Origin of the sequence: Streptomyces sp. NPDC088747, from assembly GCF_044751025.1 — a bacterium.
In the GTDB taxonomy this organism is placed as follows: domain Bacteria; phylum Actinomycetota; class Actinomycetes; order Streptomycetales; family Streptomycetaceae; genus Streptomyces.
The window spans coordinates 171,488-228,191 of sequence record NZ_JBIVKZ010000013.1; the positions used below are offsets into that span (position 1 = coordinate 171,488).

General features: G+C 70.4%; 52 protein-coding genes and 1 pseudogene (2 of these 53 cut by a window edge). 25 read left to right on the forward strand and 28 right to left on the reverse strand.

Annotated elements, in window-relative coordinates; all coding sequences use genetic code 11:
• Positions 1 to 915, forward strand: partial view of a cytochrome c oxidase subunit I gene (ctaD, locus tag ACIP79_RS28140; protein ID WP_401227578.1) — the 3' portion only. Its footprint begins 795 nt before the window's first position; the window shows 915 of its 1,710 coding nt (coding positions 796-1,710); its start codon lies off the left edge, out of view; the stop codon is at positions 913 to 915.
• A 29-nt stretch (positions 916 to 944) separates the two neighbouring features.
• On the opposite strand, the gene ACIP79_RS28145 is transcribed toward ctaD, so the two are convergent.
• From ACIP79_RS28145 to ACIP79_RS28185, 9 genes are all read right to left on the reverse strand, one after another.
• Complete coding sequence (locus ACIP79_RS28145) at positions 945 to 1,598, reverse strand: CoA transferase subunit B (protein WP_401227579.1); 654 nt, start codon at positions 1,596 to 1,598, stop codon at positions 945 to 947.
• Positions 1,598 to 2,380 (reverse strand): CoA transferase subunit A, encoded by a 783-nt coding sequence (locus ACIP79_RS28150; protein ID WP_401227580.1) that lies wholly within the window; start codon positions 2,378 to 2,380, stop codon positions 1,598 to 1,600. The genes ACIP79_RS28145 and ACIP79_RS28150 overlap by 1 nt, the downstream gene beginning before the upstream one ends.
• Positions 2,381 to 2,434: 54 nt before the next feature.
• The gene (locus ACIP79_RS28155) at positions 2,435 to 3,190 is read right to left on the reverse strand and encodes an SDR family NAD(P)-dependent oxidoreductase (protein ID WP_401227581.1); all 756 of its coding nucleotides are present in this window, start codon (positions 3,188 to 3,190) and stop codon (positions 2,435 to 2,437) included.
• Positions 3,187 to 4,158, reverse strand: a complete 972-nt coding sequence (locus tag ACIP79_RS28160) for a fumarylacetoacetate hydrolase family protein (RefSeq protein ID WP_401227582.1) — start codon at positions 4,156 to 4,158, stop codon at positions 3,187 to 3,189. Before ACIP79_RS28160 ends, ACIP79_RS28155 begins: the two co-directional genes overlap by 4 nt.
• Positions 4,159 to 4,243: 85 nt before the next feature.
• Positions 4,244 to 5,182 carry a VOC family protein gene (locus ACIP79_RS28165; RefSeq protein WP_401227584.1) on the reverse strand — a complete coding sequence of 313 codons (939 nt, stop codon included), beginning with the start codon at positions 5,180 to 5,182 and terminating at the stop codon, positions 4,244 to 4,246.
• Between the two features lie 5 nt (positions 5,183 to 5,187).
• Entirely contained in the window at positions 5,188 to 6,192 is a 1,005-nt protein-coding gene (locus ACIP79_RS28170; RefSeq protein WP_401227585.1) for an amidohydrolase family protein, read from the reverse strand.
• Positions 6,189 to 7,355, reverse strand: coding sequence for an FAD-dependent oxidoreductase (locus ACIP79_RS28175; protein WP_401227586.1), 1,167 nt, complete (start codon positions 7,353 to 7,355; stop codon positions 6,189 to 6,191). Before ACIP79_RS28175 ends, ACIP79_RS28170 begins: the two co-directional genes overlap by 4 nt.
• Positions 7,356 to 7,390: 35 nt before the next feature.
• Positions 7,391 to 8,371, reverse strand: a complete 981-nt coding sequence (locus ACIP79_RS28180) for a cyclase family protein (RefSeq protein ID WP_401227588.1) — start codon at positions 8,369 to 8,371, stop codon at positions 7,391 to 7,393.
• A complete protein-coding gene (locus tag ACIP79_RS28185) occupies positions 8,368 to 9,369 on the reverse strand; it encodes a fumarylacetoacetate hydrolase family protein (RefSeq protein ID WP_401227589.1) in 1,002 nt (333 codons plus the stop codon). Before ACIP79_RS28185 ends, ACIP79_RS28180 begins: the two co-directional genes overlap by 4 nt.
• A 138-nt stretch (positions 9,370 to 9,507) precedes the next feature.
• On the opposite strand from ACIP79_RS28185, the gene ACIP79_RS28190 reads away from it, so the two are divergent.
• From ACIP79_RS28190 to ACIP79_RS28205, 4 genes are all read left to right on the forward strand, one after another.
• Positions 9,508 to 10,446 (forward strand): LysR family transcriptional regulator, encoded by a 939-nt coding sequence (locus ACIP79_RS28190; RefSeq protein WP_401227699.1) that lies wholly within the window; start codon positions 9,508 to 9,510, stop codon positions 10,444 to 10,446.
• Positions 10,447 to 10,570: 124 nt separating this feature from the next.
• A complete protein-coding gene (locus tag ACIP79_RS28195) occupies positions 10,571 to 10,984 on the forward strand; it encodes a hypothetical protein (RefSeq protein WP_401227591.1) in 414 nt (137 codons plus the stop codon).
• Positions 10,985 to 11,146: 162 nt separating this feature from the next.
• Positions 11,147 to 11,650: an SRPBCC family protein gene (locus ACIP79_RS28200; RefSeq protein WP_401227592.1), complete on the forward strand. Its 504-nt coding sequence runs from the start codon at positions 11,147 to 11,149 to the stop codon at positions 11,648 to 11,650.
• A 308-nt stretch (positions 11,651 to 11,958) separates the two neighbouring features.
• Positions 11,959 to 12,363: a type II toxin-antitoxin system PemK/MazF family toxin gene (locus tag ACIP79_RS28205; RefSeq protein WP_401227594.1), complete on the forward strand. Its 405-nt coding sequence runs from the start codon at positions 11,959 to 11,961 to the stop codon at positions 12,361 to 12,363.
• A 94-nt stretch (positions 12,364 to 12,457) separates the two neighbouring features.
• On the opposite strand, the gene ACIP79_RS28210 is transcribed toward ACIP79_RS28205, so the two are convergent.
• Complete coding sequence (locus ACIP79_RS28210) at positions 12,458 to 12,841, reverse strand: hypothetical protein (protein WP_401227596.1); 384 nt, start codon at positions 12,839 to 12,841, stop codon at positions 12,458 to 12,460.
• A 233-nt stretch (positions 12,842 to 13,074) separates the two neighbouring features.
• Positions 13,075 to 13,437 carry an STAS domain-containing protein gene (locus ACIP79_RS28215; RefSeq protein WP_401227598.1) on the reverse strand — a complete coding sequence of 121 codons (363 nt, stop codon included), beginning with the start codon at positions 13,435 to 13,437 and terminating at the stop codon, positions 13,075 to 13,077.
• A gap of 212 nt (positions 13,438 to 13,649) precedes the next feature.
• Here ACIP79_RS28215 and ACIP79_RS28220 point away from each other — a divergent pair, with 212 nt between their 5' ends.
• Entirely contained in the window at positions 13,650 to 14,096 is a 447-nt protein-coding gene (locus ACIP79_RS28220) for an ATP-binding protein (RefSeq protein WP_387187332.1), read from the forward strand.
• A gap of 375 nt (positions 14,097 to 14,471) precedes the next feature.
• Here the strand turns inward: ACIP79_RS28220 and ACIP79_RS28225 are convergent, their stop codons facing one another.
• A complete protein-coding gene (locus tag ACIP79_RS28225) occupies positions 14,472 to 14,942 on the reverse strand; it encodes a TetR family transcriptional regulator C-terminal domain-containing protein (RefSeq protein WP_401227599.1) in 471 nt (156 codons plus the stop codon).
• A 37-nt stretch (positions 14,943 to 14,979) separates the two neighbouring features.
• Positions 14,980 to 15,738 carry an SDR family NAD(P)-dependent oxidoreductase gene (locus ACIP79_RS28230; RefSeq protein WP_401227600.1) on the reverse strand — a complete coding sequence of 253 codons (759 nt, stop codon included), beginning with the start codon at positions 15,736 to 15,738 and terminating at the stop codon, positions 14,980 to 14,982.
• Positions 15,739 to 15,889: 151 nt separating this feature from the next.
• On the opposite strand from ACIP79_RS28230, the gene ACIP79_RS28235 reads away from it, so the two are divergent.
• Complete coding sequence (locus tag ACIP79_RS28235; RefSeq protein ID WP_401227601.1) at positions 15,890 to 16,537, forward strand: TetR/AcrR family transcriptional regulator; 648 nt, start codon at positions 15,890 to 15,892, stop codon at positions 16,535 to 16,537.
• Between the two features lie 121 nt (positions 16,538 to 16,658).
• Here the strand turns inward: ACIP79_RS28235 and ACIP79_RS28240 are convergent, their stop codons facing one another.
• The 4 genes from ACIP79_RS28240 to ACIP79_RS28255 form a co-directional block, all read right to left on the reverse strand.
• Entirely contained in the window at positions 16,659 to 17,639 is a 981-nt protein-coding gene (locus tag ACIP79_RS28240; RefSeq protein ID WP_401227603.1) for an anti-sigma factor RsbA family regulatory protein, read from the reverse strand.
• Positions 17,636 to 18,529, reverse strand: coding sequence for an MEDS domain-containing protein (locus ACIP79_RS28245; RefSeq protein WP_401227604.1), 894 nt, complete (start codon positions 18,527 to 18,529; stop codon positions 17,636 to 17,638). The genes ACIP79_RS28240 and ACIP79_RS28245 overlap by 4 nt, the downstream gene beginning before the upstream one ends.
• 195 nt (positions 18,530 to 18,724) lie before the next feature.
• Positions 18,725 to 20,971, reverse strand: coding sequence for a SpoIIE family protein phosphatase (locus ACIP79_RS28250; RefSeq protein WP_401227605.1), 2,247 nt, complete (start codon positions 20,969 to 20,971; stop codon positions 18,725 to 18,727).
• The gene (locus ACIP79_RS28255; RefSeq protein ID WP_401227606.1) at positions 20,968 to 21,231 is read right to left on the reverse strand and encodes a hypothetical protein; all 264 of its coding nucleotides are present in this window, start codon (positions 21,229 to 21,231) and stop codon (positions 20,968 to 20,970) included. Before ACIP79_RS28255 ends, ACIP79_RS28250 begins: the two co-directional genes overlap by 4 nt.
• Positions 21,232 to 21,410: 179 nt before the next feature.
• Here ACIP79_RS28255 and ACIP79_RS28260 point away from each other — a divergent pair.
• Together ACIP79_RS28260 and ACIP79_RS28265 are read left to right on the forward strand one after the other, a co-directional pair.
• Positions 21,411 to 23,314: pseudogene (locus ACIP79_RS28260) on the forward strand (glycosyl hydrolase family 95 catalytic domain-containing protein); the annotation flags it as partial.
• 99 nt (positions 23,315 to 23,413) lie between these two features.
• On the forward strand, positions 23,414 to 23,701 hold the full coding sequence (locus tag ACIP79_RS28265; protein ID WP_401227701.1) for a glycoside hydrolase family 95-like protein: 288 nt from the start codon (positions 23,414 to 23,416) through the stop codon (positions 23,699 to 23,701).
• Between the two features lie 12 nt (positions 23,702 to 23,713).
• Here the strand turns inward: ACIP79_RS28265 and ACIP79_RS28270 are convergent, their stop codons facing one another.
• Positions 23,714 to 25,285 (reverse strand): sigma-70 family RNA polymerase sigma factor, encoded by a 1,572-nt coding sequence (locus ACIP79_RS28270; protein WP_401227608.1) that lies wholly within the window; start codon positions 25,283 to 25,285, stop codon positions 23,714 to 23,716.
• Between the two features lie 129 nt (positions 25,286 to 25,414).
• On the opposite strand from ACIP79_RS28270, the gene ACIP79_RS28275 reads away from it, so the two are divergent.
• A complete protein-coding gene (locus ACIP79_RS28275; protein WP_401227609.1) occupies positions 25,415 to 26,911 on the forward strand; it encodes an alginate lyase family protein in 1,497 nt (498 codons plus the stop codon).
• Positions 26,912 to 26,937: 26 nt separating this feature from the next.
• Here the strand turns inward: ACIP79_RS28275 and ACIP79_RS28280 are convergent, their stop codons facing one another.
• Complete coding sequence (locus tag ACIP79_RS28280; RefSeq protein WP_401227611.1) at positions 26,938 to 27,183, reverse strand: hypothetical protein; 246 nt, start codon at positions 27,181 to 27,183, stop codon at positions 26,938 to 26,940.
• A gap of 202 nt (positions 27,184 to 27,385) precedes the next feature.
• Between ACIP79_RS28280 and ACIP79_RS28285 the strand changes: the two genes are divergently transcribed.
• Genes ACIP79_RS28285 through ACIP79_RS28295 form a run of 3 tightly spaced genes read left to right on the forward strand, consistent with a single transcriptional unit; the run spans position 27,386 to position 29,163 of the window.
• Positions 27,386 to 27,724, forward strand: coding sequence for a hypothetical protein (locus ACIP79_RS28285; protein ID WP_401227613.1), 339 nt, complete (start codon positions 27,386 to 27,388; stop codon positions 27,722 to 27,724).
• Entirely contained in the window at positions 27,672 to 28,763 is a 1,092-nt protein-coding gene (locus tag ACIP79_RS28290; protein ID WP_401227614.1) for an MFS transporter, read from the forward strand. Before ACIP79_RS28285 ends, ACIP79_RS28290 begins: the two co-directional genes overlap by 53 nt.
• A 34-nt stretch (positions 28,764 to 28,797) precedes the next feature.
• Positions 28,798 to 29,163 carry an SDR family oxidoreductase gene (locus ACIP79_RS28295; protein WP_401227703.1) on the forward strand — a complete coding sequence of 122 codons (366 nt, stop codon included), beginning with the start codon at positions 28,798 to 28,800 and terminating at the stop codon, positions 29,161 to 29,163.
• A 382-nt stretch (positions 29,164 to 29,545) separates the two neighbouring features.
• Here ACIP79_RS28295 and ACIP79_RS28300 read toward each other — a convergent pair whose 3' ends face one another.
• The 8 genes from ACIP79_RS28300 to ACIP79_RS28335 form a co-directional block, all read right to left on the reverse strand.
• Entirely contained in the window at positions 29,546 to 31,477 is a 1,932-nt protein-coding gene (locus ACIP79_RS28300) for a glycoside hydrolase family 127 protein (protein WP_401227705.1), read from the reverse strand.
• 154 nt (positions 31,478 to 31,631) lie between these two features.
• On the reverse strand, positions 31,632 to 32,420 hold the full coding sequence (locus ACIP79_RS28305; RefSeq protein ID WP_401227616.1) for an alpha/beta fold hydrolase: 789 nt from the start codon (positions 32,418 to 32,420) through the stop codon (positions 31,632 to 31,634).
• On the reverse strand, positions 32,417 to 34,042 hold the full coding sequence (locus tag ACIP79_RS28310; protein WP_401227707.1) for a glycoside hydrolase family 43 protein: 1,626 nt from the start codon (positions 34,040 to 34,042) through the stop codon (positions 32,417 to 32,419). Before ACIP79_RS28310 ends, ACIP79_RS28305 begins: the two co-directional genes overlap by 4 nt.
• A 39-nt stretch (positions 34,043 to 34,081) precedes the next feature.
• A complete protein-coding gene (locus ACIP79_RS28315) occupies positions 34,082 to 35,245 on the reverse strand; it encodes an alginate lyase family protein (RefSeq protein WP_401227618.1) in 1,164 nt (387 codons plus the stop codon).
• 109 nt (positions 35,246 to 35,354) lie between these two features.
• Entirely contained in the window at positions 35,355 to 38,324 is a 2,970-nt protein-coding gene (locus tag ACIP79_RS28320; RefSeq protein ID WP_401227620.1) for a Tat pathway signal sequence domain protein, read from the reverse strand.
• Between the two features lie 9 nt (positions 38,325 to 38,333).
• Positions 38,334 to 39,152 (reverse strand): carbohydrate ABC transporter permease, encoded by an 819-nt coding sequence (locus ACIP79_RS28325; RefSeq protein WP_401227709.1) that lies wholly within the window; start codon positions 39,150 to 39,152, stop codon positions 38,334 to 38,336.
• A 104-nt stretch (positions 39,153 to 39,256) separates the two neighbouring features.
• Complete coding sequence (locus ACIP79_RS28330) at positions 39,257 to 40,207, reverse strand: carbohydrate ABC transporter permease (protein ID WP_401227622.1); 951 nt, start codon at positions 40,205 to 40,207, stop codon at positions 39,257 to 39,259.
• Positions 40,208 to 40,259: 52 nt separating this feature from the next.
• The gene (locus tag ACIP79_RS28335; RefSeq protein WP_401227624.1) at positions 40,260 to 41,588 is read right to left on the reverse strand and encodes an ABC transporter substrate-binding protein; all 1,329 of its coding nucleotides are present in this window, start codon (positions 41,586 to 41,588) and stop codon (positions 40,260 to 40,262) included.
• Between the two features lie 355 nt (positions 41,589 to 41,943).
• On the opposite strand from ACIP79_RS28335, the gene ACIP79_RS28340 reads away from it, so the two are divergent.
• Positions 41,944 to 42,957: a hydroxyacid dehydrogenase gene (locus tag ACIP79_RS28340; protein WP_401227626.1), complete on the forward strand. Its 1,014-nt coding sequence runs from the start codon at positions 41,944 to 41,946 to the stop codon at positions 42,955 to 42,957.
• 123 nt (positions 42,958 to 43,080) lie between these two features.
• Here the strand turns inward: ACIP79_RS28340 and ACIP79_RS28345 are convergent, their stop codons facing one another.
• A complete protein-coding gene (locus ACIP79_RS28345; RefSeq protein ID WP_401227628.1) occupies positions 43,081 to 45,306 on the reverse strand; it encodes an alpha-galactosidase in 2,226 nt (741 codons plus the stop codon).
• A gap of 173 nt (positions 45,307 to 45,479) precedes the next feature.
• Between ACIP79_RS28345 and ACIP79_RS28350 the strand changes: the two genes are divergently transcribed.
• The 11 genes from ACIP79_RS28350 to ACIP79_RS28400 all read left to right on the forward strand — a co-directional run.
• The gene (locus ACIP79_RS28350) at positions 45,480 to 46,499 is read left to right on the forward strand and encodes a LacI family DNA-binding transcriptional regulator (protein ID WP_401227711.1); all 1,020 of its coding nucleotides are present in this window, start codon (positions 45,480 to 45,482) and stop codon (positions 46,497 to 46,499) included.
• A 577-nt stretch (positions 46,500 to 47,076) separates the two neighbouring features.
• The gene (locus ACIP79_RS28355; protein WP_401227629.1) at positions 47,077 to 47,343 is read left to right on the forward strand and encodes a hypothetical protein; all 267 of its coding nucleotides are present in this window, start codon (positions 47,077 to 47,079) and stop codon (positions 47,341 to 47,343) included.
• Positions 47,343 to 49,631 (forward strand): heavy metal translocating P-type ATPase, encoded by a 2,289-nt coding sequence (locus tag ACIP79_RS28360; protein ID WP_401227631.1) that lies wholly within the window; start codon positions 47,343 to 47,345, stop codon positions 49,629 to 49,631. Before ACIP79_RS28355 ends, ACIP79_RS28360 begins: the two co-directional genes overlap by 1 nt.
• Complete coding sequence (locus ACIP79_RS28365; RefSeq protein ID WP_401227633.1) at positions 49,628 to 50,170, forward strand: copper chaperone PCu(A)C; 543 nt, start codon at positions 49,628 to 49,630, stop codon at positions 50,168 to 50,170. The genes ACIP79_RS28360 and ACIP79_RS28365 overlap by 4 nt, the downstream gene beginning before the upstream one ends.
• A gap of 130 nt (positions 50,171 to 50,300) precedes the next feature.
• Positions 50,301 to 51,035: a hypothetical protein gene (locus tag ACIP79_RS28370; RefSeq protein WP_401227635.1), complete on the forward strand. Its 735-nt coding sequence runs from the start codon at positions 50,301 to 50,303 to the stop codon at positions 51,033 to 51,035.
• A gap of 225 nt (positions 51,036 to 51,260) precedes the next feature.
• Positions 51,261 to 51,866, forward strand: coding sequence for a sigma factor (locus tag ACIP79_RS28375; RefSeq protein WP_401227713.1), 606 nt, complete (start codon positions 51,261 to 51,263; stop codon positions 51,864 to 51,866).
• Between the two features lie 465 nt (positions 51,867 to 52,331).
• Positions 52,332 to 53,087, forward strand: coding sequence for an aspartyl/asparaginyl beta-hydroxylase domain-containing protein (locus ACIP79_RS28380; RefSeq protein ID WP_401227636.1), 756 nt, complete (start codon positions 52,332 to 52,334; stop codon positions 53,085 to 53,087).
• Positions 53,088 to 53,295: 208 nt separating this feature from the next.
• Complete coding sequence (locus ACIP79_RS28385) at positions 53,296 to 54,669, forward strand: MFS transporter (RefSeq protein ID WP_401227637.1); 1,374 nt, start codon at positions 53,296 to 53,298, stop codon at positions 54,667 to 54,669.
• A 44-nt stretch (positions 54,670 to 54,713) separates the two neighbouring features.
• Positions 54,714 to 55,763, forward strand: a complete 1,050-nt coding sequence (locus ACIP79_RS28390; protein ID WP_401227638.1) for a beta-ketoacyl-ACP synthase III — start codon at positions 54,714 to 54,716, stop codon at positions 55,761 to 55,763.
• Positions 55,760 to 55,999: an acyl carrier protein gene (locus ACIP79_RS28395; protein WP_401227639.1), complete on the forward strand. Its 240-nt coding sequence runs from the start codon at positions 55,760 to 55,762 to the stop codon at positions 55,997 to 55,999. The genes ACIP79_RS28390 and ACIP79_RS28395 overlap by 4 nt, the downstream gene beginning before the upstream one ends.
• A gap of 21 nt (positions 56,000 to 56,020) precedes the next feature.
• On the forward strand, positions 56,021 to 56,704 hold the 5' portion of the coding sequence (locus tag ACIP79_RS28400) for a TauD/TfdA dioxygenase family protein (protein WP_401227640.1). 207 nt of this gene lie beyond the right edge of the window; the window shows 684 of its 891 coding nt (coding positions 1-684); it begins with the start codon at positions 56,021 to 56,023; the stop codon falls past the right edge of the window.

Here is a 56,704-nt window from a genome sequence, read left to right on the forward strand (position 1 = left end):
GCGCTGCCGTTCTTCGGCGTGATCAGCGAGATCATCCCGGTGTTCTCCCGTAAACCGATCTTCGGTTACGTCGGGCTGGTCGGCGCCACCATCGTCATCACCGGCCTGTCCGTGACCGTGTGGGCCCACCACATGTTCGCCACCGGCGCCGTGCTGTTGCCCTTCTTCTCGTTCATGAGCTTCCTCATCGCGGTGCCGACCGGCGTGAAGTTCTTCAACTGGATCGGCACCATGTGGAAGGGCTCCCTGTCGTTCGAGCCGCCGATGCTGTGGGCCACCGGGTTCCTCGTGACGTTCCTCTTCGGCGGCCTCACCGGCGTCATCCTCGCCTCGCCACCGATGGACTTCCACGTCACGGACACCTACTTCGTGGTCGCCCACTTCCACTACGTGCTCTTCGGCACGATCGTCTTCGCGATGTTCGGCGGCTTCAGTTTCTGGTGGCCGAAGATGACCGGCACCATGCTCGACACCCGCCTGGAGAAGATCCACTTCTGGACGCTGTTCGTGGGCTTCCACACCACCTTCCTCGTCCAGCACTGGCTCGGCGCCGAAGGCATGCCACGCCGCTACGCCGACTACCTGGCCGTCGACGGCTTCACCGCCCTCAACACCGTCTCCTCCATCGGAGCCTTCCTCCTGGGCCTGTCCACGCTGCCCTTCCTCTACAACGTGTGGAAGACGGCGCAGAAGGGCGAGCGCGTCGGCGTCGACGACCCCTGGGGGTTCGGCCGTTCCCTGGAGTGGGCCACCTCGTGCCCGCCGCCTCGGCACAACTTCACCACTCTGCCCAGGATCCGCTCCGAATCCCCCGCCTTCGACCTCCACCACCCCCAGATCGTCAAGCTCGACCAGGCCGAACACACCGGACAGCGAGACGTCATCGACCCCGACGGTCACAAGGGCGACCGGTAACCAGGCCACGCCCGGACCACCCCGCACCGTCACACTCGTATCACCGCGGGCCCGTGCACGCGGACCGGTGCCCCCGTCCGGTTCGTGATGTCGTCGACGCTGGTGCCGGGGGCGGTCTCGATGAGGGTGAGGCCGTCTCGGGTGACGTCGAGGACGCCGAGGTCGGTGATGACGCGGTGGACGCAGCGTTCGCCGGTCAGTGGCAGCGTGCACTCGTCGAGGATCTTGGGGCTGCCGTCCTTGGCGGTGTGGTCCATGAGGACGATGACGCGACGCGCGCCGTGGACGAGGTCCATGGCGCCGCCCATGCCCTTGACCATCCTGCCGGGGATCATCCAGTTGGCGAGATCCCCGCGGGCGGAGACCTGCATGGCGCCCAGGACGGCGGTGTCGATGTGGCCACCGCGGATCATGCCGAAGGAGAGGGCGGAGTCGAAGAAGGCGGCACCCGGCTGGACGGTCACCGTCTCCTTGCCGGCGTTGATCAGGTCGGGGTCGACCTCGGAGTCCGTGGGGTACGGCCCGGTGCCCAGGATGCCGTTCTCCGAGTGCAGGACGACATGCACGCCTGACGGGAGATGGCCGGGGATCAGGGTCGGCAGGCCGATGCCGAGATTGACGTACGAGCCGTCGGTGAGTTCGGCGGCGGCGCGCGCGGCCATCTCGTCGCGGGTCCAGGGCATCAGGAACGTACCGGCTCTCGTGTCGAAGGCGTGGAGGTCGTCCGGCGCTCGACCCGCTTGGCGGCGGCCTGTTCCGGGGTGAGGCGGACCATCCGCTGGACGAAGATCCCGGGGAGGTGCACGGCGTCGGGAGACAACTCGCCCGGTTCCACGAGCTCTTCGACCTCGGCAAGGGTGACGCGGCCTGCCATGGCGGCCAGCGGGTTGAAGTTGGCGGCGGCGCGGCGGAAGACGAGGTTGCCGTGGCGGTCGCCGCGCCAGGCGCGTACGAGGGCGTAGTCGGCGGTGATGCCGTGCTCCAGGACGTGCGGACGGCCGTGGAAGGTGCGGGTCTCCTTGGGCGGGGAGGCCACGGCGACCGTGCCGTCCGGGGCGTAGCGCCAGGGCAGGCCGCCGTCCGCGACCTGGGTGCCGACGCCGGCCGGGGTGTAGAAGGCGGGGATGCCGGCCCCGCCCGCGCGCAGGCGTTCGGCGAGGGTGCCCTGCGGGGTGAGTTCGACCTCCAGTTCTCCGGAGAGGTACTGGCGGGCGAACTCCTTGTTCTCGCCGACGTAGGAGCCGGTGACGCGGGCGATGCGGCCGGCGGAGAGCAGCACGCCCAGGCCGTGGTCGTCGACGCCGCAGTTGTTCGAGACGATCCTCAACTCACGTGCGCCCTGGGCGTGGAGGGCGTCGATGAGGGTGGCTGGGATGCCGGAGAGGCCGAAGCCGCCGACGGCGAGGGAGGCGCCGTCGGGGATGTCGGCGACCGCCTCCGCGGCGCTCCCGATGACTTTGTCCACGGTGGTATGGGGTCCTTCCAAGGGAGGGGTGGGCCTTGAGGGCTGCCGGGCGCTTCACGTGTCCGCTTCCGCGCGCAGGGCGTCGGAGATCGACTTGACGCCGCCGTGGGCGGTGTATCCGCCGTCCACGGGGATCTCGGCCCCGGTGATGAAGGAGGCGCCGTCCGACAGCAGGAACGCGACGAGCGGGGTGATCTCGTCGACCGTGCCGGTACGGCCGAGGGGGGTCTCGCGAAGGTTGCTCTCGCGGAAGGCGGGAGCGGCCGACGCGGTCATCTCCGTCTCGATGAAGCCCGGGTGGATCGTGTTGACGCGGATGCCGCGCGGCCCGAGTTCGAGCGCCGCGGTCCTGGACAGGCCGCGCAGGGCCCACTTGCTGGCCGTGTACGCGACCGGGTAATGGGCGGTGAGGGCGGCGGAGGAACCGACGTTGACGATCGAAGCGCCGGGTGGCATCAGCGGCGAGAGGTGTTGGATGCCCAGGAGCGGGCCGGTGACGTTCACGGCGTGTACGCGGGCGAAGTCGTCGGCGCGTATCTCGTGCAGGCGGGCCCGCCAGGTGATGCCCGCGTTGTTGACCAGGCCGTGGATCTGTCCGTACGACTCCCTCAGTTCGGCGGCGAGTCCGGCCCACTGCGCCTCGTCGGTGACGTCGAGGGGGCGGATGCCAGCGGCCCGTGTGACGTCGGTGGCGATGACGTGGGCGCCCTCCCGGGCGAGTGCCTCGGCTTCGGCGGCGCCCTGACCACGGGCAGCGCCCGTGACGACCACGACCTTCCCGAAGAGGCGCTGAGGGTGCGGGTCGCTCACGGCCGTTCCCGGGAGCGGCGTCGGCCGGTGGGCAGCAGGACCGGGGCGGGGCCGGTGACCACGGTGTTGGAGACCGTGCCGATGCCTTCGACGGTGAGGGTGACGGTGTCGCCGGGCTTCAGCGGCGCGGGGGTCAGCTCGCCGCGCAGGCCCCACAGTTCGGCGAGGCAGCCGCCGTTGCCGCAGGTGCCGGAGCCCAGTACGTCGCCGGGGCGGACGACGGTGCCGCGCGAGGCGTAGGCGGCCATCTCCTCGAAGGTCCAGCTCATGTTGGAGAGCAGGTCCCTGCCGACCGCTTCACCGTTGACCTCGGCGGTCAGCGCGAGGCGCAGGAAGCCGTCGGCGTCGCGGTACGGCTCCAACTCGTCGGCCGTGACGAGGTAGGGGCCGAGCGTGGTGGCGGTGTCCTTGCCCTTGCAGGGGCCCAGGCCGACCTTCATCTCGGCGGACTGCAGGTCGCGGGCGGACCAGTCGTTGAAGACGGTGTAGCCGATGATGTGGTCGCGGGCCTGCTCGGGCGTGAGGTCGTGTCCCTCGCGGCCGATGACGGCGGCGACTTCGAGTTCGTAGTCGAGGGCTGCCGAGCCCGGGGGCATCGGGATGTCGTCGTGCGGGCCGAACACGGCGTGCGGGTTGGTGAAGTAGAAGGTGGGCGCCGCGTACCACTGCTCGGGTACGCCGGCGACACCGTCCACGGCCTTGCGTACGCCTTCGACGTGTTCCTCGAAGGTGACGAAGTCGCGTACGGAGGAAGGCTGGAGCGGGGGCAGCAGCCGCACCTGTGAGACGTGCGGGCCAGGCGGTACGTCGCGCGCGGCGGCGCCGGCGTCGAGCAGAGCCGGCAGGCCGCCGCCGGAGCCCACCAGTTCGGTGAGTGACGCGGTGCCGGGCAGCGGGTGGAGGGTGCCGTCCGCCTCGACGACGGCGACGTGGGTGCGGTGCTGATGTGCGTAGGTGGCGAATCGCAAGAGGGCTCCTGGCGCGAGGAGTTGCCGGGGGCGCAGGGCGCGGTCAGGGCATGGACAGGGCCGCCGCGCCCCCGGACGGGCGGGTTCAGACCGGCGGGGCGACGAACACACCGCGGTCGGGGTCGTTGAACGACTCCTTGGCGACGAGCTCGTTCATCGGGTTGGCGGTACCCCACTGGTCGGTGACCTCGGGCTGCGAGAAGTCGTAGACGTGCGGGTGCCAGGTGTCCTCGTCGAGCAGCTCCAACTCGGTCGTGTACTCGACGGTGTTGCCGTGCGGGTCGAGGAAGTACGTGAAGGTGTTGTCGCCCGCCATGTGCCGGCCCGGACCCCAGACCTTCCTGTACCCGGCCCGCATCACCCGGCCCGAGCCGCGCATGTACTCGTCGAGTCCGCGCATCTCGAAGGAGACGTGGTGCAGGGCGGTGTGCGGGCCCTGCGCGATCGCCATCGAGTGGTGCTGGTCGGAGATCCGCATGAAGTGCATGACCTCGCCCATGTGCGGCGAGCTGAGGGTGTCGGAGAGGGCGAAGCCGAGGTGGCGCTCGTACCACTCCCGAGTCCGGTTCAGGTCGGGGGAGTTGAGGACGACGTGGGAGAGCTTGACCGGGATGGCCTCCTTCTCCTCGATCTTGCGGTGCCGGCGCACGTCGACGTCGGCGGAGACCTCGATGGTGCGCCCGTCGACGTCGAAGAACCGGAAGCCGTAGCCGCCGCCGGGGGTGTCGACCTTGCCGGGCCGCGATATCAACCGCACATCCCCGGCCAGGAGTTGCTCGGCGAGCGCGTCCACGTCCGCCGCGGAAGCGGCACCGTAGGAGACGAGGTCGAGGCGCTTCTCCTCGGCCTTGCGCAGCCGTACGACGTACTGCTCGGGGCTGCCCTCGGCGGCGAGGAAGGAGATACCGGAGTCCTCGGCGACCTTGGTCAGGCCCCAGACGCCGGAGTAGAAGTCGAGCTGCTTGTCGTAGTCGGGCACGGCGAGGTCGACGTGCCGGAGGTGGGTGAGCAGGCGTCCGCTCATGGGGATCAGTCCTTCCGGAGGCGGAGGAGGGCGGCCGCGTTGCCGCCCCGTACGGCGTGGAAGTCGGCGGCGGGGAGCCGGGCGGCGCGCAGGGCGGCGACCGGGTCGTCGGTGCCCATGTCGAAGGGGAAGTCGGAGCCGAGCAGCACGCGGTCGGCACCCGCCACCCGCACCAACTCCCGCAGCACGTAAGGGTCGTGGACCAGCGAGTCGAAGTGCAGCCGCTTGAGGTAGCTGCTCGGCAGGTGCGCGCAGCCCGCGCCCGCGTCGGAACGGGCCGACCACGCGTGGTCGGATCGGCCGATGTGGGTCGGCAGATAGCCGCCGCCGTGTGCCGCGATGATCCGCAGGCCGGGATGCCGGTCCAGGACGCCGGAGAAGATCAGGTGCGAGAGGGCGACCGCGTTCTCGGTGGGCTGGCCGACGGTGTTGGACAGGTACCACTGGTCCAGGCGCTCGTCGAGGGTGCAGCCGAAGGGGTGCAGGAAAACGATCGCCCCCCTCTGCGCGGCCCGCGCCCACAGCGGTTCGTAACCCGGGTCGGACAGCTCGCGGCCGGGCGAGTGGCTGGCGATCTCCACCCCCAACAGCCCTTGATCCATGGCGTGTTCGAGGGCCCGTACAGCGGTGTCCGGGTGCTGGAGCGGTACGAGGCCGAGGCCGCGCAGCCGGTCCGGCGCTGTCGAACAGTGCGCGGCCGTCGCCTCGTTGGCCAGCCGGTACACCTTCTCGGCCGTCTCCTCGTCCGCCCAGTAGTGGTAGTGCGAGGGGGACGGGCTGACGAGTTGTACGTCGACGCCCTGGGCGTCCATCGCGGCGAGGCGGGCGGCCGGTTCGGTCATGACACGGATGCGCTCGCGCACCATCGGGCCGTTGACCGCGAGCGCGGCGGGGCCGTTGCGCCGGGCGTCGAGGGCGCGCGCTTCGGCGAGGCCCGGCCGCCCGTCGACCAGGGCCTCGACCTCGGGCAGCAGGATGTGGGCGTGGACGTCTACGGTCGGTGTGGTCACGGCAGTTCCCGCAGCAGGGTCATGGTGCGGCCCATCAGGCCGGGCACGTCGGCCTCCCGGACCCCGTCCAGCTGCCACCGGCCGATCTGGACGGAGGCTTCGACGACGGGGCGTACGCGCGAGACGCGCCGCTCGTAGTACGCCTTCAGGAGCGCGTCGTCCCAGGTGTCACTGGCGGACAGCATCTGGGCGAGGACCCAGGCGTCCTCCAACGACAGGGCCGCGCCCTGGGCGAGGGTGGGCGGACAGCAGTGGGCCGCGTCGCCGACGAGGACGACCCGGCCGCGATGCCAGGAACCCTCGACCAGCATCCGGTCGAACCAGGTGTAGTTGACCTGCGCCGGGTCGGTGATGTGCGCGGTGATCTCGGGCCAGTGGCCGCCGTAGTGCGCGGCGAGCCCGCGCATCTCGTCCGCGTAGGAATCGGCCGGTATGGAGGCGCGGTCGCGGTTGGCCTCGACGACGTACGCGTAGAGGGTGCTCTCGCCGGTGGGGCAGTAGCCGGCGATGTAGGCGGGTCCGCCGTAGGCGAGGTCGGTGCGGGTCACTCCGGCCGGGCGGGGTGCGGCGATCCGCCAGATGGCCATGCCGGTGGGCTCCGGCTTGTCCGTGATGCCGATGGCCGCGCGGGTGGCGGAGCCCAGGCCGTCGGCGGCGATCACCAGGTCGTAGCGGCCCGCGGTGCCGTCGGTGAAGCGGACGGTGACGCCGTCCCCCTCCCCGTTCCCGTTCGCGGACCGGTCCAGGGACTCTGCCTGGTCCAGGGACACGGCGCGGACGCCGAGGCGGACGCGGGCGCCGCTGGCGCGAACCGCGTCGATCAGGATGCGCTGCAACCGCGGGCGCTGGATGCCGATGGTGGCGGGCAGGTCGTCGCCGCCGGTGCGCAGGTCTTTCGCGACGTGCAGGACGGTGCCGTCGGGGGCGGTGATACCGACCGCGCCGAAGCCGTACCCGGACTCCTCCACGTGCTCCCACACGCCGAGTTCGCGCAGCACGCGCAGGGCGTTGCCCTGGAGGGTGATACCGGAGCCCGCAGTGGCGTTCCAGTCGTCCTTGGCCTCGATCAGGTCGACAGCGAAGCCGGCGCGGCGCAGCAGGATCGTGGCGGCGTTGCCGGCCGCGCCGCCGCCGATGACGAGGACCGTGCGGGGTGTGCTCATACGGGAACTCCTTCGTTCCTCATGCCGGTTGAGGGCTACTTGACGGCGATCGGGCTGACGGGCGAGCCGACGGCGCCGGTGATCGGCAGGGGAGCGGCGGTCAGCCAGAAGTCGTACACCCCGTCGTCCGCGCAGTCGGCGCCGAGGGCGTCCAGGTCCCACATCTCGCCGATGAGCAGGCCCATGTTGGGGATGGCGACCTGGTGCAGTGGCTGGAAGGCGTGGTCGAACTCGTTGGGCCGGACCTCGAAACCCCAGGTGTCGGTGGCGATCGCCGCGATCTCGGTGCGATGCAGCCAGCCCGCGGTGGTGAACGAGAGACCCGGTGCCGGGCCGCCCGCGTACTCGCCCCAGCCCTCGCGCCGGGCCCGCGCGAGACGCCCGGTGCGCACCAGCACGATGTCGCCCCGGCCTACGGCCACGCCGTGCGCCTCGGCGGTCGCGCTCAGATGCTCCTCGGTGATCGCGAAGCCGTCCGGCAACTCGCCGTCCACGCCCACGACCTGGCCGACGTCGAGGAGGACGCCGCGCCCGGCGACATGGGGCGCCATGTGCTCGATGCCGGTGACCAGGTCGCCGTCGGAGGTGACCGTGGCCGCCGCGTCCCGCCCGTTCCACGCCTTGCCGTGGTCGAAGATGTGGCCGAGCCCGTCCCACTGCGTGGAGCACTGCAGCGGCATCGCGATGACGTCGTCGGCGCCGCCGAGGCCGTGCGGGAAGCCCTGGTTGCCGAGGGCGGCGTCGGTGCCGGTGTCGAGCATCGTGTGTACGGGGTTGGTCCGGCGCCGCCAGCCCTTCTGCGGCCCGTCCATGTCGAACCGCTGGGAGAGCGAGAAGCTGACGCCGCGCCGCACGAGCGCGGCGCCTTCACGGCGCTTGGCCTCGTCGAGGAGGTTGAGCGTGCCGAGCCGGTCGTCGGCGCCCCAACGCCCCCAGTTCGAGTACGCCTTGGCGGCCTCGGCGATCGCACCCTCCGGATCGGACCGGTCCGGGGCAGTCCGGTCCGGGGTGGTCACGACGCCACCTCCGCCACACAGCGGGTGCGCTGCGCGCCGAGCCCGGTGATGGAGCCGTCCATCACGTCGCCGTCGCCCAGCAGGCGGCCCCAGTGCATGCCGTTCCCGGCCGGCGAACCCGTCAACACCAGGTCGCCCGGCAGAAGTCGGGCGGACTGGGAGGCGTAGGACACCATCCGTGCCACGTTGAAGATCATGTCCTTGGTGGACTCGTCCTGCATGGTCTCGCCGTTCAGCTTCAGCACCAGCCGCAGGTCGTCGGGGTCCGCGATCGCCTCGGTCGGCACGATCCACGGGCCGAGCGGGGTGAAACCGGGCGCGTTCTTGCTGCGCAGCCAGTCGGTGCCTATCTGCGGCATGTCCGGGCGGAAAACGGTCGCGCGGTCGGTGAGGTCGTTGGCGATCGTGTACCCGGCGACGTACTCCAGGGCCTCCGCCACGGAGACCCGGTGCGCCGGGCGGCCGATCACGGCCGTCAACTCCAGTTCCCAGTCCGGCTTCTCCGCCCAGGCGGGCAGCGCCACGTCGTCGTACGGGCCCGTGATCGCGCTCGGCAGTCCGATGAACACGTACGGCAGGTCGTCGGCGGCCCGCCGGTCCATGATCTCGGCGGCCTCCGCGCGCCGCTCCTCCCGCGGACGGTCGTCCCCGGGTGCGCGGTGTGCCACGTGCAGGTCGATGACGTGTTGGCGGTAGTTGGCGCCGGACTGGAAGACCTGCCGCGGCTCGACCGGGGCGTGCACCCGGAACTCCGCCAGCGGCCTGCGTTCCACGGAGCCGTCGACGGCCAGGGCCCGCAGCCGCGGCAGCACCGCGGGCCAGTCCTCCAGGAGCCGGCGGACGGTCAGCCGCTCGTCGGCCAGGACGGCACGCAGGTCCACGACGAGCTCCTCGGGCGTGACCAGCGCGGGGAACGCCGACCCGTCGGGGGCCGAGAGGGTCGCGAGGGCGAAGGAGCCGGCGAAGGGCGCGGATGCGGGAGCAGGTTTCACGGACATGTCCTCCTGATTGCGGTGGGACTAATCTGGACCCGGCGCCAGTGATCAGGGAAATAGATTGTGTGGATGAGAGTCATCCGCCGGATGGATTTCCGCTGGTCGGCGCGGACCGACACCGTGCGCAGCAAGGGATGGAACGTGAATCTGGGCCGCCTGGACCTCAACCTCGTCGTCGCCCTGCGCGCCCTGCTGGAGGAGCGCAACGTCACCCGGGCAGGGCAGCGCGTCGGACTGAGCCAGCCCGCCATGAGCGCCGCGCTCGCCCGGTTGCGCCGCCACTTCGACGACGACCTGCTCGCCCGCGTCGGCGGCCACTACGAACTCACCGCCCTCGGCCAGGTACTCCTCGGCCGCACCTCGACCGCCTACGACGTCCTCGAACGGCTCTTCTCCAGCCAGGCCACGTTCGACCCGGCCAAGGAGAGCCGCGAGTTCAAGCTCGTCGCCTCGGATTACGCCGTCTCCGTCTTCGGCACCGAACTCGCCCGCGTCGTCCACGAGGAAGCCCCCGGCATCCGCCTGCGCTTCACCCAGACACCGCCCACCGTCGTCGACGACACCGCCACCCTGCTCAGCACCGTCGACGGCCTGCTCATGCCGCACGGCGTCATCAGCGGCTTCCCCGCCACCGATCTCTACGACGACCGGTGGGTCTTCGTGATCGCCGACGATCACCCGTCCGTCACGGACCGGCTCACCCGGCACGACCTCGCGGACCTGCCGTGGGTCACCTACCAGCGCACGTACGACGCACCGGCCGTGCGCCAGCTCGGGATGCTCGGCGTGGAGCCGCGCGTCGAGGTGTCCGTCGACAGCTTCCAGCTGCTGCCGCTCCTGGTGGCCGGAACCCGCCGGATCGCCATGGTCCAGGCCCGGCTCGCCCGCCGACTCGCGCCGATCGCCGCCGTACGTGTCGTGGAACCTCCCTACGAGGCGGTTCCCCTGCAGGAGGCTCTGTGGTGGCATCCGGTCCACACGCACGACGCCGCTCACATCTGGTTGCGGGAGACCGCCGCGCGTGTCGGGAGCGCACTGCCCCAGCCACAGGAGGGACAGCGCGCTCCAACTACGGCTTGAATAAGTGGACTTGGAGTTACGCGAAGGCTTTACAGGCCCTGGCCCGTTCTGCCAGCGTTCCCCGCGAAGCACGGCCGGACAAGGCAGGCACCACCTGTCGTACCACGACCGAAATGGGGAAGCCATGAAGAGCACCATCCTGGCCGGCACCCCTGCGATCGCCACCACCGCCACCTGCGTGTTGGCGCTGGCTCCCGGGGCGTCCGCCGCCCCGCAGGCCTGTGTGTCCACGAACCTGACCACCGGGCAGTCCGGGGCCGTCGGCACCATCGCCTACAAGTCGTCCACCAGTTCGTGCATCGACCTCAACCTCACCTACTCCGACGACGCGAACGGCACCTGGGAGTACTACGCCGGTCGTCTGCGCAACTCCAACGGGACCTGGTTCACCTGTGCCAAGGGTTACGTCTACGCCGCGGACGGCAGCCACAGCCTCAACGATTCCACCTACGCGCTGTGCACCGACGTCAACGACAACGTCCCGTTCGGGGTGGCCAGCGCCTACGACGGTTTCGACACCGTCACCATCACCCACTGAACCGTCACCATCACCCACTGAACCGATCTGCCGCGGCCCGCGGGTGCGGGGGACGGGACGCGTCACGGAATCGTGGGTCGCTGGGTGCCTGCCTCGTCGTCGTCCTGACCATGCTGCGCGACAGTGCCGCAGTGTACGGGCGCATCTCGCTATCTTTATGTGATGCGAGAACTACACGAAGTGACGGCGGGATCGGAGACCGCGAAGGCGAGCCAGGCGATTCCGTACCACCCGGACCGGGTCTGGCAGGCCTTCGCCGATTTCGGCACCATCGCCGACTGGCACCCCCTGATCGCTGCCAGCGCCCTTGAGGGCAGCACACCCGCCCCCCGTCCAGGGGCCGTGCGCCTACTGAATACCACGAGCCAGGACGACATCCGCGAAGAGCTGGTGACCTGCGACGCGGCCCGACGGCGGCTGACATACCGCTTCTTGAGCAGCCCTTTCCCCGTCAGCGGATACCTCGCCACCGTCCACGTACTCCCCGGCACTGACCGCCCAGACAGCAGCATCGTCACCTGGCAGGCCACGTTCCTGCCAGATACCCCGGCCCAAGGGCCCGAACTGGCCACGATGTTCACGAAGGAGGTCTTCACCACCGGCCTGGCCGCCCTGACTGCCCACCTCAACACCACCTCCTGGTCCTCGCGGAACTCTCGCGGATAAGTAGACCCGTCGGCGTCCCATTTGGCCCGCCCGAGCAGGTGCTGCATGCCGTCCGGGGTCCTCTCCCCGGCCTGTTCGGCGATGGTCCAGCAGTTCTCGCGCGGTAGGTCCGACAGCAGTCCGAGCGCCAACTTCCCTGCCCGGTAACGGGGTTCGACCCGTGCGGGGTCTACGCTGTGACCTGTGACGTGTGGCCAGCGCGTGATCGCTGGTCTTCACGGACTGATGATCGACGGGTGGCCGCACCCGTCTCCACAGCGCGTCGGGGTCGCGCAGCGTCCGTCCGCCGTCCTGTGTCAGGAGGACATGTGCAACGTGGCGAAGTCTGGTGGGTGGAGTTCGACGAGCGGCGGCCGGTCGTGCTGCTGTCGGGAGACGACGCGTCCGGGATCCGGGTGATGCAGGTCGTCGCTCCGGCGGGGGTCGACGTCACCGGTCTGGGCGTCGAAGTGGCAGTGGGCGCCGTGGATGGACTGCCCTTTGAAGGCGTGCTGCGGTTCGCGTTGCCGCGTCCGGGCTTCACCCCTTGCACGTGGCTGACCACCGTGTCCCGGGACGACCTGATCGAGCGGGCGGGCGCCCTGTCCTCCGCGAAACTCAGCGAGATCGAGAACGCCCTCCGTCTCGGTGAGCAGGCGAAGGAGTGGACCCCCGCCGCGACCGCGAAGCTCAGCGAGATAAGGAACGCCCTCCGTCTCGGCGGACTCGGGTAGGCGGAGAAGGAACGGACGCCCGCGACGGCGTGGTCGGTCTCGTCCAGATGACCGACCCTGCGAGCTGCCTCCTCGGCTGGGCGCCCCGGGACGCTCAGCCGCCGTACTCGATCGCCACGCCGCCGACGCCGGTGCTCAACGGACCGCAGCCGACACCGATGCTGTGGGTGTTGCCCGGCGTCGCGTATACCCAGTTCGAGTAGGCGTCGGGGGCCCAGCCGCAGATGGCGCGCACGGAGAACGCGTGCAACTGCGTCCCGGGGTTGTAGCACTGGCCGTAGGCGACATTGCCCTCGATCCAGGTGCTGCACTGCAGCACGTTGGGCTCCGCGGCCGCCGCGGGTGAGGCGGTCGCGAGACCGACTCCGCCGACAAGAGCGATCCCCGCTGTTCCGGTGGTGAGCGCGCGCTTCCAGAGGCTCTTCATGTCCCTGCCCTTCTGTTCCGCCCTGTGCGGGCGGGTACCGGTGATGCGCATGTGTTTTCGTTGGTGAAGGGGCTGAAGCGCCGACAGAGCGCCCCGCTGCCGGTCCGCCGGCACCTCGAACGGTAGACAGCGCCGGGGCGCCGCGTCCCTGACACATGTCAGGGTGCCGACCTGACGCCCAGCGGCCCTCACCACCGCGACCGCCTCCCGCGAAACAGATCCAGTGCGAGTGCCGAGGTATGCGAGGGCAGGGACCAGGTCGGCGTGGTCGGGCGCGGCGCAGGTCAGTCGGTCAGGGCATGTCCGACGGTGGGGTGGCAGCCGATGACCTGGTCCAGGCCGACGATCTCCAGGAGTCGCAGCACCGGTGCCTGGGCGCCGGCGATACGCAGCCATCCCTGAGCGTCATGCGTGCTCCTGTGGGCGGCGATGAGAGCGTTGATTCCGCTGGAGTCCATGAAGGTCACGCCACTGAGGTCCACCACGGTCCGCGGCGGCGGCACGCTGCCGTAGGCCAGCAGAGCCTCGGTGAGCTCCTCCCTGATGGCGCGGTCGATCTCGCCGCGCACGGTGACCACCCGGATGCCGTCGATGGAGGTGTGGCCGATGGAGAGGTCGGGCCGGGCTGCTCCGTGAGTGTCTGTCACCGTTTTCCTCGACTGCGTTCGTTGATGGGGACCGGGCCCCGACCCGATGCGCGTTGGCGCCCTGTCCCGATATTACGGTGAACATCCGTTCAGCCTTCTGCGTGACCGAGCTCATGGCATGTGTGGCGGAGGTCGGGGTAGGTGCGGGCAGATGAATGGGAGGGACAAGGGTGGATACGGCGGAGTCAATCCCCGAGGGTGAAGGCAGCGTGATGCCTGGCGCCCCTCCGATACGCGACACCGTCGCCCTGGACGGCGACGGCTCCTGCATCGCGGAGGCACGTCACCGCGCGGTGGACTTCCTCGCCCGGGTCCAGGCCGAGTACGGCCTTCCGGTGTCCGCGCGCGCGATGGACCTGACCCAGCTGGTGGTCAGCGAGTTGGTCACCAACGCCCTCAAGTACGCCCCCGGGCCCGTGCTGATGGAACTGCGCGTTTCGGGCGCTGTGGTGGAAGTGGTCGTGTGGGACAGCGATCCGGTTCTGCCGGTGGCCCGGGCCGCTGATGCGGGCAGGGTCGGGCAGCACGGTCTGGAGATCGTCATGGCCGTCGCGCAGGGCTTCGAGGTCCAGCGGGAGCCGGTCGGCAAACGCGTCACCGCCCGCATCGCCCTGCCCGACGACCCGGGCGGGGACGTCACCGGACGCCGCCCCGAGTAGAGGGCGACACTCCCCTCTACATGGCGGCAGCCGCGAGGCCGCCCGCTGTCGGGCATGGCGGCTCGCCTGGAGCGGCGGGCCGAAAGGGTCGGCCTCGGCGGGGGAGTGGCCGGGGTGGGCGCGGTGCCGGCATGCGGGATGGCGCCGCAGGGTCAGACAGCAGCCCGAGGCGGGCCCGGCGGACGGGCGCACCCCGCCTGCGCGGGGCCCACGGTGGAGACGTGAGGCTCGCGCCGGAGGCCAGGGAACACCCCGCCCGCGCGGCGACCATGAGTTGAGGGTCTGCCTCAACGATCCGCAGCTCGGAACACCCGCCTGCGCGGGGACCACCGGTCGTGCGCCGTCAGGATCCCCCTGTGACGGAGTTGTTCCCGCCTACCGGTGCCCCGACGGTTCGGCCGGCCGGTCCGGCGGAGCCTCGGCATTCCTCGCGGCGGCTGCCGCGACGGTCGCCAGGTCTTCGCCGGAGAAGCCGGCGCGGCTCAGCACTGCCAGAGATTTGTTCGTCGCCAGCGTGCACAACGCCAGCTCTGCCGCCTCCAATTCACCGGCCCCCGCCGCCAGCAACGCCCGCTCCAGCCTCGCCCGCAAACCGTCGATCACGGCGCGGACCATCGCCCGGCTCTCCGCGTCGAGCGCCGGGAACTGCGTTGCCGACACCGTGAGCAGACAGCCATCGGGGACCGCCGGGTCGGCGATACGGTTCAGGGCGACCTGTAGAAAGGCCGCTACAACGGCGCTCGGACTCGAATGGGGGCCGGACAGCGCCCGCTCGTACAGCGGGTGGTAGGTCTGCGCGTACCGCTGGAGGCTTTTGCGGAAGAGGACTTCTGGGATCTTCCTCACGGCCCACCTACCTCCACTGCGGTGTGGGCGGAGATCCCTACAGCAGGGCGCCGCCGGATACTTCGAGGCGTTGGGCGGTGACCCATCGCAGGTCTTCGGAGGCGAGGGCGGCGATGGCGTCGCCGATCTCCTGCGGTTCGCCGACGCGGCCGAGCGCGGTCTGCGTGCTCAGGCCTTCGCGCATCTGCGCGTCGTCCCGCATGGCGCCGCCGTTGAAGTCGGTGGCGGTGGGCCCCGGTGCGAGGCTGTTGACGCGGATGTCGCGCGTCCCCAGTTCCACGGCCAGTGTCCGGCTGAGGACTTCGACGGCCGCCTTGGAGGCGGAGTACACCGAGGTGCCGGCGCTGGTGTGGCGGCTGAGGGAGGAGGAGACGTTGATGATCCGTCCCCCGTCGGCCAGCACGGGCACGAGCGCCTGGGTGAGGAAGAACGTGCCGCGCACGTTGGTGTCCATGATCGCGTCGTAGTCGTCGACCGTGACCGCTTCCAGCGGTCCGAACAGCCCGATCCCGGCGTTGTTGACCAGGACGTCCAGCCGGGTCGCCTCCCAGCGCTCCAGCTGCGCGGCCAGCCGGGAGACGAAGGCGGGAAGGGCGGCCACGTCCCTGATGTCCAGCCGCAGTGCGGCAGCCGTGGCGCCGGTTTCCTGAACCTTCCTGACCGTCTCCTCGGCCTCCTGCGCGTCGCCGCGGTAGGTGACGATGACGCGCAGTCCGTGCCGGGCCAGCGCCTGCGCCGTGGCCTGGCCCAGCCCGCGATTGCCGCCGGTCACCAACGCGATCCTGCCTGACTCCATGAGTGCTTCTCCTTCGGGAACGGAACGACGCCGCGGCCGGAGTGCCTCCGCCGACCGGAGGCGAGTCACTCGACTCGCCTCCCTTTCCACGTAAGCACCCGCACAGTGGCGAGTCAAGTGACTCGCCTCGGGATAAGGCATACTGGGGCCCATGACCGCAGGACTCTCCGCGCACCATCAACGACTCGCTCAGCGCAAGCGCGAGGCGATCACCGCAGCGGCCACGAAGCTGTTTCTGGAGCGGGGCTACGACGGGACTTCGCTGGCGAAGATCGCGCAGGAAGCGGTGGTGTCGAAGTCCACGCTGTTCAAGCAGTTCCCCACCAAGGCGGCGCTCTTCGAGGCCATCGTCACCGAGTACTGGAAGGGCGGGCCGGACCCGGCGGCGCCCGCGACGCGGCCCGGTGACCTGCGCGCCGGCCTGAGCGCGATCGGCCGCCAGTACGCCGACCTGGTCGGCCGGCCTGCCATGGCGGCTCTCTTCCGCATCGTCATCGCCGAACTGCCGCGTTTCCCGGAACTGGGACGGGCTCAGTTCGAGCTGGGCAAGTTGCCCTACTTCATCTCCGTCCAGCACTATCTGGAGGCCGAGCACGCCGCGGGCACCGCGGTGGTACCGGACGCGGAGAGCGCCACCAACCAGTTCCTCGGCATGATCGCCAACTACGTCCTGTGGCCGCGGATGCTGCTCACCGACTGGAGCCCGACACCTGCCGACGTCGGCCACGCCGTCGACGAGGCGGTCACGACGATGCTCGCCCGCTACGGCCGCGGCGCCGGCGACCCGCAGCACTCCTGAGGGTTCCGGCGCCGCACCGGCAGAGGCGCTGGATGAGGGAGCCTGCGTGGACGGCCCGCCACCTCACATCCGGCTGGTGCGCCGCGTCGTCACGGGTTCGGCGCGGCCCGGTCGGGGAGTGTCAGGCCATGGCCAGGTGGAGGCGGACGGTGGTCTCGCCGGGGCGGGTGTCGACCTCCATCAGGTCGCACAACTGGCGCACCGCCCACAGGCCGTGTCCGCGCTGCCCGCCGGGGTCGGGGGGCAGATAGCCCATGTACCAGTCCGGTCCGGCGGCGCGGCCGGGGTTGGTGACGTCGCACACGACGCGGTGTCCGCAGCGGCGCAGGGTCACCTGCCCCTGATCGCCGTCGCCGTGCTGGAGCGCGTTGGTGGCGACCTCGTTGACGGCGAAGACCAGCCGCCGCGCTCTGTCGCTGGACAGGCCCAGCGTGTGGGCGGCCTGGGCGACGAAGGCCCGCACCACCGCCAGGTCGTCCCCGAAGCGCATCACGGCCTCCTTGCCGCCGGCGGGTACGGGCTGGAGCCGGCGTTGCCAGATTCCGCGGTCGGCGTCGGGGGCGGCGTAGTGATGGCTGACCCCCGCGGAGGGGCCTGACACCAGCTCGGGGTGGGTGCGCCGGGCGTCGGCCACCACGTCGTCGGGCAGGGCGCGGGTGTCGTAAGGGCAGACGATCCAGGCTGGGCTGTGAGCGAAGGCGACGTTGATGACGGACTCGTACCGGGTCCACTCGGCTGTTTCCAGCGGGTCGCGGCCGTGCCACACCGGTTCGCCGATCACCCGTACCTGCCGGTGCCGGCCGCCTGTGGTGCGCTGGTCGACGTAGCGGTAGTAGGCCCCCAGCGTGCGTCCGGGAGTGTCGTACCAGTCGTCGGCGTCGATGAACTCGACCTCGCGAGCCGCATCGCCGAGGGTCTGGCGCAGCAGGCCGATGTTGTGCTCGGTGGTTACGGCGAGGACGGCGTCGTCGGCTTTCAGGCCGTCCAGACAGAAGGGCGTCATCGCGGTCAGGAACGCCTCGTCGCTGCCGTAGACGAGTCCCTGATGGGTCAGGTGCGGCGCGCTGTCGCGGTGCGGGTGCGACGCGGTGAGGGTACTCACGCGAGCACCTCCCTCGCGGTGACGGTCAGCGCAGGTATCTCGTCCCAGCCGACGACGTGGATGACCTCGCTCAGCATCGGATCCAGGTCCACCACATGGAGCCTGCGTCCTGCGGGTAGTTGCTCGGCGGCGCGCACGAGTGCGCGTACTCCGGCGAGGTCGATGAACTCCAGGGCGTCCATGTCGACGGTGATGTCGCCCGGCCAGCCGGCGGCGGTCTGAAGCGCGCCGGCCAGCGCCGGAGCGCAGTGGTAGTCCACGTCGCCGACCACGCGCAGCGCCTGTCGCCCGTTCCGCCAGGACGGCACCAGTCGCAGCGACGCGCTGGCGTGGAGCGGCTGTTGTTCCAGTGTTCCGGTGTGGCGACGGTCGAAGTCGTCGAGGGCGGCGGCGTCGAAACGGCGGGCGTCGTACTGGCAGATCGCGGAGGCGGGGTGCCCGGCGAACACGTCGGTGGCCTTCGTCTCGTACTCGCCCAGCCGCTCGGCGCCGGGGAGGTTCCGCAGGCTCCAGCCCATCTCGCCGCTGACCCTGAAGCCGGTGAAGCCGGCCGCGAGGGCGTCGGTGACTTCCTGGTGCAGGGTGGCCACCATGGCGTCGGCGTCGAAGGTGCCGGTAGCCAGGTAGCTGTCGTCGGCCGTGGTCACGGTGAGCTGGCCGCTGTTCAGGGCGGGCGCCGGATCCGTCCCGGCCTCGCGGATCCAGGAGAGCACCTGCCCGGGCGTGCTCCGGTCGGCGAAGTACATCACGCGCTCGTCACGCGCCAGTCCACCCAGCAGATACGCGGTCACCACCCGGCGCTGCTCGGCGTCGTCGCTGAACGCCAGACACAGGTGATCACCGTGGCCCAGGTGCTCGACCGCGCGGTGCCGCGTACCGGAGGCGCTCACGACGCGTCCACAGCCTTCACCGTCCCTCACCGATCGTCAGCTCGGCCTTCGGCGGGGCCTGTCAGCCAAACGGGTGTTCGTCATCGTATCGGCTCGCCTGTCTCCTGCCGTCCTGCTTACCGCGTGGACGATCCGGCCGCGGGCGGCCCCCGTGCAGGTCATGGGGCATGGTCCGGCCTGCTTCCCTCCAAAGGATTACGCCGAGGCGGCCGGTGACGTCTTGTGCGGCTCGGTGGCGGTGAGGACGAGGACCGCTTGGTCGTCGTCGATGCCGTGGCCGCCGGTGAACGCGGCCACGGCCCGGGTGACCGCGTCGATGACCTGCCGGGCCGCCGGCCGGTGTGGTGCGCCGCTCACCGCGTCGGCGAGACGATCCTCGCCGAAGAGCGTGGCGTCCGGGCGGCGGGCCTCGGTGATCCCGTCGGTGTAGAGCACGAGACTCTCGTACGGCTTCAGGTGCAGGTGGCGGGTGGTGATCTGCGGGGCGGCGGCGATGCCCAGCAGAAGACCGTGGGCGTCGACCGGGCGGGCGGTGTGCTCGGTGTCCAGGTGGAGGGGCAGCGTGTGGCCGGCACGGACCAGTTCGATGTCCAGCCCGGTGGGGGTGGGGGTGAGTTGACCGTAGACGAGGGTGACGAAGCCGGTGTCGTGACTGTGCGGCCGGTTGACAAGTGCCCGGTTGACGGCCCTGACGACGTCTTCGGGGTCGGGCAGGAGGGGAGCGACGGCGCGGGCGGTGTGGCGGACCAGGGCGGTGGTGGTGGCGGCCAGGGCGCCGCGGCCGCAGACGTCGCCGAGGAGGAACGCCCACCGGCCCTCTTCCAACGGGAAAAGGTCGTAGAAGTCGCCGCCGATGTCGAGTCCTTCACCGGCCGGGTGGTAGTGGGCGGCGACGTCGGTACCGGGGATGTCGGGAAGGTCGGGCAGGAGCAGACCGGCCTGCAGGTCCCGGGCGAGAGCGGCACGCTGGGTGTACTGGCGGGCGTTGCGGGCGGCCGAGGCGGCGCGCAGGGCGAGTTCCTCGGCGAGGGCGACGGCGTGGCCGTCGAAGACGTGTGTGCCGGTGGAGAGGAGGGTCATGGTGCCGAACGCGCGGCCTCGGTCCATCAGGGGCACGCACAGGTAGCCGGTGACACCCAGGTCGTGCCAGGGGCCCGGCCCGGTCGGGACACGGCGGGCGACTTCGCTCGTGCCGGAGGCCAGGACGCGGGCGACGGCGTCGTCGGCGGCGTCGTAGACCGGGATATGGGCGGCCAGCAGATCCCGCTGGGTCTGGGTGGGGGCCGCGGTGGCCACCCGCCTCACGCGCCCGCCCTCGACGAGGTCGACCGCGCACAGCGGGGCGAGGACGGGCACGCCGGAGTCGGCCAGGTGTTGCAGGGCCTGGAGGGCGTCCAGGTCGGCGCCCAGGATGGTGCTGGCGTTCAAGAGGAAGGCGAGGTCGCTGCGGGCTGACTTCGCCCGCGCCTCGGCTTCCCGGCGGGCCTGTTCGGCGTGGTGGCGTTCGATGGCCAGGGCGGCGGTGTCGGCGAACACCCGGGCCAGCGCCAGGTCCGCGTCCTGCGGCGCGCGCGGGGTGCGGTGGTACATCGCGAAGGTGCCCAGCAGGGAGCCGTCCCGGGCGAGGATCGGGGTGGACCAGCAGGCGGCCAGGGCGGCCCGGTCGGCCAGGTCGCGGAAGTCGTCCCAGAACGGGTCGGTGGCGATGTCGGTGACGATCACCGGACGGCGGCGGTGGGCCGCGGTGCCGCAGGACCCGACGCCCTCACCCGCGGCGATGCCGTCGATGGCGCGGTTGTAGAAGCCGGGAAGGCTGGGGGCCGCGCCGTGGCGCAGATGCCGGCCGTCGGCGTCGGCGAGCAGTACGGAGACCAGGACCTCCTCGGGCGCGAGGTCCTCGATGGCCCGGGCCATGCCCTCCAGCACCTCGGGAAGCGGGGCCTGGCGGGCGATCTGCTCCAGCAGCGCACGATGCTCGGCCGTCAGCCGCTGGGCGTGCTCGACCTGGGTGGTTTCCACCCCGATGACCCGTACGCCCATGACGTTGCCGCCCGCGTCGAGGCGGGGCTCGTAGGTGAAGTCGAAGAACGCCTCCCGGGCCTCCGGCCCTTCACCCAGCAGCATTCGGACATTCCGCCCGGTATAGGGCTTGCCGGTGCGGTAGACCCGGTCCAGGAGGCCGATGAAGCCCTGCCCGGCCAACTCCGGCATCAGCTGCCCCAGCGGCACGCCGGTCTGCGTGCGGGCGGGTCCGCCGATCGCGTCGAAGAACGCCGCGTTCGCCGTCTCCAGCATGTGCGCCGGCCCCGCCAGGGAAGCGAACACGGCCGTCGACTGCCCGAACAGCGACCGCAGATCACGGTCTGCCGCACTGTCGGCGCCGGCGCGCGTCCCTGCCCTCCCGGCAGGCTGGGGCGCGTGCTGCCCCGGTACGCGCGTCATACGACCTTCCTCTCGTTCGACTGTGCCGGACCGTCCCTGTCGACCATCAGGGTGTCACGCCGCTCCATGCCCGTGGCCAGGGCCTGGCCGGCGTCGGCGTCGGCGTGCGGAGAAAAGGCCTGGTCGAGCCCCGTCAGCGAGAACAGACGCGCCCCCGCGTCCGGCACGGCCGCAAGCCGCGGCACCCGCTCCTGCGCCGCCGGCCCGAGATCCCCGCGCAGCACGAACACCGCACCCCGGAACTCCTGCGTGACCTGCACCGAGAACACCCCGCGCTTCCCCCTGCCAACACTTCAGCCCCAGCCCCAGCCCCAGTTCCAGCTCGACGCCCGCCCGGTCACGTTGACGCTCGGCTTCCGCCCGTGCTGACGCTCCGGTACCGGCAGCCCGCGGCGGACCTCTCGCGGCGCTGCCCCTGGGCAACGGGTCTCTGGGCGCGATGGTGCACGGACACGGCGTACGGGAGCGGATCGACCTCAACGCCGACACCCTCTGGTCCGGCGGCCCCGGAGACCACGACGACGACGGGGCCGCCGCGCACCTTCCCGCCCTGCGCGAGGCGGTGCTCCGTGACCACGACCATGTGCGTGCTGAGGAGCTGGCCACGCGGATGCAGGGGCCGTTCACGCAGGCGTACCAGCCGCTGGGTTCCCTGCTGTTCGAACTGGACCACGGCGACGAAGTCACCTTGAACGAGAGGACGTTGGACCTGACGGAGGGCGTCGGCACGGTCGCGTACACCGTCGGCGGCGTACGTCACACCCGCGAACTGTTCGTGTCGGCGGTCGCGGGGGTCCTCGCGATCCGGCTGAGCTGTGACCGCCCGGGAGCGCTCGACTTCACCGCCCGCCTTCACTCGGCGCACCCGGGATCGGCGCCGGGCGCGGTCATCACGGGCCGTGCCCCCGCGCACGTACGGTTCGAGGGCACCGGCCCCGCCGCCGTCACGTACTCGCCCGACGCGGGGACCGGGTTCGCCGCCGGACTGCGCGTCCAGACCGACGGGGACGGCACCGTCGAGCGCGCCCCGGACGGAAGCCTGCGCGTCACCGGAGCGACGGCCGCCACCCTGCTCGTCGCCGCCTCGACCGGCTACCAGGGCTGGAACCGCACCCCGCTCGGCCCCGAGCCCGGTCTGGACATCGATGTCGTACGGCAGTTGGAGACCGCCTGTGCCGTTCCCTACGAGCAGCTGCGCGCCGAGCACGCCGCCGACCACCGGGCCCTGCAGGGACGGACCGACCTGCGCCTGGACCACGACCCGGCTCTCGACGACCTGCCGACCGACGAACGCCTCGCCGCGATCAGAGCGGGCACCGACGATCCGGGCCTGACCGCACTGCACTTCGCGTACGGCCGCTACCTGCTCATCGCGTCCTCCCGTCCCGGCTCCCAGCCGGCCACCCTCCAAGGCATCTGGAACACCGCGGTCCAGCCACCCTGGCAGTCCAACTGGACCACCAACATCAACCTCCAGATGAACTACTGGCACGCCGAGACCACCGGCCTGCCGGAATGCCACGAGCCGCTCTTCGACCTGATCGCCGACCTCGCCGAGGCCGGCCGACGCACCGCGCATGCCTACTACCGCTGCCGCGGCTGGACCGCACACCACAACGTCGACATCTGGCGCAGCGCCAACCCGGTCCAGGGCAGCCCGAGTTGGGCCAACTGGCCGATGGCGGCAGCGTGGCTGTGCGCCCACCTGTGGGAGCACTACCGGTTCAGCGCCGATCGCCGTTTCCTCGCCGAGCGCGCGTACCCGGCCATGCGGGAGGCGGCCGTCTTCCTCCTCGACTTCCTCGTCGAGGACACCGACGGACTGCTCGTCACCTGTCCCTCCACCTCGCCCGAGCACCGTTTCCGGGCAGCCGACGGGTCACTGGTCGACACCGGTGCGGCGAGCACGATGGACCTCTGGCTCATCGGAGAACTCTTCGCCAACTGCCTGGCGGCGACAGAGCAGTTGGGCCTGCACGACGAGATCGAGGACTCGCTGCGCACCGCCCGCAAACGGCTGCGCCCGGTGGCGTACGTGGCTGGGCAACCGCTGCCCGAGTGGTGGGAGGACGTCGAGCCCGAGGCCCCGGGCACCGCCATCTCTCCCACCTCTACGGCCTCTACCCCGGTTCGGTGATCGACGCCGAGGGTACGCCGGAGCTGTTCGCCGCCGCCCGCGCGGCCCTCGACCAGCGCCTCGCCCACGGAGGCGGGGGCACCGGCTGGAGCCTCGCCTGGGTCGCAGCGCTCGCCGCCAGACTCGGCGACGGAGACCTCGCCCAGCGCAGCATCCGCGACCTCCTGGCGGCCTCCACTTCGGACAACCTCTTCGACCTGCACCCGCCGGAGCTGTTCCAGATCGACGGCAACTTCGGGGCCGCGGCCGCCATCGCCGAACTGCTCCTGCAGAGCCACACCGGCGAACTGCGGCTGCTGCCCGCACTGCCGTCCGCCTGGCCGGGCGGCAGCGTCCGGGGCCTGCGGGCCCGGGGCGGCGTCGGCGTGGACCTCGCCTGGCAGGACGCCGTACTCACCAGTGCCCGACTGACCTTCACCGACCCGGGCCCTCACACATTGACCGTCCCCACCGGCGGGCGTCTGCTTCGGGTGACGGACAGCGAGGGCCGACCCGTCGCGGTGGACAGCACTCCGCTGCCGGGCGGGTTCGTACGCGCGGCCTTCACGGCGCACGGGACGTCGGTCCACCACGTGCGCCCCCGCCGACGGTGACGGGTGGGCGGATCAGGTCCAGGGTGCCACGACGGTGAAGGAACAACTGACCCGGAACGCGGCGGTGTTCTGCTCCGGGTCGAGCCACAGTTCGAGATTGTCGCGGTAACGGAGGTAGCGCCCGGGGTAGTTGTACGCCTCCAGGGAGACCGACCCGTCGGCGGAGCCGGGCCGTGAGCAGAAGGTGGCGTCCTTCTGGAAGATGGCCGATCCGTCGTTGGCGTCCAGCCGCATACGGAAGGCGTAGTGGCGCATGTACCGGCCGGTGGCGTCCCTGAGCGAGTAGCACTGGGAGTCGGCCAGCCCGGCGACGAACCTGAAGGTGGCTTCCTGCTTCGTGAGCCCGGAACCGGTGGCGGTGACGGGACCGAGGACACCGAGATCGCCGGCTTCGCGCACGTAGTGGCCGGATCGACCGACCGATCGCAGGGCATGGCGCCCCAATAGCGTCGGGTTGGCCGTAGGTGTCGTGGACGGGGTGGTGGACGTGGTCGGCACAGGGATGACCGACGCCTGCGCGGTCGGCGGTGGTGACGAGGCGGCGGGTGACACCGACGCATGGGCCGCGGGTGGTGGTACGGGCACGTCGGGGCGCGTGTAGGCGTACAGGGCGCCGCTGCCGGCGAGGACCACCGCCCCGATCGTCAGCGTCGCCACCGGCTTGGAAGCCAGCCGGCCCAGCAGTCGTGCCCCCCGGCCGGCACCGCTCGGCGCGTGCGCGACCCCGGCCGAGGCCGAGGGCATCGACCTGGTCAGCAGTAGCCCCGCCAGGCCGATCGGCACCGGCACCAGCGCGAAGCCACCCAGCAGCCCCTCCACCGGCACCAGATCGGAGCTGTTGAACAGGCATTGCGGGCAGTCGCGGACGTGACGCGCCAGCCGCTTGCGCCACCGTGCGGCCGGCCGGCCGTCCCAGGAGGTCAACTGCGCCGACAGCTCCGCACAGCGCGGCGACGCGGCCAGGGCACGCACCACGGCCCGCGCGGACTGCAGCCGCTCCTTGACCCGCTGCACCCGTACCGCGGCATGCTGCGGAGTGAGTTCGCAGGCCGCCGCCAGATCGGCGCGGGTCAGCTCTCCGGCGGCCTCCAGCCACCACAGCGAGAGCACCTCGCGCTCCTCGTCCTCCAGCCAGCGAGTCGCCTCCACCGCCTCGCGCCGCTGCCCCGACAGGGCGAGCCGGAGTATGGCCAGATCGGCGAAGTCAGCCTCCGGGGCCACCTCCTGGACGGCCTCCGTCGGCAGATCCGCCTGCGGCCGGGCCTGCCGGCCGCGCCATCGGTCGCGGACCTGCCGTACTGCGATGGCGACCAGCCAGGAGCGGAACCGCTCCGGTTCCGTCAGGCCCGGCAGCCCGTCCAGGGCCCGCAGCATCGTGTCCTGGACTACGTCGTCGACGTCGCTGTGCCCGTCGAGGGCGCGCCCGACGATGTTGTAGACCAACGGCAGACAGTCCCGCGTGAGGCGTTCCAATGCCTGCCGGTCACCGGCCCGCGCCGCCACGACCAGCGCGATGTCCGGCCGTTCGCGTATGTCCTGCGAGGGCACCCGTGCCACCTTGTCCCGCCTCACCTCGTCAACCATCGCCTGATGCTGATGCGCCGAAGTTGGCAGTGTGCCAGAGGCGTTCGACTTTTCCTTCCGCGGTTCTGTTATCCGAGATCGGTTCCCGCGTCTCCTGTGCGTACGGTCAAAACCGACGGGAGTCATTCAGTGTCAGTGAGCCAGGACAACAGCCGACCCATGATGAGCAGGCGCAGCGTGCTGCGGGTCGCGGGAGCAGCCGGAGCGGTCGGCGTCGGGACGGTCGCCGCCGGTGCGGGGGCGGCTCCCGCCCTCGCCGCTCCCGGCAAGGCGGACGGCGCGTTCGCGCATCCGGGATTGCTGCACACGCAGGCCGACTTCGACCGTATGGCGGTCAAGGTGAAGGCGGGCGCGGGCCGGTGGAAGCCGGGCTACGCCAAACTGGCGGCCAACCCCCGCTCGGCCGGCACCTGGAAGGCGCAGCCACTCGCGACGGTGGTGCGCGGCGGCGCCGGTGACAACGTCACCACGCTCGCCTTCGACGTCGCCGCCGCCTATCAGAACGCGCTGCGCTGGAGGATCAGCGGCGACACCGCGCACGCGGACGCCGCCCGCGACATCCTCAACGCCTGGTCGGCGAAACTCACTCACCTCGACGGCAGCGCCGACCGGTTCATCGCGGCGGGCATCCACGGCTACCAGTTCGCGAACGCCGCGGAGATCATGCGTGGCTACGAGGGCTTCGACCTGGCCCGGTTCCAGAAGATGATGGTGGACGTCTTCTACTCGATGAGCAGCGACTTCCTCACCCGGCACAACGGGGCGTACGAGTCCAACTACTGGAGCAGCTGGGACCTGTTGAGCGTGGCCTGTGTACTGTCCGTCGGCATTCTCTGCGACGACCGGTCCAAGGTCGACGAGGCGGTCACGTACTTCAAGAGCGGCAAGGGGATGGGCTCCATCAAGAACGCCATCCCCATCCTCCACCCCGGTGGCCTCGGGCAGATGGTGGAGGTCGGACGTGACCAGGGGCACGCGTTGTTGAGCGTGGGCCTGCTGGGCACCATCTGCGAGACGGCGTGGAACCAGGGCATCGACCTCTACGGCTACGACGACAACCGCGTCCTCAAGGGCGTCGAGTACGCCGCCAAGTGGAACCAGGGTTTTGACGTCCCCTTTACTTCCTGGACCTGGCACAAGGGCGCGCCCGGCGCGTGGGAGGGCTGGGAGACCTTCACGAAGCCGTCCACGTGGGCCCGGGGCAACGTGCGTCCGATCTGGGAGAGCCTCTACAACCACTACGTCAACCGCCGTGGCCTCGAAGCCCCCTATGTGACCGCCATGGCAGCCAAGGTCAGGCCCGAGGGCGGCGGCGGGGACTACGGGACCGGCGGTGGCCTCGACCACCTCGGCTTCGGCACCCTGACCTTCACCCGGCCCAGAGCGATCGTCTCCGTCGCGACGCCCGCCCCGTCCGACAGCGCAGGCGGCAACCCGTCCGGGGGCGGCTCTTCCTCCGCGGCTCCGGACGCCGGTGCCTCCGGCGGGGTCGAGCCGCACGGCGGCACGGGCACCGACCTGGCGGCCACAGGAGCAGGCGGTATCGCTGCCTTCGCCGGGGCGGGAGTCCTGGCACTCGCGGGAGGACTCATCGCCCTGCGCCGCAGGAACACGGGCGGCAGCTGACCCTGGCCGAGACCCGGGCGGAGCCCTCAGGCACCGCCCGGGTCGCGCTGAAACACCGCCTGTCCGCCACCGCGGTGGTGGCTGCCGCGCTCCACGCCGAGCGGTATGTGTTCCGGTCCTTCGGACAGCACCCGCACGATCAGCGCCGCCCTCGGCACCGGCGCGCTGATCACGATGGGCCGAGCCGCCGACGGCTTGCGTCGACATGCCACAGCAGCCCCGGGTCCGGCGTCGCAATGGATCTGGGCGTCGACGACAGGCTTCTTGGCCACAGGATGATTGCGACCCAGTGAGCAGTAATTGCGTCGATTATTGGTCACAAACGGCTGATAGACGCCTGCTTGCGTGACCCTTATGGTCCAGTTGACCGCCGATCAATGTGATGTCAAGTACGTCATTGGTCCACACGCGTACTTCGCCTCTCATCGAGCGGTTCGGTCGACTCAGGGTGCGTGCGGCAAAGATGCCCACCACGTGGCGAAAGAGGCAAGAAAGATGTCCCTCGTGTCATCCCCGAAATTCGAGCAGAGCAGACCGTACATATTCCTGCTTCTCGCCTTCATCCTGATCGAGGCGACCGGCGCATTCGAACAGGTCATGATCTACGCGGCCATCCCATTCCTGATGGGCCATTTCCAGATGGATGCCGCCGCTCTCTCCTGGACCGTCACGCTCTTCCTGCTTGTGGGCGCCGGCACGGCGGCGATCTCCAGCCGCCTCGCCGACCTGTACGGACGCAAGCGCGTGCTGGCTCGTCCTCATGGCCATCTCGGCTCTCGGCTCGCTCATCAGTTTCGCCTTCGCCAGCTATGAGGCGATCCTGGTCGGCCGCGCCCTGCAGGGCACCAGCGCCGCGCTCTTCCCGATCCTGATCGCGGTGGCCAGGGAGGTCCTGCCGCCTCCCCGCGTGCCCGTGGCGGTGGCGGTCGTGACCGGTACGGCGATCATTTCGGGCGCCCTCGGGACCTTCGTCGGAGGCATCATCATCGACGGCGGCACCTGGCGCTACATGTTCCTGGCCACGGCCGTGCTGGCGGTGGCCTCGATCGCCGTCGCCGTCCTCGTGCCGCCGCGATCCGTCACGTCGCCGCGAGACGGCGCGCGTATCGACTGGCTGGGTGGAGCGCTCCTGGCCCCGGCCGTGGCCTCGATTCTCTACGGTGTGACCAGGTCCAAGGAAGATGGCTGGAGTGACGGACTGGTCCTCGGGTACATCGTGGCGGGCGTCGCCGTGGCGGTCTTCTGGGCGGTGTTCGAACTGCGTGTCGCGTCGCCCATGTTCAATCTGCGGCTGTTCCGGAGTCGCGCGCTGGTCCTGTGCCTGCTGGTGACGGCCTTCGTCGCCGTGGGGTCCATGGCCGCCGGATCCCTGCTCATCCCGATTCTGATGCAGAGCCCCAGGCTGTTGCCGGTCGGCCTGGGCCTGAGCGCCACGGCGGCCGGAGCGTACGGACTGATCGGTGCGGGTGCGGGCTTCGCCCTCTCGCCGTCCGCCGGACGGCTGGCGGGTAAGCACGGCGCCAGGGTCACGCTCGCTGCAGGCATCATCGTGTCGATCGTCGACTTCGTCATGCTGATGTTCGTCTTCGGCAACCTTCCCCTCGTCATCGTGGCGTCGACCATTACCGCAATCGGCGGTTGCTTCGTGCTGGCCGGTCTGCCGAACGTCATCGTCGAGGCGGTGCCCGCCCACCTCACGGGTGAGGCGATCGGCCTGGTCTACTCGGTCTCGCGCACGATCTTCGTCGCGGTCGGCACGTCAGTGGTCTCGTTGATCCTCGTCTCCTCCGTGGTCCCGAAGACCAGGGCGCCGACCGACGACGCGTGGCGGCTGTCCGTCGGTTCGTCGTAGTGACCCTGCCGGCCGCCCTCGTCGCCACGCCCTCATTCCCGCTGCCGCCTACAGCCTGGCCAAGCGCGCCAACCATCTCCAGGTCCGCGTCGCCAGCCAGTCCTGGGGCGCGCGCGGCGCGCGCATCAACTCGATCAGCCCCGGCGTGATCGCCACTCCCATGGGCAGGGAGGAACTCTCGGGTGAGCACGGCGCCCAGATGAACGCCATGATCCAGAATTCCGGCACCGGACGGATCGGTACCCCCACCGACATCGCCGACGCCGCCGCCTTCCTCCTCGGCCCGACCGCCACGTTCATCACCGGCACCGACCTCCTCGTGGACGGCGGCGTCATCCCTGTCATCCGCGCCGCTCTGGCGGGTGTCCCCTCCGTGCCTGCTTCCGATCCCGGGGTCTGACCAGCTCCGGAGCCTGGGCCGGCCGAGTGTCCGAGGGTGCCGAGCCAGTCGGAGAGCGGGGGTACGCGGGCTGCGGTGGGCGGCAGATGTCGGCAAGTACGGCTCACGGCCGTGTACGTGCCGTGCGCCGTTCGCGGCAGGCTGATTTCCGTCTCTGCCCTGGCTGCGCAATTCCGGTGACGCCCGGTCGCGATGCACCGGACAGGCCGCACGGGGTCGGCTGTATGAGGGCACAGGCCGTACTTGCCCGACGGCGTACTCCACCAGCGGCCTAGGGGACGGGGCTTGTGGTCTGCCGTGCAGGCGACGGTCGGTTCGGCGGGTCTCATGCTCGTGTGTCCCGCGGTTGCCGTCCGCGCCCCCTGATGTGCCGTGCGTTCTGCTACGGCCCGGGGGCGAGGGCCGGAACCCACACGCGCATGGCGCCCGCGCCGCGGTGAGCCCAGGTGTAGTAGGGCACGGCGGTCAACGCGACGGGTCGGCCTGGCTGCGGTGGCACCGCTCCGTGCGGGAGGTAGGGCCACCAGCCAGGCGTTTCCGGCGGGAGAGAGCGACCCGTGGCGGTGACGCTGGTGAGGCCTCCGGGCAGATCGGGCCGTTCATGCTCGGTCAGAGGGGCGGCCGGATCCAGCACGATGGTGTCCGGGTCGAGACCGCCGGGCTGGTCGGTCTGCTCCAGGCAGTACACCAGAGGGCCTCGTTCGATGGCGACGCAGCCGCGGACGGCGTCGACACGTGGGCCGGGGAGGGTCAGCCGGGGCGCGACCGCGAGATCCAGGCGGACGGTGTCGTCCCGCTGAAAGTGCCGGGTGACCCGCAGCCAGCCGTCCTCTGCCGTCGTCTTCTCGGGCCGGCCGTTCACGGTCAGCCGATGGCTCGTGGACCAGGCGGGCAGGCGTAGCGACAGTGTCCGCTCCACGGTGGGGGCGTCCTCGACGGTCACGTCCACCACCCCGTGCCAGGGGTAGCCCGTGGCCACCCGCACGGTGAAGGCGTCACCGCCGTAGGTGCCGCCGGCGTACTGGTGCAGTTGCAGGCCGCCCGCGTCGGCGCTGGCGATGTAGTGCGGCAGCGAGGCGAGCAGGCGCATGGCGTTGGGTGGACAGCAGGCGCAGCGGAACCACGGGGTGCGGTGGGCGGTCTGGTCGCCGGGGCGCTCGTGTGCGCGGGCCCGGCGGTGCAACGGGTTGACGTACAGCCAGGTCAGGCCGTCCAGCCCGACGCCTCCGAGGAAGCCGTTGAACAGCGTCCGCTCGATCAGGTCGGAGTAGCGGGCCTCACCCGTGAGCAGGGCCATCCGCCAGCTGAACTGCACGGAGGCGATGGCGGCGCAGGTCTCGTTGTAGGCACGGTCGGCGGGCAGTTCGTGGGCGTCGCCGAAGGACTCCCAGTCGTGCCGGGAGCCCACTCCGCCGGTGACGTAGGTCCTGCGTGCGGCCATGTCCTGCCACAGCCGCTCCAGCACCTGCCGCAACTCGCTGTCGCCGGACTCGGCCGCCAGGTCGGCTGCTCCGGCCAGCAGGTAGAGCTGCCGTACGGCATGGCCGGCCACCTCGTCCGCCTCGCGGACCGGGGTGTGGTCCTGCCAGAACTCCGGGCCCGGATCGCGGTCGTGCCCGCGGTCGCCGCCTGCGGCGAGGGTGCCGTGACCGCGTCGGTCGAGGAAGTACCGGGCCAGGTCCAGGTACCGCTTCTCGTAGGTCGTGCGGTAGAGCTCGATCAGAGCGGTTTCGACCTCGGGGTGGCCGCACACGGCGTCGACCTGTTTGCCGGGGCCGAACACGGACTCGATGTGGTCGGCGAACCGGCAGGCCACGTCCAGTAGTTGGCGCCCGCCGGTGGCCCGGTGGTGAGCGACCGCGGCCTGCATCAGGTGCCCGGCGCAGTACAGCTCGTGGCCCCAGCCCAGTTCGGTCCATGGCTCGCCGCCGCCGAGCTGGTAGTACGTCTGCAGATAGCCGTCCGCGCGCTGGGCGGCGACGATCAGTGCGACGATCCGTTCCACCTCGGCGGCGAGTTCGGGGTCGGGTCCGTCGGCCAGTTGCCAGCAGGCGGCCTCCAGCCACTTGTAGACGTCGGAGTCCTGGAACTGGAAGTCGCCCGCGAACCCGTCGGCCGCGCCGGTGTGGTCGGCCGCGGCACGCAGGTTGGTGAGGTTTCCGGCCTCCTCCAGCAGTCGTGGGCCCTGCGGGATGGACATCTCGGCGTTGGTCCGGCGGCGCTCGGCCCAGAAGCCACTGTCGATCCGGGCCCGGGTGACGGGACGCAGCGTGGTGGTCGCGTCGCGGCTCGGGTGCACCGGTCCGGGGTTCACGTTGTTCAACACAACCTCCGTAGGAGAGAGGACGTTTCAGTTCGTCGTGGCCGCCACGTGCTGTGGCGAAGGGGGCGTCGACAAGATCCGTGGTGTGGATCCAGGGCTTGTCGCCGGAGGCTCACGCGAACGCGGCCCCTTGGTGGGTCACCGGTCAGTTCACTGCCCGGTCGGCAGCCCATTGCTCGATGAGCCGGACGGTGCGGCCGGGGTGCTCCTCGTGCAGGTAGTGGCCGGTCGCGGTCCAGTGGTCGACCCGGGATCCAGGCTCCCGCAGGGTGCCGCGTTCCCAGTCGGCAGCCTCCGCGGAGGTCCACACGGTCAGGGCAGGGCAGGTGCGGCGCCGCAGATACGCCTCGCTGTGCGGGCGGATGCCCACCGCTCCCGGATCGCTGTACATGCCCGAGTACGCCTGGGCGATGACGTGGTCCGGGGTGCCGAGCATGGTGCGGATGTGCGCGGTGCGCAGACCCGGCGGGGCGGTGGGGGAGAACGCCCCGGCCACCAGCGGCACGGCGGCGCGGGAGCCGTTCTCGCGGTACGCGGCCAGGCGGCGCGGGATCTCGTCGAGTTCGGCGCCGTGTGCCCCGTGCGCGGGGTCGAGGGCGACGACGGAGCGTACGAGGTCCGGGCGGTGGACCGCGAGCAGGTTCACCACCTGGCCGCCCATGGAGTGGCCGACGGCGACGACGGGTCCGGTGCCGAGGGCGGTGAGGAGTACGGCGAGATCCTCGGCCGTCGCCGCGGGCGTGTTGCCCCGCGCGGGGACCGGGGAGCGGCCGTGGCCCCGGAGGTCGGGCACGATCACCCGGTGGCGTGCGGCGAGGGCCTCGGCGTGCGGCGACCATTCGCGGCCGTCGCCGCCCCAGCCGTGAACCAGCAGCACGGCCGGGGCGGCGTCGGGCCCCAGCACGGTGTGGAACAGGTCGATGGTGGCGGTCACTGCTGTCTGCCCTCCATGGTCGCCGCGGCCCTGATGGCGTAGGTGGCGTGGGTGAAATCCGCGTAGACACCGGCGCCGTCGAGATCGTGCACCCACAGGCCGAGCATCGCGCCGGTGAAGCCCAGGACGCGTAGCTGGCCGTCGTGGAACTCGTCGGCGTGCTCGTCGGACAGCACGGTGGCGTCGAGGTCGAGCGGCAGGACGCGCGGGCGGTCGGCGCTCTGGACCTCGTACGAGAAGCGCAGCAGGGGGCCGTCGAGTGTCGCCCGCAGGACGACCGGCGCTCCTGGGGGCAGCGGGACGCGCGGCCGATGCGCTGTGAGTCGGCCGGCCTCGCAGCTCAGCGCCCGCAGCAACGGGGAGCCGTCGTCGTCCGCCGTGACGTACAGGTAGTGCCAGTTGCGGGTGTTGTAGTACGCCGTCACTCCGGCCATGTGGTCCGGCGTGCGCGGGGTGAAGGTCATCCGCGTCTCGAAGGCGCAGCGGGCGTTCGTGACCCGGCGTGCGACCAGGCTCGGGGTGCGGCGGCCGACGGGCGACTGGCCGCCGTGGACGCGGAGCCGTCCTGGGGCGGGCCGCACCCAGTCGGGCGTGGCCGGGCGGCGCAGGGTGGACCAGTCGGGTCCGAGCGACGGGGCGTCGAAGGTGTCGGCGGCGGGCGGCTCGGGGAAGGGAGCGGGCTCCAGCTCCGGAGCCGGTACGGTCACCGCCGGAACGGCGCCCGCGATCCGCGGCCAGCCGTCGTCCGTCCAGGTCACCGGCTGGAGCGCGGTCTCGCGGCCCAGGACGCAGCGCCCGCGCTCGGTGAGGGGGCGGGCGACGATATGGGCGGCGTACCACTGACCCGTGGAGGTCTCGACGAGCGAGCAGTGGCCGGCCTTCTGGAGTTCCAGCGACCGGTCATGACGGGACGTCAGAAGTGGTCCCGCCGGATCGGGTTCGTACGGGCCGAAGAGGTCACGGGAGCGGGCGACGGCCGCTCCGTGCTCGTAGCCCGTGCCGCCCTCCGCGTGCACCAGGTAGTACCAGCCGTCCCTGCGGTACAGGTGCGGGCCCTCGGCGACCCCGGCGGCCGTGCCCACGGAGATCGTCCGGGGTTCGCCGAGCAGCCGACGTGAGGCGCGGTCGTACTCCTGCAGCTCGATCCCGGCGAACGACTCCCGCTCCGGGCGCCAGTCGAAGCGCATGTTGAGGAGCCAGCTCCGGCCGTCCGCGCCCTCGCCGTCGTCGTGGAAGAGGGACACGTCGAAGCCGCGGCCGTGCAGCGGTACGGGTTCCGACCACGGCCCCTCGATCGACGCGGCCGTGGTGACGTAGTTCGGCAGGTCCTTCCAGCCCTCGGCATAGGTGTCGACGACGGTGAAGACCAGGTGGAACAGCCCGTCCGTGTACGACAGTCCGGGCGCCCAGACGCCTCCGGAGTCCGGCACTCCGGTGAGGTCGAGGAGCCGGCGCTCGTCCAGTACTCCGCCCAGCGTGCGCCAGTTCACCAGGTCCCGGGAATGGTGGATCCGCACGCCCGGGTACCACTCGAAGGTGGACGTGGCGAGGTAGAAGTCGTCGCCGACCCGCAGCGCGACCGGGTCGGGCTCGAAGCCGCGCAGGACGGGGTTCTGGATCACGGGGTGCACCGGGCGAAGGCTCCGATCAGTGGGTGGACGTCAGAGGGTGAACAACAGGGTGCCGAAGCCCGGGTGGTCGCACTGGAAACCCGCGCCCTCGGGGCGTATCCGCTGGATGGCCGCGTAGGTCCAGGGAGCGGCGACTCCCCGGCGCTTGACGTAGTGGTTGTGGACCATCTCGTAGACCGGGCGCAGATTGCCGCGCTCGACCGTGGACAGTGCGGGGAAGGTGGCCTGGCAGCTGCCCCATGTCGCGTACGGCACGTCGTTGCCGGTGTTGTACTTCGCGGTGTACTCGAAGCCGGCCAGCAGCCGGTTGGCGGCGGCGGAATACAGGTCCTGGGTCTGGATCCAGGCGGTCTCGCACGCCTCGGCCATACTGCCCAGGATGAGCTGGGTGTGGGCCTGGTCGCGCCCGCTGTCCACGCACTGGCCGGTGTCGCCGATCACCCGGTCGATCCTGCAGCAACTGTGGGTGTGGAAGGCGTCGACGGCCGCGTTGTACAGGGAGGTGTCGTTGCAGAACACGCCGAACGCCATCATCGCCTTGATGCAGTTGGTGCCCCAGCCCGCGTCGCCGAACGTCCTGACCAGTGGCACGAACACGTTCTTGATCATGGTCTCGGTCCGGGTGATGTCGGCCGCCGACCAGGAGCCGGAGGGGGCCGTGTACCGCATCAGCTCGGCCGCCGCCGCGAACTTGAACCCGTAGATGGAGGCCGCGAGCTGGGCGTCCTTGCCGGTGATCGAGGTCAGCGTGGATGACCAGGCTTTGATGATCTGCAGCGCCTTGGTCGCGTGCGCGGTGGTGCCGGTCAGGTTCCACATCAGGGCGTTCTGGTAGGCCGCGTTGCAGTCGTTCCAGAACTCCCAGTTGTGCAGCTCGGTACTTCCCCGGTCGACCGAGGCGAACGGCCCCTGCATGGCGTACGCCGACTGGGAGTACGTGTTCGCGCTGAAGACGTTCCAGCCGCTGAGCCAGGGCTCGGTGCCGGCCGCGACACGGGTCCGCATCCGCTGGATGTCGGAGACCTTGTGGAGCACGCCGGGGTGGATGAAGGACGTGATGGCGTCGGCCCGGGGTGTCAGGGTGACGGAGGCGGCGACCGCCGTCGTACCGACGGCGGTGATCTGGAGGAAGCGCCGGCGGCTTGGCGCGCCGGACGTGGACCGGGATGTCGAGAGGGACTGCGGTTCGGACATGGATCTCCTCGTTCACTCGGCGTCGAGCGGGGAAAAGCGATGCACGGGGAACTGCCGTGTGCGCGGTGGAGAGGGGGCGGTGGAGGAGCCGCCCCTCTCCACCGGTGGATCAGCGGGTCCTGTGGGGACCGCGGTGGAGCACGAGTGTGCTGCGCGGGCTGAGCCTGGGCCGGTGGCCGGCGCCGATCGTCCGCCCGGTGGCGAGGTCGCGGGCCGGGCCGAAGTCCGGCCGGGCGGGCAGGGTGAAGGTCTTGTCGGTGCTGGTGTTCATGGCGATCAGATAGTCGCCGTACACGCACAGATAGAAGGGGGCGCGGCCGACGAGCATGGTCTCCACACCGTCGAAGTCGACGCCGAGTGCGGGGTCCGGGATGTCGGCCGGAATGGGCGCGAGCCGGTAGACGTCGCCCTCCTGCGACTGGTGGAGGGTCTCGTCGCCGGGCGGGGGGAATCCGCCGGGCGGGATGTGCCCGGCCCCCGGGTCGTTGATGGCGTAGTCCCACAGGATCCAGTCCCGGGCGGTGAAGGTCTCGTCCGTGGTGCCGGCGGAGCGTTGGCGGACGGTCGCCGAGCGCTGGTCGACGGGGGTGAGGTGGTGGACACGGGCATAGTCGTTGACGCCCTGACGGGCCCGCCAGTACAGGGAGGCGAAGAGGAGTTCCCGGCCGTTCTTGACGGCTATGCAGCCGGTCTCCTCGTCGGTGAAGACGAAGTCCGGCTTGTCCCAGTCGGTGGGAACGCGCCCGGGGCGGTTCGGCAGCGCTTCGAAGGCGTCGAAGTCGCGGGAGACCAGGCGCAGTGCGGCGAGACCGACGCGGGTCCAGGTGTGGTTGATGAGCAGGTCCAGCTGCTTGTGGAACTGTCCGTCGGCGACCATCTCCTGCGTCCAGCCGACGATGTCGGGGTCCTTGAACACCGCGGCGGCCATCAGCGGGTGGGAGTCCCAGGCGGTACGGGAGGCATAGGCGATCTCGCCGGGGTATACCTCGTTGCGCCAGCCGATGACGGTCTCGATCCGGGCGACCCGGGCGCCGGTCTCGTCGACGTCGATCACGCGGAACCGGCCGCGGGCCTTGGTCATGCTGATCATCTGCTTGCGCAGTTCGGGCGCTTCCCGTCCGTCGTGGCCGCGGGTGACGGACTCGTACATCATGACCAGCCAGTCGATGACCTCGCCGTAGCTGCCCACGTAGCCGAGTTCGCGGGTCAGGCCCGCCCTGGTGACCTGGTAGTAGTTCTCGCCGAGGGGCTTGGTCGGGTTGCCGTCCTTGTCCTCCTTGCCGAGGTAGGGCTTCATACCGAGCGACTGGTACATGTAGTCGCGGGCCTTCGCCTCGGACAGGGCGAGGCCGGGGTCGAGCAGTCTGAGGCCCCGGTTGGCCTGGTAGATGCCGATGGCGCAGATCTGGGACTGGTTGGTGTAGTGCGGGAAGTGCTGTCGCCAGTAGTCACGGCTGGACTTGAGCATGTCGGTGTAGGCCACGCGGCGCGTCGGCTGCTCGGCGGTACCGGCACTCTGCGGCGGTACGAGGTCGTCGAACCATGCCGTGCCGGGCCCGGACAGCCGCAGGTGCATCTCCACCTGGGTGGCGTCGGCAGGGGTCTCCAGGTCGATGGAGACGTACTGCCAGTCGTGGGTGCCGGTGGCGGCGTACTGCCGGTGGTCGCTGCCGACCAGGTTGCCGGAGGCGTCGAAGAAGAGTGGGTCGATGTGTGCGCCGGCGCCGGTCGCACCGTCCGTCCTGATCCACGCGCCGTAGGTGTAAGTGCCCTTGCCTATCCGGGCCTTGGGCGAGGAGAAGACGGTGATGAAACCGTTGGCAGCGGTGGCGGCGACCTTGAGGGAGGCGGCCCCGGAGCGCGAGACGGTGGTGTCCCGGGACCAGGTGGCATCCGCCGTTCTGCCCCAGCCGGGCACCTCCCATCCCATGGGGGTGTCGCCGCCCTCCTCGAAGCCCGGGTTGGTGATCTCGTACGGGTCGCCGGTCACCTTCTGGTCCAGGCGCTCGCCGAGGTGCGGCCAGAGGAGGGCGAGGACCAGTCCGACCCGGCCGAAGCCCTGCCACTGCTGGTCGGAACCGGTGAGGACGGAGGCGTCGTTCTTCCAGGCCATGTACCGGCCGTCGACCGCCCGCAGGACCCGGTCCAGGGCGGCGTCCTGTTGATGGGCCGGACTGCCGGACCACAGGTAGCCCTCGGCCAGGGACTGGAAGGCAAAGGCGTCCATGCCGGCCGGGTTCGCGGTGGTGAGGTAGTTCTGCTGGTCCCTCGCGACGCGCTTGCGTACGGCCTCCAGCGCCTCGGGGCCGGGGCTGGTACGCACGGTGGGTACCGGGGCGGGGCCCTGGGCCTCGCCCTTGGGCGGCACGAAGTACGGCTCGGTGTGGGTGTAGAGGCGGTAGATGCCGCGCGAGGGCGTGGTCATCTTGTAGTAGAGCTGCTCGGCGTTCTGCCCGTACGACCAGATACGGCCCATGGAACGGATCTCCAGGGTCACCTTCTTCTTGCCCGCCGTCATCCTCTCCGGCAGGGGCAGCGTGTGGAAGAAGAACCGGCCCGGACTGCGCGGGGAGGTGTCGAGGATGTCGAGGTTGTCGACGGCACCCTCGTCCTGGTAGCCGATCTGGAGGCCGTCGCAGAACAGTTGGAGCCGCCACATGTTCGTGCCGGAGGCGGACTGCTGACTGGTGGAGTCGTAGTCGTCGCCCCACAGCCGGACGGTGACGTAGGTGGTGCCGGTCGGGCTGACCTCGACGTCGAACTTCAGGGTGCCACCCCAGTACGTCGCCGGTTCCGTGGGTTTCAGAACGCGGGCACGCTGGCCGAGGCCTCCGGAGATGGTGTCGGAGTTCGCGGCGGCGAGGTTGTGGGCGGCCTCGGAGGCCGGGTTACCGAAGACAACGATGTCCAGGGGCTTGTGGACCGTCTTCGGGAGCGTGTCGGACGTGGCGGGCACGTTGGCCGCGGAGGCGGGCGCGGCCGTGGCGGACGGAGCGGTCAGCCAGCCGAGGCCGGCAGTGGCGGCGCCGGTGGTACCGGCGTACTTGAGCACTTCACGGCGTCGGGGAGTGTTGGCCATTGCTGATCCTTATTTCAGGCTGCCCATGAGGATCCCGCTGCGCCAGTACTTCTGGAGCGCGAACATGAAGACCGCCAGCGGGATGATCGACAGCAGGGAACCGGTCAGGACGAGCGTGTTCATGTCGCGAGCGGTCTGCGCCTGCTGGAGCCAGGAGAAGAGGCCCAGAGTCACGGGGAAGGTGCGCTCGCCGTTGAGCATGAACAGGGGGAGGAAGAAGTTGTTCCAGATGTTGATGAAATCGAGCATGAAGATGGTGATGCCGCCGGTCTGCATCAGGCGCAGGGCGACGGAGCAGAAGATCCGCAGCTCACTGGCGCCGTCCAGCCGGGCCGCCTCCATCAGCTCCGTCGGAACCGAGCTGTCGGCGTAGACCTTGCCCAGGTAGACCCCGAACGGGTTGATGAAGTACGGGATCAGCACCGACCAGATCGTGTTGGTGAGGCCCATGTCGGCGAACACCAGATAGAGCGGGAAGGCCAACAGGGTGCTGGGCAGCAGCGAGGCACCGACGACGAGGGCGAACAGGGCGCCCCGACCGCGGTAGTTGTACTTCGCCAGGCCGTAGCCCGCGGCGAGGGAGATGAGAGTGGACCCTGCCGCCCCAAGGGTGGAGTACAGGACGGAGTTGCCGATCCAGCGCAGGAACACACCGTCGTGATAGCTCGCGACCTCCTGGAGGTTGTCCCCGAGGTGGTTGGAGGTGAACCACAGGCCGAACGTGGAGTACAGGTCGGTCTGGTTCTTGGTTGCCGAGACCAGCAGGAACCAGGTGGGGGCGAGGGAGTAGATCAGGAAGACGACCAGCAGGCCCGTGGTGAGCACCATCGCACGGCGGGTGGGGCGCACCCCGCCCCCGGATCTCTGGGCGGTACGAGGGGTCTTTCGGGTATGGATGGTCTCGGGGGCGTGGCCGGCCCTGGTGGCGCTGCTCATGACATCTTCCTGTTCGTGACGTGGTAGAAGACGAAGGCGAGGATGCCGGTGGCCACGGCCAGGACCAGCGATTCGGCGGCGGCGTACTGGTAGTTGCCGGTTTTGAACGCCGTGTCGTAGATCCCCATCATCGGAGTGAAGTCGGTGTTGATCGACTCCGGCGCGATCTGCCGCAGCAGCAGCGGCTCGGTGAACAGCTGGAGTCGGCCGATGAGCGAGAACATGCCGGTCAACACCAGGATCCCGGTGATGTTCGGGACCTTGACCGACCAGGCGATGCGCCACTCGCGGGCTCCGTCGAGCCGGGCCGCCTCGTACAGCTCCCGCGGCAGCGCCTGCAACGAGGCGGAGATCAGGATCATGTTGAAGCCGATGCCCTGCCAGGTGAGCAGATTGCCCAACGAGAGATAGGTGTTGAGGCCGCCGAAGAAGTGGATGTCCAGGCCGGCGCGGTCCGCGAGATCGAGGAGCGGGCTGCCGGTGGGGCTGTAGAGGAACAGCCACATCAAGGAGGAGACCACCGTCGGAACGACATAGGGGATGAGCAGTCCGGCTCGGAAGAAGCGGACGGCGCGTGCCGCGACGCCGTCCAGCAGCAGGGCCAGCAGCAGTGAGATGCCGAGCATCACCGTGATCTGCGCCGTCCCGAAGAGCAGGGTGCGCAGCATGCCGTTCCAGAAGGCGCTGTCGGAGAGGACGGACGCGAAGTTGGCGAAGCCGGTGAAGACGGTCCGTGTCGGGCCGAAGCCCAGGCCTGTGCCCTTCTTCTCGTGCAGGCTCTCACTGAAGGCGTAGGCGATCGGCAGGACGTAGGTGACGAGGAAGCCGATCAGGAAGGGCAGCGCGAACAGCAGCCCCTTGTAGGCTCCCCGGCTCCCGGTCCGGCGGGGGGAGGTCCGCCGGACCGGTGAGTCGGTCGCGACGGGCGGTCGCGTCAGGGTGGGCACGGATGTCTCCAGGTGAGGTGCGGCTGTCTCCGGGGGAGGGGGACGGGGCCTGTCAGCTGCCCGCGACGGCCTTGATGTCCTTGCTGTTCAGATCGTCGACGGTCCACTTCTGCAAGGCGGTCAGCATGTCCTTGACCGTGAGCTCCTTGCTGATGACCTTGCCCCACTGCTTCTGCATCTCGGAGTACATCGCCGCGTAGTTCGGCCCGTACTGCCACTGGTCCCCGACCCGGGAAGCAGCTGTGGTGATCACCTGGGCGCTGTCGGACTCCTTGTTGAACATCTCCGTGGGGATGATCTTGTCGACGTACGGGCCGACGTCCTTGACCGCGGGGAACAGGCCGGACTTGGAGGCGGGGTCCGTGAGCGTGGTCAGGGACTCCTTGCTGCTGCTCAGCCAGGCGGCGAACTGCGCGGCGCGGTCGGGGTACTTGCAACCCTTGAGGACGGCCGTGGTGTCGAAGTTGCTGGAGGTCCGCGGCGTGGCGGAGTCGAAGACAGGGGCGTCGGTGAGCTGCCACCGGCCCTTGGACTTGGGAAAGTTGGTGTCGTAGATCGGCAGCTGCCATGTCGACGTGGTCATCGCGATGGTCTTGCCGAGATCCCAGGTCTTGAAGACGCCCGGGTCGGCGTAGGAGGCATTGGAGGCGAGGCCGTCGTCGACGAACTGCTGGACGATGTCACCGGCCTTGAGAGCCTCGGGCGAGGTGAAACTGATCGTCCAGTGGTCGCCGTCCGCCTTGTACCACTGGGCACCGGCCTGCCACGACAGGTCGACCAGTGTGCTCGGGTCCTCACCGGCCATGTTGAAGATCTTGACGTTCTTGTTCTGTCGCTGCGCCTTCTTGCCGGCCGCGATCAGGTCGTCCCAGGTCTTGGGCGCCTCGATGCCGTACTTCTTGAACAGGTCCGCGCGGTAGGCGGTGAACAGCGGCGAAGAGCCCATCGGGATGCCGAAGGTGGTGCCCCCCGGGCTCACAGCGTTCCAGGCCGGGGCGGTGTAGCCGCCCTTGTACTGCGCGGCGTCCTTGGTGATGTCGGTGAGCAGGCCGTCGGCGGCGAAGCCGGCCAGGTTCATGCCGTCCATCTTCGACAGGCACGGGGCGGTGCCGGCGTTCACGGCGGCGCGCAGCTTCTGGTAGACGGTCTCGCCCGCCGCATTGACGAACTTGACCTGGGTCTCAGGGTGTTCCTTGTTCCAGACCTTGGTCTGGGCCTCGATGCCGTCGGTCCAGCTCCAGAACTCCAGGGTGACCTTGCCCTCGGTGCTGGGCCGGGCCTCGGCGTCCGTGTCGTCGCCGCCGGAACAGGCGGCGAGGAGGAGACAGAGAGAGGCGGCCGCGGCCGACATGGTGAGGGCTCTGGCGCGATACGTGGTCATCGGTCCTCCACAGGAACAGGACGGCGCGTGCGGTGTGGCGGCCGGCGCGTGGTCAGCGAGGCGGGGGCGGGAAGGTCACACCCGAGAGCTAGGAAGTAATCGTTTGCTGCGTGGACCGTAAGGCGCGGCTGGCCGGAACCACAAGAGGGAGAGACCGGATTGTTTCGCCAAACTTGCGAGCGCGTTACTCCAAGATGGCGTTGACCTGCACCATCCATGTCCTTGCCCGTTGAGAACGGGTGACCGACCTGTGGCTGCGGCCCCTGGCGAAGATATTGACCTGAGGCCGGAGTCGTCCCTAGCGTGGAATACGTTTACTACTCCAGTCCGCTCCCCGTGACGAAGCAGGAGCCACATGTCCCGCCCAGACCTGCCCTCAGCCGTGTTCGCGATGAACCCGGTGCACCTTCCCGAACTTTTTCCGCCACACCTGATGGCACGGCTGGGGAAACTGGTGCGGATCGACTCCACGCTCGTCGTCCAGGACTTCACCGATCCGGCCGCGCAGGCTGCGCTGGCCGAGGCCGAGGTACTGATCACCGGATGGGGATGCCCGCACATCGGCGCCGAGGCGCTGGCCGCCGCGCCCCGGCTGCGCACCGTGCTGCACGCGGCGGGCAGCGTGCGCAGCCTCGTGGGCGAGGAGGCCTGGCAACGCGGACTCACCGTCTCCAGCGCGGTGCAGGCCAACGCCGTTCCGGTGGCGGAATACACCCTCGCCGCGATCCTGTTCGCCGGCAAGAACGCGTTCGGCCTGCGCGAACACTTCCGGGTTCAGGGCGTGCATCCGGCCTCCTCCGACTACGCGGACGTCGGAAACCTCGGAAGGCGCGTCGGACTGATCGGCGCCTCGCGGGTCGGCCGTAGGGTGCTCGAACTCCTGCGCCCCTTCGACCTGTCGATCGCCCTGTACGACCCGTATGTGGACGATGCCGAGGCCGCCGCCCTCGGCGCGGTGCCGCTGTCCCTGGAGGAGCTGCTGCGCACCAGCGACATCGTCAGCCTGCACGCTCCCGACATTCCGCAGACCTACCGGATGCTGAACCGCGACCGGCTGGCGCTGATCAGGGACGGCGGTGTGCTGATCAACACCTCGCGGGGCGCGCTCGTGGACCCCGACGCGCTCACCGATGAGCTGGTCGGCGGGCGGATCAGCGCCGTACTCGACGTCACGGAACCGGAGCCGCTGCCCGCCGGGTCCGTCCTTCACCGGCTGCCCAACGTCTTCCTCACCCCGCACATCGCCGGATCTCTCGGTAACGAACTTCAGCGACTCGGCCGTACGGTCGTCGACGAGCTGGCCCGCCTCGCCTCCGGGCTTCCGCTGGCGCACGGTGTCCACCGGGCAGACCTCACGATCAGCGCCTGAACACCCACCTGGCCCGGTCGGCGTACCCGTGCTGCTCTCACCCTCCTGATCGCACGCGCCGCGGCCTCTCCGGCGAACTCGCGCTCACCGAGGGACCGCCGGCCAGTCCGGGGGCAAGGGGCCTCAGGCCGGGGCGCACGGGTCGGCGCCGAAGGAAAGCAGTACCGCCGACCCCTCGATCGGGAGGGTCACCCGCACGGTGCGTTCCCGGCCGTCCCAGTCGTACGTCGGCTGCGGGCCCGCCCCGAACACCAGGCGCGGCCGGTCGGCCTCGGCGTACCACGGGAGCGGCACGGTCACCGTCTCGGGCGCGCCCGTACGGCGCCACAGGGCCAACAGCGTCGTGGCGGCCCGTTCGGAGGTGACGTCCGTGGTCAGTGCGAGGGCGATCCAGCCGTCGCGCCAGCCGGGCAGGCCGAGGGGCCAGCGCGGCAGGGCGCCCGCCAGCAGGGGGCGGTAGGTCTTGTACGTGTCCACGGCCCGGCGCACCAGGGCCAGTTGCTGCGGTGCCAGTAGGTCGGGACGGCCGCTGAGGTGGATGCGGCCGAGCATGGCCGAGACCATCACCATGCCGAGCTCGGCTTCGCTGTGCTGCGGCAGCGGGTATGCCCAGATCGCTCCCTGCTCGGGGGTGACGGCGGTGGGTGCCGCGGCGGCGATGGCGGGCAGGAGACGGAAATCCTGCTGGTCGGTGACGGAGTGGACCGGCAGCCGGGACAGGACGGCGTGGTCGGTGCGGCTGCCGCCGGCAGCGCAGTTCTCCAGCACCAGGGTGGGGTACCGGTCGAGGACGCCGTCGAGCCAGGCGAGGTACGCGCGGTTGTGGCCCAGCAGACCGTCACCGGCGCTCGTGGCGCCGTCCGGGCCGTCGGTGCCGGGGCCGATGTCGATGTTGTAGTCGAGCTTGAGATAGCCGACGCCGTAGTCGCGCACCAACCGGTCCACGACCCCGTCGAGGTGCGCTCGTGCCGCCGGATGGCGCAGATCGAGCTGGTGGCGGCCCCACTCCGTCAGGCGGACGCCGTCCCGGCGGAAGAAGGCGTCGTCGGGCAGCGCGGAGGCGACAGGGCTGCGTACGCCCACGACCTCCGGCTCCAGCCACAGCCCGGGGACCATGCCAGCGTCACGGATGCGGTCCAGCACCTCTTTCAGGCCGCCGGGGAAGCGGGCTGCCGACTCCTCCCACTCGCCGACGGCGTCCCACCAGCCGGGCACCCCACCCGGGCCCACGGCGCCGGGCGGCTCGGCGTCGTACCAGCCGGCGTCGACGCAGAAGTACTCGGCGCCCGCCGCCGCGGCCGCTTCCACCAGGGGCAACAGTGCCTTGGTGCTCGGTTCGCCCATCAGGCTGTTCATGAAGTCGTTGAACACCACGGGCAGTTCCTGGTGGTCGGGATGCGGGCGCCGGGTGGCGCGCCGGTGCCGGGTCAGCGCGGCGAGCGCGGCCTCGAAGCCGCCCGACGGGACGACGGCGACCGAGGCGGGCACGGTACGGAACGTTTCGCCAGGGGTGAGCCGGCGGCGCCACTGGTGCTCGCGGTCCGTCGGCCCGGACAGGGCCAGGTACACGTCGTCGAAGCGGTCGGCGATCTCGGCGTGCCAGGAGCCGTTGTGCTCGATCTGCCACGACAGGGCACGGCCCGAACCGGTCTCCTCCAGACAGCCCATGGGCAGGTGCTCGGAGGAGGACCAGGAGCCGGTGCTGGTCACGGCGATCCGGTTCTTGGAACCGGTCTGGCCGAACGGCACCATGCCCACGTCGTAGAGGCCGCGTTCGGCCAGGGTGGCCCTGGACCAGCGGCACTCGCCGCTCCAGGGATTGGCCGCCAGCCACAGAGTCAGGCCGTCCTCCCAGCGTTCGCCGTCGCCGAGGCGGTGAGCGAGGTTGGAGCACACGAAGGAGGAGACGTACTCCAGAGTGACCGGACCGTCGCCGACGTTCTCCAGGTATGCCTCGGTGCCGAGCACCGGTATGCCCTCGCGCACTGTGCAGACGGCGGTGACACGCAGCCCGGTGGCTTCGTCGGCCATCCGGATTCGCAGACTCCGGACGCCCCCGCCGATGTGCTGCTCGTGAGCCTCCTCGTGATGGACGTAACGCAGGGAGCCCGAAGCGGTGCCGTCCACGTGGCGCTTGCCCGAGGTGCCCAGCCGCCCGCTGCCCGCGGTCTGGATCTCGACCAGCGGCAGGGCTCGGTGCGCGAGCAGCGCGCACAGCGCGGGTTCACGCGTCGGATCGGGCAGCGTTTCGGCCTCGCCCAACGCCAGCAGCCGCACCGGACCGGCCGTGTCGAAGGACAGGAGCAGGGACAACTCGTCGGTGCCCCAGCGCAGGTGGGTGGCGGTCATGGCGTGCGGCTCCCACATGTGAGTAAACGATTACTGTCAGGAGACCGTAGTTCCGCGCACCGGCGGCCCGCAAGAGGTGTCACGTGCAGTAACGTCGAGCTGTGACCAGCCCTGAACCCAGGCAGCCAGGCAAGCGCCGACGCGACAACCATGCGAGCGACAGACCCAGCACGATTCGTGACGTCGCCGGGAAGGCCGGCGTGTCGGTAGCAACCGTTTCCCGAGCCCTCGCCGGGAACTATCCGGTCTCGGAGGCCACCCGCGCCCGGGTCATGGCGGCGGTCGAGTCCCTGCACTACGTGGTGAACGTCCACGCCAAGGCCCTGTCCGGCCGGGTCGCGGGCCCCATAGCCCTGGTCCTGCAGGACATCACCGGCCCCTCCCTGGCCCACGTCGCGGCGGGGGTGGAGCAGGAGGCGGCGGCACGCGGCAGGCTCAGTCTGGTCTGCGCCACCCACGACGACCCGGACAGGGAGGACGACCTCGTGCAGCTCATGCGCGAGCAGCACGCGGCCGCGGTGGTCCTCGTCGGCGGAGCGGTCATGGACGACGCCTACAACGGCCGCATGGCCGCATACGCCAGGGCATTGGACGCCGTCGGCTCCCGGCTGGTGCTGTGCGGCCGGCCGCCGCTGCCGTCCAGGCTGCCGGTGACGGTGATCGACTACGACAGCCGGGGCGGCGCCTTCCAGGCTGTCGACCACCTGCTGGACGCGGGGCATCGGCGCGTCCTGTTCCTGGGCGGTGATCCGTTGGTCAGCAGCGCCGAGCAGCGCCGGGCCGGCTATCGCCAGGCCTTGCGGGCGCACGGCGTCGCCTACGCCGAGGAACTGGACGTATCCGGCTCGTACACCCGGGTCTCCGGCTATCAGCGGACCCGGGCCGCGCTGGAGAGGAGGCTGGACTTCACGGCCATCTTCGCCGGCACCGACATGGTCGCCGTCGGTGCTCTGGCGGCTCTGCGTGAGGCCGGTCTGGACGTGCCCGGTGACGTGTCCCTGGTCGGTTTCGACGACGTGCCCTTCGCCGCCGACCTGACGCCCGCGCTCACCACGGTTCGCGTGCCCTATGAGGAGCTCGGACGGACAGCGGTCCGCCTGGCCCTGGAGCGGGAGAACCGCCTGGCCGATGACGACCACGTGGTGCTGAGTACGCAACTGGTGATCCGGCAGTCGGTACGGCCGCCGAAGTGACGCCCGTACCCGGCAGTGAAGGCGTCGGTTCCTGGTCTCGCCCGGGAGGCTCGTCATGCGAGGGCTGACCGTCCGACGCGGGCCGGTCAGCCCAGCAGGCGGCGGTCGCGTACGGACAGGCCCTCGCGGCTCCAGACCTGGGCGAAGCGCGGATTCCGGGCCACGGAATCGGGATCCTTGCGACTCCGGCGATGCCGGACTCCCTTACGAACCGCGCCCTGTGTCCCCGGAGCGGGCGAGTGAGTCGTGATCGACGGTCTCCACGCGACCGGGGCAGGTGTTCCGGATGGTATCGACGTGGCCTTGGTCCTGGCCGGATTGGTCGCGGACGGCGACGTGGCGGAGGCCGCGCAACTCCCCATTTAGTACGTTCCCCAGCCGCCCTCAACTCGGGGACCAGGGAGGTCGCCCCTGCAGAGGTCGTCGAAAAACTGTTCAGTTGTTCGGATCCCATCTGTGACACGCATCACGATTGAACGCCGGAACTCGACGCCACCTCTACTCGACTACTGGAGAGGTATGGCGGCAACTGCCGTCTTCCGCAAGAGGGTTCCGATGCGACCAGGAAAGGCCGGGCATGGCCGATATTCCGTTGTCACCCCGCCCCGTCGGTGTGACCGCCCGCAGTTTGCTGCCTTCCCCCGCGCTGTGCGGCTTCCTGCTCCTGCTGGTGCTGGTGTTCTCGGTCTCGTACGCCGCCGGGACGGCGGCGGGGCCGGTGGCGCCTGGCATGCATGGCACGGGAAGCAGCGGCGGAGGGGGCGGTGACGGCACGGACGAGGCGCCGGGGACGAGCGGGAACATGGACGACATGCCGGGGATGGGCCACGGGAGCGGTGAGTGATGGCGGGCGAATCCATGGCGAGCCTCGTGGTCACCGACATCACCGTGGGCGGCATGACCTGTGCGGCTTGCGTCCGTCGGGTGGAGAAGAAGCTGGCCAAGCTGGAGGGCGTCACGGCCGCGGTCAACCTGGCTACGGGACTCGCCCGGGTCAGCCATCCGGCCACGGTGGCACCCGAGGACCTCGTCATCGCGGTCGAGCAGGCCGGGTATCAGGCCGCGTTGCCCGTGCGTGACGGCCCCACGGACCACGCGGAAGCGCACGAGGGCGATGCGGAGGCCCGCCGCGAGCGGGAACGGCTGCTGATCACCGCGCTGTTGGCGGTGCCGGTGCTTGTGCTGTCCATGGTGCCGGCCCTGCAGTTCCGCAACTGGCAGTGGCTGTGCTTCATGCTGGCCGCCCCGGTCGCGGTGTGGAGCGCATGGCCATTCCACATCAGGGCACTGCGAGGGCTGCGGCACTCCACGGCCACCATGGACACCTTGGTCTCGCTCGGGGTGGCGGCGTCGTTCGCCTGGTCGGTGTACGCGCTGTTCCTGGGCGGCGCGGGCGAAGCCGGGATGCGAATGTCGTTCAGCCTGGTGCCCTCCGCCTCCGAGGGCATGGCACACCTGTACCTCGAAGCCGCCGTGAGCGTGCCGCTGTTCGTGCTGGCCGGCAGGTTCCTGGAGGCGCGGGCCCGGCGGGGGACCGGGGCGGCGCTGCGGTCGCTGGCCGAGCTGGCGGCCAAAAAGGTGTCCGTGAAGGACGAGAACGGCGAGCGGTCGATTCCCATCGAGCAGCTGGGGCTTGGGCAGGTCTTCGTGGTGCGCCCCGGCGAGCGGGTCGCCACCGACGGGCGGGTGACGGAGGGCAGTTCCGCCGTGGACCTGGCTCTGGTCACCGGCGAGAGCCGGCCTGTGGAGGTGAGCCCCGGCTCGGCCTTGGTAGGCGGCGCGGTCAACGCCGGCGGACTGCTGCTCGTACGGGCCACGGCGGTCGGGGCTGACACCCAGCTGGCCCGGATCACCCGTCTGGTCACGGAGGCGCAGGCTGGCAAGGCGCGGGCGCAGCGGTTGGCCGACTCGGTCGCCGGGGTGTTCGTCCCCGTAGTCCTGGCCATCGCGGCCACCGTCCTCGGGTTCTGGCTGGGCGCCGGAGCCGATCCACAGGCAGCACTCACGGCCTGTGTGGCCGTCCTCGTGGTGGCCTGCCCGTGTGCGCTGGGACTGGCGACCCCGACAGCCCTGATGGCCGCCACCGGGCGCGGTGCTCAGCTGGGCGTGCTGGTGAGCGGGCCGCGGACGCTGGAGGCACTGCGGCACGTGGACACGGTCGTGCTGGACAAGACCGGCACCCTGACCACCGGTCACATGACGGTGGCCAAGGTCACCGCGATTCCGGGCGCGCTCGGACAGGGCGAGGTGGTGCGGCTCGCCGGGGCCGTGGAGCAGGGTTCCGAACATCCGATCGGGCGCGCGGTCACGACGTACGCGCGCCGCACGGAGACCGCTGCGCCGCTGCCGGACGTGACGGACTTCGCCGCGGTCCCGGGGCAGGGAGTCACTGGTCGTGTTGAGGGTCTGACGGTCGAGGTGGGCGCCCCCGATGAGAAGTTGCCGTGCGCGCTCGCCAAGGCGTTGAGCGCGGCGGAGGAAGCCGGGCACACCCCGGTCGTGGTGCGGGTCGACGGCCGGGCCACGGCGCTGATCGCCGTCGGCGACCTGGTACGCCCCGGAAGCTACCGGGCGGTGGAGCGGCTGCGCCGGCTCGGGATCCGCCCGGTGCTGGCCACCGGCGACCGCGGGGCGCCCGCCGAGGCCGTCGCCGCCGCGCTCGGCATCGACGAGGTGCACGCCCGCTGTACCCCCGAGGACAAGGCAGCCCTCGTACGGCAGTTGCGGGAGGAAGGGGCCCGGGTCGCGGTGGTCGGTGACGGAGTCAACGACGCCGCCGCGCTCGCCGGCGCCGACCTGGGTATCGCCATGGGCAGCGGCACCGACGTGGCCATCGGAGCGGCCGACCTGACCCTGGCCCGCGGGGACATCGAGGCGCTCGTCGACGCTGTCCTCCTCGCCCGGCGCACCCTGGGCACGATCCGGGCCAACCTGGTGTGGGCCTTTGGCTACAACGTCGTCACCGTGCCGCTGGCCATGGTCGGCCTGCTCGACCCCATGGTCGCCGCCGCGGCGATGTCGTTGAGTTCCGTGCTGGTGGTGGCCAACAGCCTGCGGCTGCGCGGCTGGCAGCCGTCGGGCGCCCCCGGCCGAGGGCGCGGAACGCGGAGCGCTAAGGCCGGTGCCCGATGAGCTGGATATCGGACCGGATGTCCTCGCTTCAGGGCCTCGATCGCAGGCGGGTGCGGGACGGGGCGCTGGCCGCCCTGGTGCCCGTCGCGGCGTGCAGTGTGGCACTCGCGGGCCTGACCACCTGGGTCGGCACAGGGCGGGCGGGAAGCCCGGCGCGTATCAGTGTCACCGGCGGGCGAGTCCTGCTGCCGTCCGCCGGAGTCCCGCAGACGGCCGCGTTCTTCGACATCTCCAACGCCGGCGGTTCGGCCGACACCCTGGTGCGGGTCACCGCACGGGGCGTGTCCGGCGACGTGACGCTCTCTCAGCACCGCATGCGGCAGGGGAACACGGCGTACGGGGCGACGATCGACTCCGTCTCCGTAGCGGCGGGTGACGGCCTCGCGATGTCGCCGAGCGGCGTCGACCTGACGGTGCCCGTGCGTTCGGGCGGGTGGCGTTCGGGTGATCTGGTGTCGTTCACCCTGGAGTTCCGGCGCAGCGGCCCTGTGAAGGCGTTGGCCGTTGTGGTGAAGCCCGGTTCGGTGTGGGTGCGGTAGGCGTTCTCCGCGATCTCCGAGTTCTCGTACGCACGCTGTGGGGTGTTCACTCGTTGTGAATGAGTCGGAGGGCAGGGCTCGTGCGTACCCCTGGTGACGTTGGAACGCCTGGTGCGAGGATGAGCGGGCTATGACTGTCCGAGGGTGGTGCCGTGCGGTGCGGGCAGGCGTGTTCGCCGCCGCCTGTGTGCTGCTCGCCGCCCTCGCGCACGCGCTCATGTCGGGGAGTTCGGTGCCCTGGGGGGCCATGGCCGCGGGAGCGGCCGGGGTCGGCGCGGTCGGCTGGCTGCTGGCCGGGCGGGAACGCGGCCACACCCTGATCGTCGCGGTCGTGACCGGGACCCAGGCGGTGCTCCACGAGACCTTCTCGCTGGCGCAGACGTCTGTCTCCGGCCCCACGAGCATGTCCCACCACACCGGTCCGTCGGCCGACATGGGCTCGATGCACATGGGCTCGATGGACATGGGATCCATGCATACGGGATCCATGGACATGGGATCCATGGGCGGAATGGACATGGCGTCCACCGCCCACGCGGCCCACGGCATGGCCGGGCTCGAACAGGCACAGGGCATGGTCGGCATGAGCGGTACGGCCTCGGTCGGGATGTTCGCCGGACACCTCCTGGCCGCCGTCCTGTGCGGACTGTGGCTGGCCCATGGTGAGCGGGCCGTCTTCCGTGTGCTGCGGGCGGCGGCGGCCTGGCTGGCGGCGCCCGTGCGGCTGCTGCTGGCCCTGCCCACACCTTTCCGCCGTCCGTCCGTACACAGGTGCCGTCCTGCCGCCGCTCCGGCCCCGGTGCGTCTGCTGCTGTGCTGTTCCCTCACCTTCCGCGGTCCGCCCGCGGGTGCAGCTGTCTGCTGAGACAGCCGGATCCACCGGAGCCCACCTCACCTCTCGCCCCGCCGTGCCCACGCACGCAGATGCGTCGGGGCGCTTCTCGCTCGGCGTGCCATGGGCCGCCGCAGGCGGAGCATTCCTGACGGGTTCCGGGTACCGCCGTATCTCTCCGTACGGACGCACCCCACGCGCCGGTGAGCCATGCCCCTGTGCGGGCCAGGCCCCCGGAAGACCCGAGAAGGACCTCATCTGATGACTCCTGCCCTGCCAGCTTCCCGGGCGGATCGCACCTCGGCGGACGTGTCGGCGACCGCCTGGGCGCTCGCCGCCCGCGGTGGCGACCCCGAAGCGGCCGACCACTTCGTGCGTGCCCTGCACGGTGACGTGCTGCGCTACGTCGCCCACCTCAGCGGTGATCCCCAGTCGGCGCACGACCTGACCCAGGACACCTTCGCGCGGGCGCTCGGCAGCCTGCACCGCTTCGAAGGCCGGTCCTCGGCCCGTACCTGGTTGCTGTCGATCGCCCGCCGCGCGGTGGCCGACAGCCTGCGACGTGCCGCGGTCCGCCCCCGGATCGCGGACGCCGTCGACTGGCGGACGGCGGGGGAACGCACCCAGCCGTGCGGCCTGCCGGGCTTCGACGACGGTGTAGCACTGCTCGACCTCCTGGAGCGCTTGTCCGACGAACGCCGGGAGGCGTTCCTGCTCACCCAGGTGGTCGGATTGCCGTACGAGGAGGCGGCTGGCTTCCTCGGCTGTCCCGTCGGCACTGTCCGGTCCCGGGTGTCCCGCGCACGCGTGGCCCTCGAAGCCCTGCTTCAGGGCGCCGAGGCGGCGGCTGCCCTGCCGGCCTGACACCTTTCCCGTTCCCCGCCGGAGCCGACGGTGTCGGTATCCCGGCGGCACGGTTCCTCGGACGGAATCGTGCCGCCGGGAACGCGAAAGCGGTCGCGGACGGCTCCTGCGGCGCGGGAATCGGCATCAAGGTGTTCCAGTGTCCGGTACCTCGGTTGTCGCCGCCCGAACGCTGCCGGGCCATCCGCCGCACAACCGGAGGCGGCGGCCGGTCCCGTGGCGACACCGCTGCCGGCCGGCGGCAACGCACTCGCGCTGCTGCTCGCACCACCGCGTACGACGGGCCGGTCCGTCCCTGTCTCCCCTGCACCCGTTCACCTGCGATGACAGGAGGAGACACCAACTCTCCCGCGGTCCAACAGAATTGACGGAATCTCGTGGGAACTCCCCGGCTCCTTCCCCCGACTACTACTGCGACACCGATCCGCCGGCCGGTCGGTGCCGTGGCGGCCAGAAGGGGCCCGTATGACACCCGAGATAGAGAACGCCTTCACGGCGATCAGAGGCGAGCACGGCGCGGACTCCGTCGAACGTGTGGAACGAATGCTGGAACCGAGCGGGGCAGGGGAGCGTCACCCGCTCCAGCACGGGGCCAAGTGGATCCTGCCGGGGCTGTCCCCGACCCCCTGGCACGATCCCCGCGGCCATCCCGAACTGACCCCCGTCGTCGAGGCGTTGGAAGCCGCTCATCCGGCGATCAAGGAGGAGCTGGCCGCGGCCTGGGCGGAACACCGGGAGGCTTTCTCGGACTACGAGCACTATCTGACCCGCCAGGAGGACTGGCAGGCCCTCTACCTGTACCGGGACGGCGGACTGGTCGGGGAGTCGGCCGGTACCGTGCCCACGGCGTACAAGGTGCTCGACGAGTTCGCCGTCGGCACGGGAAAGATATGCCCCCTGCTGGAAAGCCATTTCTCCACCCTGCTGCCGGGCGCGGCCATCGCCCCGCATTGTGATCTGTGGAACTTCAGCATCAATCTGCATCTCGCCGTGGACATTCCGGACGGTTGCGGCATCACCGTGGCCGGCGAAACCCGTTCCTGGGTGGAGGGGAAGTGCCTGCTCTTCGACTACTCATTCGAGCACGAGGCGCGCAATGACGGCGAACTCCCCCGCACCTGCCTTCTCGTAGACCTCTGGCATCCAGAGACAACTATTCCAGAACGTCAGGCCCTCACCGTGCTCATCAGCGAGATCAGACGCCTCATGGCGGATGGCTGACCGCCTGAATTACACCCGGAAAAGCATCCGTCAGTAGGGCACTGTCGGAAATCAGTGCTGCCTTGAAATGGTGGTTATGCTTTTCATGTCTGTTCTTCTGTGGAGCATTCTCGATCCCTCTTTCGAGTGTTAGGGTGAGCGGAATCGATCGACCGATTCTCTATTCCCTCCATTGATTTCCGTTGATAGGTGAGGAGGATTTCGACCGGTGCGGGCACGACTGTCTCTTCTTGTTCTGGCGCTGGCCCAGCTGGTCATCGCTCTCGACTACAACATCGTCTACGTCGCTCTCCCCGAGATAGGAACCGGCCTCGGTTTCTCTCCGCACGACCTCCAGTGGGTGGTCAGCGCCTACGTCGTGGCGACGGGAGGCTTCCTCCTTCTGGGCGGCCGTACGGCCGATCTGCTGGGCCGGCGCCGGACCTTCGTGGTCGCCGCCCTCGTCTACGCGGGCTCGTCGCTGGTGGGCGGACTGTCGGAGTCGGCGGGCGTCCTGATCGCGGTCCGCGCGGTGCAGGGCATCGGTGGCTCGCTGCTCTTCCCGGCCACCCTCGCCCTGATCAGCACGATCTACGAGGAGGGTCCCGCCCGGAACCGGGCCCTGGCGGTGTGGGGCGCTGCGGGAGCCGGAGGGCTGTGCTTCGGGTCGCTGCTCGGCGGGGTGCTCGTCGAGGCGTTCGGCTGGCCCTCGGTGTTCTTCGTCAACGTGCCCGTGGCGGCGGCGCTGGCGTGGGCGGGATGGCGGCTCTTCCCCGCGGACAGGCCGCGCACCGGCACCCGGCGGTTCGATGTCACCGGCGCACTGACTGCCACGGGCGGCATCACACTCTTCGTGTTCCTGTTGGTGCACGCCCCCGAAGCCGGCTGGGGCAGCCCGGCCGCTCTGTTCAGCGCGGCACTCTCGATCACCCTGCTGACCGTCTTCGCGTTCGTCGAGACCCGCTCGCGGGATCCACTGGTGCCAGCACGGATGTTCGCCCACCGGGGCCTGGTCGCCGCGATGGCGATCACCGCGATCTACAGCGCTGCCTTCAGCTCGCTGCCCTACTTCCTGACCCTCTACTTCCAGAACGTACGCGGCTACAGCGCGTTCGCTACCGGTCTGGCCTTCCTCGTCCCGGCCGTGGTGACCGCGCTGGGCACTCAGGCCGGCGAACGGGCCGTCGCCCGGGTCGGGGTGCGCCGCATGCTGGTCGGCGGTATGGCGCTCGGCTCGGCGGGAGCCGCGGCACTCGGGCTCGCGCTCACCGCCGATGGCTCGTACCCGCTGCTGCTGCCGGGGATCGTGCTTCTCGGGCTCGGTCAGGGCGCCGCCTGGACCGGCATGTGGATCGTCGCCGCCTCCGGAATCGCCGCCGAGGACCAGGGCGTTGCCTCCGGCATGGCCTCCACCACCCTCCAGGTGGGCGGGGCGGTCGGCCTCGCCCTGCTGGTCGCCCTGTCCGGCGGGGTGGGCCAAGGGCCGCCGGACGAGGCCCTGTTGACCGGGATACGCGCCGCCGTGTTCGCCGCGGCAGCTGTCCTGTGCTGCGGCATCCCGCTCGCCCTCGGCCTGCACAGAGCCGCCCCCGCCACCGCATAGCCGCCTCACCCCGCTCTTCTTCTCACCCCACGAGGAGTACAGCTGTGCCCAGCGACACCCTCAGCCCGCCCACCCCCGCGGCTGTCCTGTGCGGACTGGCCGGATGGGTACCGCCCCGTGTGGTCACCAATGACGAACTCGCCGCGCGCCTTGACACCGACGACACCTGGATCCGTACCCGCACCGGGATCCGCAGCCGCCACGTCGCCGAGCCCGGCCAGGCCACCTCCGACCTCGCCGTCGAGGCCGGCCGGCTCGCCCTGGGCTCAGCGGGCGGGGAGCCCGCCGACGCCGTCATCGTCACCACGACCACCCCCGACCGCCCCTGCCCGGCCACCGCGCCCGCGGTGGCCACCCGCCTCGGTCTGTCAGGAGCCGCGGCCTTCGACGTCGGGGCCGTGTGCACCGGATTCGTGTACGGCCTGGCCACCGCCGCGGGCCTGATCGCCTCCGGTGTCGCCCAACGGGTCCTGCTGATCGGCGCGGACACCTACTCCACCATCGTCGACCCGCTGGACCGGGCCAACGCGATCATCTTCGGGGACGGAGCCGGAGCGGTCGTCCTGCGCGCCGGACACCCGGGTGAACCCGGCGCCGTCACCTACTTCGACCTCGGCAGCGACGGCGCCCACGAGGACCTGATCATGGTCGCCGCCGGAGGCTCCCGCCGAGGTGCCACCGCCGTCGAAACCACCCACGCCGAACGGCACTTCGCGATGCGCGGCAAAGAGGTCTACCGGCACGCGGTGACCCGCATGGCCGCCTCGGCCAGGGCCACCCTGGACAAGGCCGGCTGGAAGACCGACGACGTCGACCACTTCGTGCCCCACCAGGCCAACCTGCGCATCCTGCACTCCGTCGCCGACGACCTGGACCTGCCCCGGGAGCGCTGCGTGAGCAACGTCGACACCGTCGGAAACACCGGAGCCGCCTCGATCCCGCTCGCCCTCGCCGACGCCACCACCCAACAGCGGATCCGCGCCGGCGACCGTCTCCTGCTCACCGCTTTCGGCGGCGGCCTCACCTGGGGCTCCTGCCTCCTGACCTGGCCCGAGCTCGCCGAACACCCGCAACCGGAACGGACCACACCATGACCACCTACGAACAGCTCGTCGACCTCATCGTCAAGCTGCACCACGTTCCCGCCGACCTGATCCGTCCCGAGGCCACCCTCGGCGCACTGGACGTCGACTCCCTGACCACGGTCGAGATCAGCATCCGCGTCGAACGCGACCTCGGTGTCTCCGTCGGCGACGACGAACTCCGGCCCGACCTCACCCTCGGCGAGATCGCCGACCTCGTCGACTCCCGTCGTACCAGCACCGTCTGACCACCGAAAGGACTCCCAGCCATGCAGATCAAGGACCAGCCCGGCGCGGCCCTCGGCGCGATCGTCGAGGACTTCGACCACACCACGGCCTCCGACGACGACATCCGGGCCCTGAAGCAGACCGTCTACACCAAGAAGATCGCCGTGCTGAAGGGACAGGATCTCTCCCCACAGCAGTTCCTCGCCCTCGGCCGGCGTCTCGGGCGCCCCGAGACCTACTACGAGCCGATGTACAAGCATCCCGAGGTCCCGGAGATATTCGTCTCCTCCAACGTCCCGGAGAACGGCAAGCAGATAGGCGTGCCGAAGACCGGCAAGTTCTGGCACGCCGACTACCAGTTCATGCCCGACCCCTTCGGCATCACTCTGATCCACCCGCAGGTCGTCCCGGAGAAGAACCGTGGCACGTACTTCATCGACATGGGCCGGGCGTACGAGCGGCTGCCCGAGGAGTTGAAGAAGGAGATCACCGGGACGCGCTGCCGGCACTCGGTGCGCAAGTACTTCAAGATCCGCCCGCATGACGTCTACCGCCCGATCTCCGAGATCCTCGAGGAGGTCGAGACGAAGACGCCGCCAGCTGTCCAGCCCACCACCTTCACCCACCCGATGACCGGGGAGACGGTCCTCTACCTCAGCGAGGGCTTCACCGTCGGCATCGAGAACCAGGACGGCGAACCGCTCGACGAGGAACTCCTCAAGCGC

Coding starts and splice junctions, on each gene's coding strand:
- ACIP79_RS28270 (WP_401227608.1), bottom strand. CDS start 25,285: ATGGTTGACGAGGTGAGGCGGGACAAGGTGGCACGGGTGCCCTCGCAG.
- ACIP79_RS28320 (WP_401227620.1), bottom strand. CDS start 38,324: ATGGCCAACACTCCCCGACGCCGTGAAGTGCTCAAGTACGCCGGTACC.
- ACIP79_RS28230 (WP_401227600.1), bottom strand. CDS start 15,738: ATGGAGTCAGGCAGGATCGCGTTGGTGACCGGCGGCAATCGCGGGCTG.
- ACIP79_RS28325 (WP_401227709.1), bottom strand. CDS start 39,152: ATGGTGCTCACCACGGGCCTGCTGGTCGTCTTCCTGATCTACTCCCTC.
- ACIP79_RS28210 (WP_401227596.1), bottom strand. CDS start 12,841: ATGCGCATCACCGGTACCCGCCCGCACAGGGCGGAACAGAAGGGCAGG.
- ACIP79_RS28235 (WP_401227601.1), top strand. CDS start 15,890: ATGACCGCAGGACTCTCCGCGCACCATCAACGACTCGCTCAGCGCAAG.
- ACIP79_RS28175 (WP_401227586.1), bottom strand. CDS start 7,355: ATGAGCACACCCCGCACGGTCCTCGTCATCGGCGGCGGCGCGGCCGGC.
- ACIP79_RS28370 (WP_401227635.1), top strand. CDS start 50,301: ATGACTGTCCGAGGGTGGTGCCGTGCGGTGCGGGCAGGCGTGTTCGCC.
- ACIP79_RS28355 (WP_401227629.1), top strand. CDS start 47,077: ATGGCCGATATTCCGTTGTCACCCCGCCCCGTCGGTGTGACCGCCCGC.
- ACIP79_RS28250 (WP_401227605.1), bottom strand. CDS start 20,971: ATGACGCGCGTACCGGGGCAGCACGCGCCCCAGCCTGCCGGGAGGGCA.
- ACIP79_RS28315 (WP_401227618.1), bottom strand. CDS start 35,245: ATGTCCGAACCGCAGTCCCTCTCGACATCCCGGTCCACGTCCGGCGCG.
- ACIP79_RS28360 (WP_401227631.1), top strand. CDS start 47,343: ATGGCGGGCGAATCCATGGCGAGCCTCGTGGTCACCGACATCACCGTG.
- ACIP79_RS28335 (WP_401227624.1), bottom strand. CDS start 41,588: ATGACCACGTATCGCGCCAGAGCCCTCACCATGTCGGCCGCGGCCGCC.
- ACIP79_RS28145 (WP_401227579.1), bottom strand. CDS start 1,598: ATGCCCTGGACCCGCGACGAGATGGCCGCGCGCGCCGCCGCCGAACTC.
- ACIP79_RS28165 (WP_401227584.1), bottom strand. CDS start 5,182: ATGAGCGGACGCCTGCTCACCCACCTCCGGCACGTCGACCTCGCCGTG.
- ACIP79_RS28340 (WP_401227626.1), top strand. CDS start 41,944: ATGTCCCGCCCAGACCTGCCCTCAGCCGTGTTCGCGATGAACCCGGTG.
- ACIP79_RS28290 (WP_401227614.1), top strand. CDS start 27,672: ATGGCCATCTCGGCTCTCGGCTCGCTCATCAGTTTCGCCTTCGCCAGC.
- ACIP79_RS28195 (WP_401227591.1), top strand. CDS start 10,571: ATGAAGAGCACCATCCTGGCCGGCACCCCTGCGATCGCCACCACCGCC.
- ACIP79_RS28220 (WP_387187332.1), top strand. CDS start 13,650: ATGCCTGGCGCCCCTCCGATACGCGACACCGTCGCCCTGGACGGCGAC.
- ACIP79_RS28395 (WP_401227639.1), top strand. CDS start 55,760: ATGACCACCTACGAACAGCTCGTCGACCTCATCGTCAAGCTGCACCAC.
- ACIP79_RS28380 (WP_401227636.1), top strand. CDS start 52,332: ATGACACCCGAGATAGAGAACGCCTTCACGGCGATCAGAGGCGAGCAC.
- ACIP79_RS28185 (WP_401227589.1), bottom strand. CDS start 9,369: ATGTCCGTGAAACCTGCTCCCGCATCCGCGCCCTTCGCCGGCTCCTTC.
- ACIP79_RS28365 (WP_401227633.1), top strand. CDS start 49,628: ATGAGCTGGATATCGGACCGGATGTCCTCGCTTCAGGGCCTCGATCGC.
- ACIP79_RS28345 (WP_401227628.1), bottom strand. CDS start 45,306: ATGACCGCCACCCACCTGCGCTGGGGCACCGACGAGTTGTCCCTGCTC.
- ACIP79_RS28200 (WP_401227592.1), top strand. CDS start 11,147: ATGCGAGAACTACACGAAGTGACGGCGGGATCGGAGACCGCGAAGGCG.